Raw genomic sequence first — 57,671 nt, forward strand, 5'->3', positions numbered from 1 at the left:
GGCGTGCTGCAGGCCTACTGGGATAGGCTCTTAGTCCATCCTCCGCCGGGCCCGACCTGCTCCCGGTTCCGTCTTCCACCGAGTGCAGATGGTGAAGCGGCGCGAGCGCGCGAGCAGCCCGCTGTGCGGGGCGACGTGCGTTGTCGCATGAAGTCGAAGGCGCGCTGCAGCGGTTGGGCGAGAAATGTCCTGAATACGACACCGGGACGCCGCACAACTTTTCCTTCGGAGCGTCGTGGGGCATGGCCGTGTGCTTGTGTATGCGAAATGCGGCGGGCGGCACGTCCGCAGTGTGGTGTCGTGGCCGAGGCCGTGCCGTTGGCGATTGGCAAGGCGCCGGTGACGCTCGGTGTCAGGTTGTTTCTGGCGAGCTGCGAGAATTGCTGTTATGGCAGAAGACGGCATGGTGGTTTGGGACGAGCCGAGATGCCGTCTTCCGCTCTGTCCAGGAGGCCGTGGGCTGGGCCTTGAGACAGTTAAGGTTCGTCGTTGAGGTCCCTCAGCTTGGTGGCGTGGTTCGATACCTGGGCGGGTGTGAGCGCCCGCGGATAGATGGCCGCGTAGTGGATCGTACCCCTGATCGAGAGCGGCTCGGACAGTGCATTGCCGAGCACCAGCGCCGTCGCGTCGCCCAGCGTCAGTGGACCACCAGGGGCGGCATCGTTGCTAATCCGGGTGACCTCTTTCTCCATACCATTGCGAAAAATCCGCAGCTTGTTGTCGTCCTTGGTCGCCGGATCGGTGTCCGCCAGCTCCGTGTTCACCACGAAGTGCAGGACCGTGCGCCCTACAGATTCCAGGTTCTCATTGAGCCGGCCGATCACCTGCTCATTCCAGTACAGCCGCGGGTGCTGCAAGTCGTTCAATACCAGGCCGAGCCGGGTCCGGTCAGCGCCATTGGTGTCGGTGTGGCCCACAAAGAGCAGATGCGCACGATCGTCCCCATCGCCCGGATCCACCACCAGTTCCAGGGTCAGGGCGCTGGCGTTGTTCAACCCTTGGAGTTTGGTGCCTTGAAGCGGTGCGAGCGCCCGGGCCTGGCTGTTCTTGCTGGTCCAGTCCAGGCCCCGGCTCGGCGTGTCCCCTCCCGTGAACCGGGCCTTGTCGAACGCATAGTACACCTGGAGGTTCACGGCCGCGGGGTCGGTCATCGCATCGTGGAGAACTGTCGCCGGGCTGCCTGCACCCGCCTCATTGATCAGGTACCGGACCAGTGGTGCGCCATCAGGAGGGTCTTCGATTTCTGGACCCTTGCAATCGTCGTCTGTGAGGTTTCCATTCACCTCTCCCCCCTCCGCAGGCCGCACTTCTCCTTCGCAGATCAGGGTTCCGGTCACGGGATCGCAGACATTCACCCCATCCTTGCAAATGCCTATACTCCGCGTCGCCGGATCTCCCGTGTAGCAAGGCTCTCCCTCTCCCACAGGGCACTGGGGCGGTCCACCTGCCTCGCCGCCGGCTCCAGTACCCCCACTCCCCCCACTCCCCCCACTCCCCCCACCACCCACAGAACTGGTGCTCGCGCCTGCGCCACCCTCGCCACCTCCCGAGGTGGTCGTTCCGGTACCAGGGGTGTCCTCAAGCGAGAAGATGCAGCCCCCCACCGAGGCCATGACCAGCCACACGCCGCCGATAAGGATCCCGGTCACACGTCCTGCTCGACCCATCGTTCCCTCCTCAAGTCGACGTACTCGCTGCTGTGACTGCTGCATCACCAGGAACCTCGCACCATGACGCCGTTGGCGCGCGCTTCCACCTGCACCGACGCTTCATTCCCCGAGTGGCTGGGCACGAGCACGAGCACGCCTAGTGTCGTCAGCGCCAGCACACCTGCAGCGCCCGCGGACCAGAAGGATGCATTGAAAAGCACTTTTCTGTCGTACCCATCTGCGCCCGCCGCGAGTCCCGCGAGCGTGGCCGCTCCAGCGGCACCTACGAGAGTGCCCGTGATTCCAATACCCAGCAGATAAGGTCGCGCACCACTCTCTCCCGCAGGCTCCGTCGAATACGTCGAGATCGCAGGCCCCGTCGTGGTGGGCGCGCCACTCCCCCCCTCCACCACCCACAGCCCCACGTGCTGCCTGGTCCCGGCCTTCGCCTCCACCTCGGCGCGCGCCGTTTCTCCGCCATCCACCCGCGCCTCCACCTGGTGCTCCCCGGGGTCGACGAACACCTCCTCGGTGCGCGCGCCTTTCCCTACCGACTCCCCGTCCACGAAGAACTCTGCGTCCTGCCGGTTCACCCCGATGGTCAAGCTCCCGACCTTCTTCCGGGCGTCGACGAGCAGCACCTCGACCTGCTTCTTGTCGGCAGGCGCCAGGTCCTTCACCTCGCGCAGGAAGTAGCTCAGCCTGTCGGCGGCTTCCCGGGGCTGCCCGATCTTCAGCGCCGCACGCCCCAGGTTGAGCGCGATCTGCGGGTGCTTCCGCAGGGACCACGCTTCCCTGAACGCCGCGTAGGCCTCCTGCCAGCGGCCTTTCTTGGCGGCGGCCTGGCCGGCTTCGTAGCGGGCGGTGGCGCGGGCGTTGGGGTCCTCGGCTTGTTGCGCGAGGGCAGGGGAGGTCCACATCGCGGGGGCGAGCAGCGCGGTCGCCAGGGCTGCGGCCCGCAGGGGGCGGAGCAGCGGTCGGTGGGGTCCTGTCCTCGGGGGTGTTGCCTTGCCACGCATCCGTTGTTTCCTCTTCGATGCTTCGGGTCAGACGCTCGGGGAGCGCCGCTCCAGAAGGGATCTTCGGCGGGATCGGGCTGCTGCGGCAAGAGAAGGTTGGCCTGCGGTGCGCGGTAAGGCTTCCCCTGAGATGCAGGAGTGCGTTCTCACCGTCATGGTCCGGGGGACTGGTGCGCGCGAGGTTCAGGTGGAGATCGTTGAGGTTCCTGCGGGGTTGTGCGCAAGAGGGGGCGGGTGCGTGATGCGCCTCGGTTCCGCTGAGGGTGCGCTCGTCCAGGGGTGGTGGGTCAGGTTGGCCTCCGGTGGGCTGGTCTGGCGGAGCGGCGTGGCGGACGCTGAATCTCGGCGCGTGAGGGGCGGCCCTGCAAGCAAGTGCAGCCCGCGAGGGCACCCAACCTCCGGGCTTCGTGGCCACACTCTGTGGCGCTGCCGAGGTTCTCTCGCTGATCGCGCTCCGGGATGTAGAAGCTCGTACGCGCAGCGGGCAGCATCGCGCTAGGCTCGGCGTCAGAGATGGCACAGCCGGCTGAGAAACAGCAGCGACCAGCGACGTACGCCGATCTCGAGGGTGTACCGGAGCACCTGGTCGCAGAGATCATCGACGATGTGCTCTACACGTTCCCGCGGCCGGCCACGCCCCACACGAGCGCTGCAACGACGCTCACGATGGAGCTTGGGTCGCCTTTCCAGCGGGGCCGCGGCGGTCCTGGGGGCTGGTGGTTCCTGGGCGAGCCCGAGCTCCACTTCGGGGCGCAGGTGCTCGTGCCAGACCTCGCCGGCTGGCGGAAGGAACGGGCGCCGCAGATGCCACGCGCGTCGTTCATCACCCTGCCACCAGACTGGCTCTGCGAGGTGCTCTCGCCGTCCACGACAGTGCACGACCGCATCCGCAAGATGCCGGTCTATGCAGCGGCGGGCGTGACCTGGCTCTGGCTCATCGAGCCCCTGGATCGCTCGCTCGAGGTCTTCCATCTGAACACCCGGAAGCGGTACGAGCAGGAGCAGACGTTCTCGGGCAACGAGGTGGTGCGTGCTCAGCCCTTCGACGCCATCGGGCTGGACCTGGCAGCCCTCTGGGAGGTCGTCGCGGAGGGCGATACCTGAATCCGACCTGGGTTGTGGCGCACGTGCCTCTTCTGGTCGGCGCGAGGCTGGGGTAGCACCGCGGCGTGCATCTCCAGCGTGGTGTCCGCGTCGACCGGTATACGCTCGTGGAGCCGCTCGGGCGGGGAGGGCAAGGGTCGGTCTGGAAGGTGAACGACCCGCTCGATGGCGGGGTGGTCCGGGCGCTGAAGCTCATCAAGCTCGGGGGGATGGATCCGGCCGCGGTGGAGCGGGCACGGAGGGAGGCGCGGGCGGTGTGGGGGGCGGCGCATCCGGCCCTCGTGCCTTGCCGGGGGCTGTTCGAGGAGCTGTCCGGGAACCTGCTCGGGCTGGTGTTCGACTTCGTGGCGGGGAGGTCGCTGCTGGAGGCGGCGCGGGATCCGCGGATGACGGGGCGGCACCGGGAGGCGGCGCTGCGGCAGGTGGCAGACGCGCTGGGGCACGTGCACGGGCTGGGGATCGTGCACCGGGACCTGAAGCCGGAGAACGTGCAGGTGACGGAGGGGTTCTGGGAGGCGCCGGACGAGGCGGGGGGGGTGAAGCTGCTCGACTTCGGGATCGCGGCGCCCGCAGACAACCGGAAGGGGCTGACGGCGCCGGGGATGGTGGTGGGGACGCGGGCGTACCTGGCGCCGGAGCTGCTGGCGCCAGGGCTGTGGCTGCCGCTGGTGGAGGGGTTCACGCGGGATCTGTTCGCGTTCGGGGTGCTGGGGTGGGAGCTGTGCTGCGGGGGGCATCCGACAGGGCTGGAGGGGCAGGCGCCGGCAGAGGCGTATGTGGACGTGTACCGGGCGGCGGACGCGGGGCAGCGGGCGTGGCCGCCGGTGGGGCTGGGAGGGACGCTGGGGGCGGCGGTGGGGGCGTGCTTGCAGGTGGATCCGCGGAGGCGGCCGCCCCACGGGATGGCGCTGGTGGCGATGCTGGGGGGAGCGGCGGGGAGCGGGGCGGGAGTCGGGGAGAGCAGGGCAGGGGTCGGGGAGAGCAGGGCAGGGGTCGGGGAGAGCAGGGCAGGGGAGCCGGGGAGCGCGGTGAGGGGGGCCGCGGTGGACGTGACAGCGCCGACGGCAGTGCATGCGGTGGTGCCGGAGGGCGCGCTGTCGGGGGAGAGGGCGGGCGGGTCGATGGATCCGGCGAACGCGCCGACAGCGGTGGGCTCGAGCGTGCCGACGGGCTTCGCGAGCGCACCGACGGGCTTCGCGAGCGCACCGACGGCGGTGGCGAGGAGCGTGCCCTCGGAGCTGGCAAGTGCGCCGACGGCGGTGGCTCCGGCGGCTCAGCCTGCAGGTGGGACGGCTCAGGGGGCGCTTCCAGCCGTCCCGCCCGCGGCGCCTCCGCCGCCCTTGGCGCAGCCCACGCAGAGCCTGGCGCGCCTGGCGTGGATGCTCGCGCTGGGAGGGGTTCTCCTGGCCGTGACGGGGGCGGTGCTCACGGTGGCGCTGCTGCGCGGGTCGCCGCGGGGGCGCCAGCTCGCGCGGCCCATCGGGTCGATCCACATGCCGGTACTGACGGCACCTCCGGAGCCGGTGGCCACGGAGCCGGTGGCCACGGAGCCGGTGCCGTGCTGTCCGAAGAACGGCAAGTGCCTGCTGCGGGGGCAGGCGTGCGCGCTGGCGCCTTGCGAGGATGCGCCGCTGCCGGAGCGGGACTTCTGGGTGCAGCCGCTGGGCGTGGCGATGCGCGAGGGAGGGCAGTTCGAGGATGGGCTGATGGAGAAGCATCCCGGGGCGGAGCTGTGCCTGCGGGTCGGGGAGCAGGAGGCGTCGTGTGCGCCGGTGCGGCGGGCGGTGAACGGCGGGGTGAAGGTGCGGGTGAAGACGTCGGATCTCGTGCGGGGGAACGTGGAGATCCGGGTGACGGAGCGGGGGAAGGTGATCGCGGCGGACAGGAATGCGCCAGCGCCGGAAGGGGTGCTCAGCTCGGCGCTGTGCAGGGGGATGTACCTGCACGCGGGGGCGAAGGAGAGCGCGCCGGTGAGGGTGTCCGTGGCGCTCCAGAACGCGCCCTGAGCGCGCTGTCGCGGAGGACAGCGCGGAGGGGTCCTCTCATCCCGGTCGCAGGGCTTGCTGCGCTTCGAGGATGTTGTCGTCCATCATGCGCGGGTCGGCGCCTTGCTGCTTGGCCCACTGGTAGTGGGCGATGGCGCGGTCGTAGTGGCCCAGGAAGTAGTAGGCGGCGCCCACCTGGGAGTGGCAGGTGCCCGACTGCTCGGGGTGTTGCTGGGCGATCTGCTGGTACATCTGGATGCAGGGCTCGTACTGGCGGGCCGTCATCAGGCGGGCGGCGGCGTTGATCTTGGCGTGCACGTCGTTCGTGTGCAGGACCGCTTGCCACTCGTGCTGGAGCTGCTGCGCTTGCTGCATGGGCAGGCCTTGGCCGGGGGCGTGGCTGACGAAGGCCGAGACGTGCACGTGGGCGCTGGGGTCGACGTGCACGTGGACGTGGGGGCTCGGGGCGGGGGCGGAGGGCCCGGCGAGGGGGCGTCCGTAGAGCAGGGGGAGCACGGCGTCGAAGGCGGTGGGGCTCAGGAGTTCCTGGGGGGGCGTGGCGCCTTGACGCATCCAGGTGCGGAGGAGCCGGCACACGCCCAGGAAGGCGGCGATGCCGACCTCGTAGGTGGTGAGGCCGCCGAAGCGCCCGGCTTGCATCACCAGGTGGGTCGCGCCGTCGCCGAGGCTGCGGAACTGGAGGGTCCAGTCGTGCGCGATGGTGGTCAACCCCTGCGACCACTCCCAGGAGAGCTTCTCGGTCACCATGCGGATGCCCGGGTCCTGGTCGAGCGCGGTGGCGAGCTGCGGGTCGGCCGGGCTGTCCCACTTCGGGCCGCGAAACAGGCCGCCTGCGCGCAGGATGGCGGGCGCTGGCAGGCTGCCCGCGAGCAGCGCGTGGTGCTCGCCCGGGAGCGGGTTCATGCCGCTGTAGGGCTGCACGTAGACGTGGGGCCAGCCGCCGGCGTTCATGTGCACGATCTGGGCGCCGTCGTTGCGTACCTTGCCGCCGACGAACGCTTTCAGTGTCGACCCGAGCACGGCCTGCGCGGCCTGCGCGTCGTCGCCGATCTCGATGACGTTGACGACGCCCGTGCCTGCCTTCTGCGCTTCGCCGAGCAGGCTCTCTCTCTGCCGCGTGCGGGCCTTGGTCACTCCGTCACTCAGAAAACCCATCGCGTCGCCCCATCTTGCATCCGGGGGACCCTAGTCTCACGTCTCGGGGCTGGGGAAGAGGGTCTCCTGCGCGCCTCCGTTGAGGTCAGCGCATCCACGATGGTGTGTCATGAAGCTGTCAGCGCGCCTGTTCTCCTTGCGCTCGCTCCTGGTCTTTGCTGCGCCGTCCCTGCCAAGCCACAGGGGTAGCGACCAACAGGAGCGCAGGGGCCGCAGGCCCCTTTCAAGAAAAGCGGATGCGGAGGGTGGCCTGGCCGCGGAGGTCGCCGTAGACCTGCTTGACCTCGACGGCGTAGTCGCCGGAGAGATCGGGGCGGAAGTCGATGAAGATGCCGCCGGAGCCGGTGAGGGCTTCGTCGCGCACCACGCGCTCCAGGATCACCTTCCCGGAGGGGGACTTGATCCGGATGCTGAAGGGCGGGTCGGCGTGGTCGTAGGACCGGAACGACAGCCGCACGGGGTTGCTGCGGGGGCCCAGGTTGCAGGGGCAGAGGATGTCGATGTCGCCGTCGGAGCTGGTGATGTCGGCGGTCCGACGGCCAAGGTCGCTCGCGCCCGAGGTGTCGGCGGGGGACTCGATCCTCCTGCTGGTGGCTTCTGCGCGCATGGGGTCTCCGTGGGGCTCCAAGCCTCTGCCTTTACAAGCACCGTGCCAGGCGGAGAGCGCACAGAATGCGGGCAAATAGGGGAGGGGGGGAGGCCGGATGGATGAGGGAGGATCCAGAGAGGTGGGGATGAATGGACCAGGACGTGGGTGGGTCCTGGTCGCTGGTCGCTGGAGCGCGGGCCTCGGGGGAGGTCAGTGCTTCTGCTGCTGTTGCTGCTGCTGGGGAGGGGGCAGCGTCTGGGGGCGGTAGTGGTGGTGGTCGTGGTCGTCGAGGTAGCGCTCGTGGGCGAGCTCCCAGCGCTCGGGGGAGCGCCAGAGGCCGGAGAGGAGCAGCTCGCGCATGAGCAGGAACTCCTTGGGCAGGCGGTCGTAGAGGGCCTCGAACAGCTCGTTGTGGGAGCGCAGCTCGGCCTTCCAGGCGAGGCCGTCGATCTCCATGAGCTTGTAGAACTCCTCGCTGGTGAAGCCCTCGGAGCCGTTCCACTCCAGGTCTTCGTAGCGGGGCATCCAGCCGAGGGGGCTCTCTTCGGCGAAGGCGCGGCCGTGGAGGCGGTCGACGATCCACTTGAGGACGCGCATGTTCTCGCCGAAGCCCGGCCAGATGAAGTTGCCCTTCTCGTCCTTGCGGAACCAGTTCACCGAGAAGATGCGCGGCGGGTTGACGATCTTGCGGCCCATCTGGAGCCAGTGGTTGAAGTAGTCGCCCATGTGGTAGCCGCAGAACGGGAGCATGGCCATCGGGTCGCGGCGGACCTGGCCGACGTTGCCGACGGCGGCGGCGGTGGTCTCGGAACCGATGGTGGCGGCGAGGTAGACGCCGAAGTTCCAGTTGAAGGCCTGGTACACGAGGGGGACGGTGCTGGGGCGGCGGCCGCCGAAGATGAAGGCGGCGACGGGGACGCCGTTGGGGTCGTCCCAGCGATCGTCGACGGACGGACACTGCGAGGCGGGGGCGGTGAAGCGGGCGTTGGGGTGGGCAGCTTTGCGGCCGCTCTCCGGCGTCCAGGGGTTGCCCTGCCAGTCGATGGCTTCCTTCGGCGGGGTGTCGCTCATGCCTTCCCACCAGACGTCGCCGTCGGGGGTGAGCGCGACGTTCGTGAAGATGGTGTTCTTCTCGACGGTGCGCATGGCGTTGGGGTTCGACTTCATCGAGGTGCCAGGGGCGACGCCGAAGTAGCCGGCCTCGGGGTTGATGGCGTAGAGGCGGCCGTCGCGGCCCGGCTTGATCCAGGCGATGTCGTCGCCGACGGTGGTGACCTTCCAGCCCTCGAAGCCCTTCGGGGGGATGAGCATGGCGAAGTTGGTCTTGCCGCACGCGCTCGGGAAGGCGGCGGAGACGTAGGTCTTCTCGCCGTCAGGGGTCTCCACGCCAAGGATGAGCATGTGCTCGGCCATCCAGCCCTGATCGCGGCCGAGGACGGAGGCGATGCGCAGGGCGAAGCACTTCTTGCCGAGCAGGGCGTTGCCGCCGTAGCCGCTGCCGAAGGACCAGATGGCGCGCTCCTCGGGGAAGTGGACGATGTACTTCTCGCGGCTGCAGGGCCAGGAGACGTCCTTCGCGCCGGAGGCGAGGGGGGCGCCGACGGAGTGCAGGCAGGGGACGAAGTCGCCGTCGCCGAGCACGTCGAGGGCCTTCTTGCCCATGCGCGTCATGATCTTCATGTTCACGGCGACGTAGGGGGAGTCGCTGATCTCCACGCCAATGTGCGCGTAGGGCGAGCCGAGGGGGCCCATGCTGAAGGGGATGACGTACATGGTGCGGCCGCGCATGGAGCCGGTGAACAGGCGGCGCAGGGTGACCTTCATCTCGTCCGGATCGGACCAGTTGTTGGTGGGGCCAGCGTCCTCGCGGCGGCGGCTGCAAATGAAGGTGCGGTCCTCGACGCGGGCGACGTCGCTGGCGTCGGAGCGGGCGAGATAGCTGTTGGGGCGCTTCTCCTGGCTGAGCGGGATCAACGTGCCCGACTTGACCATGAGGTCGCAGAGGGTCTGGTACTCCTCGTCCGAGCCGTCGCAGAGGTGGACGCGATCAGGCTGGCAGAGCGCGACGACCTCCTCGACCCAGCGCCGGAGCTTCTCGTTGTCGATCTTGGGCAGGTCCAGCGTGGGGGCCTGGTCACTGGATGCTTCGGACAAGTCGCTATCCTCCCTTTCTGTGGCCGGCGGCAGAGACGGTGCCGCCACGGTGATCCGTGCGGCGTCACTGCAGCGCGCCGACACCGTTTACCACTGCCGAGGTTGGCGGGAGAGCCAAACCGGGCGGAGCGAAGGATGTCGACGCGGCGCAGCAACGCTCGCCCTCGTTCCGGGGTGGATCCCGTGTAGGTCCCGCGGTCGGAGGACGAGAAACCCGGGCGTCAGGCCCGCGCCGCCACGGCGGCCGGAGGGAATACCTCGGCAGCCAGGGCTTCGATGGCGAGGCGCACGGCTTCGTCGCTGGTGTAGCGTACCTGGAACCCGAGCGCAGCCAGCTTGCCGGGCGCCATGCGGGAGCGGGGGACGTCGCCGGGCCAGCCGCGATCGCCGCCGGTGTAGCGGATCACGGCGTCTGGATAGGGGGACGCGGCGATGCAGAGCGCGGCGATCCGCGCGACGCTGGTGACGTCGGGGGGGGCGAGGTTGAAGGTGGGGAGGCGGTCGCCCGGGGGGGCGTGGTCGAGGCCGAAGAGGATGCCGTCGGCGCAGTCATGCACGTGCAAATACGGCTTGGCCTGACGGCCGTCTCCGAGGACTTCGAGCGTGGTCTTCGCGTCGCGGAGCTTCTTCAGGAAATCCAGGGCGGCGCCGTGGGTGCCGCGGGGGCCGACCACGTTGCCGAAGCGGAAGACGTGGGCTTTCAGGCCGAAGCACTCCACGAAGGCGCTGATGAGGGCCTCGCCGGCGAGCTTGCTGGCGCCGTAGAGGGAGATGGGCAGCTCGCCGAGGTCACCCTCGGCGGCGACGCGGGCGGTGTCGCCGTAGACGGTGCCTGACGACGAGAAGACGAGGCGCGGGACGCCGGCGCGGCGCATGGCTTCGAGGACGTTCCAGGTGGCGATGGTGCCCTGCTCGAGATCGAGGCGCGGGTTCGAGAGGCCCCAGCGGGCCTCGGGGTTGGCGGCGAGGTGGAAGACCACGTCGTGGCCGGCGATGGCCTGGGTGAGGCGGTCGAGGTCGAGGGCGTCGGCCTCGACGAGGTGCGCGCGGCCCGTGTCGAGGTGCTCTCCGAGGAAGGCGCGGCGGCCGACGGAGAGGTTGTCGTAGACGGTGACGGGGCCCCGGGCGACGAGGCGATCGACGAGGTGGCTGCCAATGAAGCCGGCGCCGCCGATGACGAAGGATTTCACGGGGTCTCCGAGGCGGAGGAGGAAGGTGGAGGGGCGGCGGGAGCCGGGCGCGCGCGCTCGATGCGGGCGGCGAACTGGAGGCTGTCCCAGGTGAGGAGGCGGAAGGGCAGGTCGTGGATGCGCAGGGGCCAGGTGAGGCCTGCGACGTGGCCGCTGGCGCCCTGCACGAGGTCCATGAAGTCGGCGGGGGAGAAGTAGGTGCCGCGGACGAGGACGCCGGGGGCTGCGTTGCCGGCGACGTCCATGGCGAGGAGGATCTTGTCGGAGACGGAGCCGAAGCGGAAATGATCCTTGATGGCCACGGCGCGCGAGGCGACGCGCAGCGCGTCGGCGAGGACGGCGGCGGGGTGGGCGCAGTGGTGGAGGACATCGGAGAGGACGACGACCTCGAAGGCGTCGTCGGGGAAGGGGAGGTGCTCGCCGTCGTAGGGGACGATCTCGATGAGGGGCTCGGGGCGGAGCTTGACGTCGACGCCAGTGACGCGCGTGGCGCCGATGCGGCGGGCGAGATCGGCGGCGATGACGCCGTCGCCGGAGCCCACGTCGAGGAAGGAGTCCGCCTGGCCGATCTGGGCGGCCAGCGCGGCGGCGACGCGCTCGGCCCGGGGGGCGGAGACGGCGCGGCGGTGGAGGTCGAAGAGGGCGCGTCGGATCACGGGCGGAGCAGAGCGAGGGAGTGACGCTCGGGGACGAGTGCCGGGACCGGGATCGGGACCCTCGAAGCTCGCTAGCAGATCCCAGGCCCGATGGGTTGTTCCATCAGCAGCGAAACGCCTGGCCCAGTTTTCGTCGCATCGCGTCGTGCGCTACATTGTCATGGTGGCGTTTGCTGAGTATCTGCACGTGTCTCCACCGTAGGTGGGTTTCGTCCGAGAGGTCGGAAGTTGCATGAACCCTGCCCGTCGGTTCGAAGTCGTGTGGTCTCCTTCGACGGCACCCCTCCGAATTCCGATGAAGGTGTGCGGTAGACCGCCACAGCAAGCGGATGCGGACACCGTCGGAAGAGAGAACCTTGCCGTTCTGTTTGATGACGAGGGCCTGCTCGGCTCGGGCACCCTCGTCAAGCTCGCGGATGGCAGATCGGCGGTTCTAACCGCGCGTCAGGTGCTCATCGAGCTGGCCGTGGCCGGCGCCGTTCATTGCGTCATCCCTGAATGGGGCTGGATGTCCGTGGAGCCGCGATCCCTGCGCATCCATCCACGTTCAGACATCGCGCTCATCGAACTGTCAGAGAACGCGACTTCGGGAATCCCTTGGGACGAGTGGCGTCCGACAGGCCGCACGTCCGGAGTGCTTGAGGGGCACGTGTTGGCCGTTGGCACGCCAGGAGCCTGGAAAGGGCGCGTCGACCTGGCTTCACGGAAGATCCAGGGACTTCGAGCGCTTGCCGTATGGTGCGGTGTTGATCCTGATCCACCTGTTGCTGGTCAGGTCACGTTGAACGTCGACGACGACCCCGACCTGCCCAGAACCCTCGGTGGAATGAGTGGTGGACCGGTCCTGGCACCTGACGGGCGAATCGTTGGCGTGACAACTGACGAGCGTCTTTCGGGGCCACGTCGGCTTTATGTGGATCCGTGGAACACGCTGGGTGACCTGGTCGCGCCGTTCGATGTTGGACCGGACGCGCCACAAGATTTGATTCGGCAGGTCACTGGCGTTGCTGTTCCAGTTCGCTACAGGGACCCAGCGCAATTTCCTCACCAGGTATTCCACGTGGGTGGCGTGTTTGAGCACTTCTGGTCGGAGAGTCACGCCGACTATCGCGTCAGTCGGCTGGTTGCACTGGGCTGCGCCATGACGCAAACATCGCCACGTTTTGCGATGAAGACCGAGGCTATCTTCCACCCGACCACAGGAACTCTCGAAGAACACATTCGAGAGTGCGGCCTGGAACTCCATCTGCTTCTGCACACTCCGAGCCTGGAGTCGTTTGCGGGGGGACCGCCGCCTTCGCAGGACATGGAGCAACTGCTATGTTCACTCGTCAACGAGGCTCGGTCATGAAGCCCCCTCCTGCCTTCAGGGCGAGATGGTGAAGCGGTAGGACTGCCAGCCGGTGCCGCCGCGGTCGTCGCGGATGACCACCCAGAGGCGGGCTTCGCCCGGGGTGTCGGGGGCGGTCCAGGTGTTGTCGGTGGTGGTCTCGGGCTCGCCTTCGGCGCGGCCAGTGCGATCGGCATCGAGCGTGCCGGCGGTGGCGAACCACGAGACGAGGATGACCTCACGGCGGCGCGTCACGGCGCTCGCCTCGGCGTCGAAGGCCACGTAGGGCTCGGCGCCCGTGCAGCCGCGTGGCGTCGCGCAGTCCTCGGTGCAGGCGGCGGTGTCCTCGTCCACGCCGCAGATGCCGTCGCCGCAGGTGGGGACCTCGGGGCAAGGGGCCCAGGCGGCACGCAGGGGCACCACCTCGCCAGGCGTGAGCGTCGCCGCGGGAGGGGCATCCGGCGTGTCCGGCATATCCGGGGGGAGTGCCTCGTCGAGGCCGTCGTGCACCCAGGAGAGCGTGACCTCGGGGTTGTGGTTGCTGCGGTAGCGGGTCCGCAGCTCGGCGGCTTGCGCGGGGGTCGCGCTGGCGACGCCGCACGTGATGCGGGCGCCGAACGTGGCGTAGGTCGGGGGCTCTCCCTGCACGAGGAGGCGCACGGGCTGGTAGAAGCCGCCGGTGGGATCGGGATCGACGGCGCGGCCGGCGGGCTCGCCGGCGACGGGGGGAGGACGGTCGGGGCCGAAGAGGCGGCACCCGTCGTCGGGTAGGACGCCTTGCACCTCGGTCCCCACGCCGAGGGGGGCGAGCGCCGGATCGTCCGGGGAGAGGCAGGTGGAGGCGATGGTACCGGGTTCGGTGAGGGGCTTGCGCGCGACGCAGAAGGCCCAATCGATGGGCGGGGGCGGGGCGCCGTCCGGGGCTGCGTGGAGGGCACGGAGGGCGATGGTGGCGCGCGGGGCGGCCTCGGCGGGCTCGGCTTGCACGGCGAGCACGCGGGGGGTGCGCAGCTCGGAGGGGCGGCCTTCCAGCTCGGGGGTGCAGGCGGTGGTGAGGGTGGGGGTGAGGGCGAGGAGTGCCGGGAGCAGCCCCCCCGAGGTGCCCAGCGCAGACCGGAGCAGGTGCGGTGTCACCACGAGAACCTCGCGCCCAGGGAAGGGAGGATGGGCAGGCCGGTGATGGCGCCCTTCTCGCTGTAGTCGTAGCTGTACACGAGCTCCTCGGGGTTGCCGCGGTTCGTCGCGTTCTGCACGTCGAGGTAGACCTCCAGCTCGGTGGCTCCGAAGGTGAAGCGCTTGGCGGCGCGGGCGTCGAGCTGGACGAAGGCGGGGATGCGCTCGGCGTTCTGCGCGCCGAAGATGGGCTGGTAGAGGTCGCGCTGGGCGTCGTAGGTGGCGCCCACCACGGGGGTGCGCGGCATCCCGGAGGCCACCCGGAGCCGGGCGCCGACCTCGACGCCCCAGCCGATCTCGTAGGTGGCGACGGCGGTGAGCACGTGGGTCTGGTCCTGGTCGAAGAGGCGGAAGCGGGCCTCGGGGCGGTCCTGCCGCTCGCTCCGCATCAGGCTGTAGGTGATCCAGCCGAAGAAGCCCGAGGCGATCTCCTTGCGCACCAGGAGCTGCACGCCGTAGGCGCGGCCGCGGCCGTCCTGCACGAGGGCCTCGGCGAGCAGCGGCGCGGGGAGCGGGCTGCGCGCGGGCAGGCCGCTCGAGGTGGCGTAGAAGGCGGTGACCTCGGCGGAGAGGGTGGTGGTGAGCCGGTAGAGGGCGCCGGCGAGGAAGTGATGTGCGCTGGAGGTGGAGAGCAAGGGGCTGCCGAAGACGGCGGAGAGGTCCTCGGGCTGCGGGGGCTGGTGGTAGAGGCCGTAGGCGGCCTTGACGCGCACCCGGGGCGAGAGGTCCGCGGTGATGGCGAGGCGGGGTTCAAGGACGATGTCGGCGGTGGCGTAGCCGATGCTCGGCGTGTCGCCCTCGCGCGGCGTGCGGCGGCTGCCGGAGATGACGTAAGGCTCGAAGCGGAGGCCGGGGAGGATGTGCACCCGGTCGCCGAGGAGCGCGAGGTCGGCCTCGGCGTAGGGGGCGGCGCTGGCGAGGACGGCGGACCAGCCGTCGACGTTGATCTGGTCCGAGGGGGGCTGCCCGAAGACGCGGACGTCACCCTCGCGCGGAGGGGCGGTGATGGATCCGGCGCGCTTCAGGGAGGCGCTCACGGCCTCGGCGTCGAGCCCGAGGGTGGTGGTAAGGCCCGGGCGCGGGCGCCCGCGGTAGCTCGCGCGCAGGCCGAGCACGGTGGAGCCCACGGTCAGCGCGGTGGGGGTGCCGCCGAAGCGGTTCGTGAGCGTCGTCTCCTCGGTGCCGCCCCAGGGGGTGACGGTCACCACCGCGCCGTCCTCGGCCTCGTGGCGGTAGCGCAGGTAGACGCGGTTCCAGGTGACGCTGCGGGACTCGCTCTTGCGCTGCGAGGGGTCGGCGCTCTGCACCGTCCTGTCGATGAAGTCGCCGGAGATCATGCCGCCCAGCTCCACGGAGGCGCGCTGGGAGAGGGCATACGAGGCGCGGGCCTGGCCGTCGTGGTAGCGCGGGATGGGGAAGAGCACGCCCACGTCGGCCGAGGTGAAGGCCGGGAGGAGGGCGTCGAGGTGGCTGCGGCGGGCGGCGACGGCGAAGCGCCACCTGTCGCCGGCCGAGGCGCGGACCGCGGCCGAGGCGTCGAGCAGGTCGGCGGCGACGGCGCCGTGGAAGCCGTCGGGCTCCATGGAGCGGAGCTGCACGGAGACGAGGCCGCCAATGCCGCGGCCGTAAGGCGCGCCGTAGCCGCCGGGGGCCAGCTCGACGGCCTGCACCAGGTCGGAGTGGACCACGGAGCGCAGGCCTCCATAGTGGTAGAGCAGCGGGACCCGGACGCCGTCGACGTAGACGCGGGTGTCCTGGGGCGCGGCGCCCCACACCACGAGCTGGCCGGACCCGACGGCGGCCCTGCCGACGCCCGGCAGGTTCTCGACGACCTTGAGCACGTCACCCTGGGTGCCGGCGACGCGGCGGCCCTGGTCGGCGGCGATCTCGCTGGAGACGACCTGCTTCCGGTCCGGGGGCGCGACGACCACGATCTCCAGGTCGTCGCCCTGTTCTCCGGCAGGGGGCGCGGTGCCTGCGGAGGCGGACTCGCCGCCGGGCGTACCGGGCGCACCGGGCGTGCCGGGCGTGCCGGGCGTGCCGGGCGTGAGCGCGTCGGGGGCCAGAGCGTCGGGCGCAGGGGCGGGGGCCGGCGGTGGCGGCGGCTCCTCGCGCAGCACGAACTCGTAGCGGTAGAGGATGCGGATCGCGGCTGGCTTGCCGTCGATCTCCGCGGGCTCGAACACGAACTGGCGCACGGCGTCCAGGGCCGCGGCGTCGAAGGTGGCGCCTGCGGACTCCACCACCTCGACCTGCTCGACCGTGCCGGTCACGCCGATGCCCACGCGCAGCACCACGGAGGCAGCCTTGCCGGCGGTCTTCTCGGCCTCGGGGTAAGGCGCCTCCACGAACTGGACGAGGCGAGGCGCTCTGGTGAGCCGCGGCGTCCCTGCCTGCGGTGCCGCCGGCGCCTGCGTGGGTTGCGTGGAAGGCGCGGACTGCGCTGGCTGCGCGGTGCGCGCCGGCTGCGCCCTGCCCGGCGAGGCCAGGGCGGCGAAGGCGGCAGCCGTGACGAGCCCGAGCAGGGCAGGGGAGGCACGGTTCATAGCGAGAAGCGCATCGCGATCACGAAGGTCGCGCTCACGGCCTTGCCGCACCGGGTCGCGGGCTCGAAGCTGCCGCGCCGCGCGGCCTCCAGGGCTGCCTCGTCCAGCCCGTGGCCCAGGCCCGACAGGATGCGCGCCGCGGTGACCTGCCCTTCGGCGCCCACGGTGACCTCGACGCGGACGCGACCCTGCACGTTCGCCTCGCGGGCACTCGCGGTGTACGCGGGCTGCGGGACGCGCCTTGGTTTGGGCTTCACCAGCGCGTCGGCACACTCGTCCACGGGCCGCGGCGCCAGCGTCTTCCGGGCCGTCGGAGCGGCCGTCGCCGCGGCCTGGGGTGCCGCAGCCGCCGCCACAGGGCCAGGACCGCTCCCCCCTGGCACGGCCATGCCGCCAGGCCCCACGCCGCCGCTCAGGGTGAGGCCGAAGTCGGGCAGGGCGTCGAGCGCAGCGGAGGGTGAGGCGGCCTTCGCTTCGGGCGGCGGCGCCTCGGCCTTCGGCTCGGCCACCACCTTCGCCGCGCGCTTCGGCTGCGGGGCGGGCTTGTCGGGCGGCTCCGGCAGCGGCGGCGTCTCGATGGGCGCTGGCGGCTCCGGCGCCTTCTTCTTCGACTCGCTCACCGAGATGGCGATGTTCTCTCTCCGCTCGCGCTCCTTGATGGTCAGCACCGAGGCCGCGATCAGCGCGTGCGCGGCGATGCTCACGACATAGAGAAGGGAAGTGCGCTGCATTGATCGGCCTCTCGCGCCCCCCGCGCCCCTCGCGCCTCTCACGCCCCTCACGCCCCTCACGCCCCTCACGCCCCACACCCTAGAGCGAGCGCTCCACGTTGATGGCGAACTTGCTGATGCCCTCGACCTTGGCCAGGTCGATGACGTGGACCACCCGCCCGTGCGGCGCCGCCTCGTCGGCGCTGACCACCAGGTTCACCTCGGCCCCGCTGCCCTTGGCGGCCCGGAGCTTCTGCACGAGCTGCTCCTCGGTGACGGGCTCGCTGTTGAAGTAGAGCTTCTGGTCCCTGGTGATGGTCACCGCCGCGACCGTGGTCACCGCCTCGTCGCTGCTCGCCGTCTTCGGCAGCTCCACCTTGAGGCTCTGCGACACGATGTAGGTCGCCGAGACCATCATGATCACCAGGAGCACGAGCACCACGTCCACCATCGGGGTGACGTTGATGCCGACGATGCCGCCCCTGCCGCGTCCCTGCTGGGTGCTTCCTGCCATGGCGCCCGACCCTTTCCGCGAGGCTTCTACGCCTCGGCCTCGACCGTGGACTTGCCGTTGGTGAGGCGCGCAGGCGCCTGGCTCGGAGGCTGCCCGCTTCCGCTGGCTTCATCCACGCTGCCCGTGCTGCCCGTGCTGCCCACGCTGCCCGTGCTGCCCACGCTGCCCACACTCACTGCGAACCCGGCGCCGCCCGTGACGCGCGCCTTGAGCGAGGCGGTCAGGAGCTTGCTCAGGCTGCTCACGCCGGCCTCGATGTCGCCGATCTTCTTCTGGATCACGTTGTAGGCAATGACGGCCGGGAGGGCGACGAAGAGGCCCACGCCCGTGGCGATCAGGGCCTCGGCGATCCCGCTCATCACGTTCCCCATCGCGTCCTTGTTCCCGGTGTCGCCGAGCTGCCGGAACGCCTCGATGACGCCGAGCACCGTGCCGAGCAGCCCCACGAAGGGCGCGTTGTTGCCGAGGGTACCGAGCAGGTTCACTCCCCGCTCCAGGTCTTTCCTCGCCTCGGCGAGCTCGCTGTCCACCACGTCGGACACCGCCTCCGCCCCGCCGTGCCGCCAGGAGAGCGCCGCCCGCACCACCCGCGCCTCGATCGACGGGCTCGCCGCGAGCGCCGCCTCCGCGGTGGGGAGGTCATCCTCGCGCAGCGCCCCGGCGAGCCGGGCCCGGAGCTTGCCGATGTCGTCGCGGTGGCGCCTGAAGAACAGCCAGCGCTCCAGCATCGCCGTGAACGACACGACGCTGAGGCCGATGAGGAGGTAGAGCACCCAGGTGCTGCCCACGAGGGCGACGCGGAGCAGGCGATCGACAATCACGGCGAGGTCCCTTCCTTCTGCATCACTGGAACGCGAACGCGGTCACGTAGAGGCCGATCTCCGCGCCGCCGTTGGCGTGCAGCGCGAGCACCTGTCCCGGCACGTGCAGCGCCTCGGCGAGCACTTCCCCGCCACCCTCCCGCGCCGTGGGGAGGTGGAGGCTCACCGTGAAGGTCGCCGCCGGCTCACCGCACGCCGCATGGAGGTTCACGTACACGAGGTAGGGCCCATGCTCGGGCGGCCCTTGCCAGACGATGTTCTCGCGGGTCGTGGAGGCACGGACGCACCCGGCGTTGGCGTCCAGATCGAACACCCCGTCGGTCGCGAGGTCCGGCGACGTTCCGTTCTCACCCGGCGGCGCGGTCGTGGGCTGCTTGGGGCTGACGATCTTGCCCGAGGGCGTCACGAGCACGAGATCCAGGTCGGCGTCGTTGGTCCAGGCGAGCGAGAGCACCGCGCGCGGCGGCGCGATCGTCGGATCGCAGGCGTTGAGGTTGTCGGGCACCACGCCGGTGACGCAGGTGGTGATCTCGGCCTGCGTGCCCGCGTTCCCGGCCTCGTCGAGCGCCGCCACCCGGAGCGGGTGCAGCCCGGGCGGGGCGTCGTGCGCCACGTCGAGGGCCAGCGTCCAGGTCAGCTCTCCGCCCGCCTGCGGATCGGGGCCGCCCACCGGCACCACCCAGTGGCCCGTGCCGAGGTCAGCGAACCGCAGCGCCACCGCCACGGCGTCGGTGGTGGTCCTGCCGTGCAGCGACTTGCCCACCTGACCGGGCCGGAGGACGTTGTTCACGCTCTCCACCACGGTGACCCTGGGCGACGTCGTGGCCTCGCCCGCGGCGACGGGCGGCGACCCGGGCAGGTCCCCTTCCCGGAAGGTCCCCGCGGGCACCCGGAACGGCTCCTCCAGGCCGCTCAGCGCCGGCTCGCCGGTGCAGCCGACGGTAAGCGCGGTGAGCGCGGTGAGCGTGGTGAGCGCGAGCAGCGCAGTGAGCGCACGCAGCGCACCGAGCATGACGGCGAGGGCCGACGCTCCCACCCCACCCCGCAGCTCCCCTCGCGCGGCGCGGCTCATAGCTCCACCTGCAGCCGCAGCGTCCAGCGGTCGTTCTTCAGATCGGCCGGGACCCCGCGGGCATCCCGCGTCAGCGCGTCGAGGATGGCGTCGTACTGGAACAGCAGCCTGGCCCGCCCCGGCAGCACCAGCCCGGCCACGGGCGACAGGGTGGTGATCCCCTGCGCGGTCGGCACCAGCTTGCCGCCGCGCGGGTCGAGGAAATCGGCGTTCGGGTTGTAGTGGTCGACGCGGAACCCGGCGAGCCCGAAGCGGGTGATCTCCTGGACGAACGCCCCGTAATAGAAGAAGTGGCGCACCTCGACGCCCGACGCGATCGGATCGGCGACGAACAGCCCGCGGTCCAGGTTCTGGGCGATCCCGGCCTCGCCGTAGAGCATCGCTTCCCCGATCGGGGTGCGCAGCCGGATCTGGGCGTCGAGCCCCACCGCCCAGCGCGTGAAGTTCTGCGAGGGCGTGGCCGCCGAGCCCGGGAGCGCGGTGACCTCTCCAGGATCCACGGCGGAGTTCTCGTTGAGGTCGCGCCACTGCACGGCGCCCTTCGTCGCGTCCTGCCCGGCGTGGAAGCCCGTGCCGTGGAGCGCCGACACCCCGCCGCTCACCCGGAGCGCCTCCGTCGCACGCGCATCGGCCCCGAGCCGCGCCACCAGATCCTTGGCGCCGTTGGGGTCGCGGGCCGGGCTCGACGGCCGATCGTCGACGGGCTCCCCGTTGAGGACCGCGAGCGCGTACCGGAAGAACCCGAGCCCGCCTGCGAGGCGCACGCCCACGTCGGGCTCGCCGGGGAAGAAGGCCAGCGACGCCGTCGACCGCTCCATGAACACGCGCTCCCGGGCCGAGTCGACCAGCTCGAAGCCGAACGGGATCTCCGACAGCCCGAAGGTGAGCATGGCCCGCGGCACGGCCTCGCCCCGCACCCCGCGCAGCCGCGGCTTGCCGTCCCACCCCTCCTCCCGCAGCAGCAGCGAGGCCTCGGCCCGCCGGACGCCGAAGATGGGCCCGCGCGTGGTGCTCCCGTCGAGCTCCAGGCCGAGCTCCGTGTACTGCCAGGCCGCATCGAGCCGGAGGCGACCGCGGCGCACCAGGAAGCGGTCCTGGTTGAGGAGCGCGCCGCCCTGCAGCACCTGGTCCTCGGAGTCCTGGTGGCTCTCGTACTGCGCCTGCACGTACGCCGAGAGCCGGAAGGCACCTGGCACGAGCAGGCGTTCGAGGAAGGGCCGCACCACGGGCTCCTCGGCCTTTCCAGGGACCTGCGTGGCCTTTCCAGGGACCTGCGCGGCCTGCGCCGTGGTCCGCGGGGTCTCCACGGCGCGCGTTTCCAGCGCTTCGAGCCTTCGCTGCGTCGCCCGCAGCTCTTCCCGCAGCACCTCGACCTCTGTCTTCGCCGCTGGAGCAGCTTGCGCGGCTTGCGTGGGCGGCGCAGAGGGTGGGAGCGGCGCGGCTTGCGTGGGCGGCGCGGCTTGCGCGGGCGGCGCGGCTTGCGCGGGCGGCGCGGGCCTGGCCTCCGGAGCGGCCGACGAGGGAGGCGCCGGCCGGGGAGAAACCGGCGGGGGAGGCGCCGGTTCGGCGGGGATCTCGACGTCCGCGTCGTCCGGAGGCGGCGCGTTCTGCGCCAGCGCCGTGGCCGACAGGAGCGGGATCGCAGCCGCAATCAGAGCGATGGAGTGAAGCCTCTTCACAGGTCCTGCGGAGCGCGGGGCGTCAGGGCAGGGGGGGCAGCTCGCCGCCGTTGTAGAGCGGGAGCCGCGCCGCATTGTCGAACGGCGCGCATTGCGCGTCGGTGCACGCATTGTGGAACTGCGTGTCCGACGAGGGCGCGCATTGATAGCAACCGTCGGGACCCAGGCAGGCCGGATCCACGCCGCCGCCGCCGCCCGCACCACCCTCTCCGCCAGCGCCGCCGCCGGTCCCCGGGCCACTGGTCGTCGCGTTGAAGACCGGCGGCTGCTGATTCTCCGTCGACGAGCAGGCGCCCACGGACGCCGTGGCTCCGAGCAGGCCGGTGACGAGCGCGGCGACCAGGTCCCTGCGCAGCAATCGCATGCTCATCTCAGTACTCCTCGCAGTAGCCGCGCCGGCAGGAAGGGGCGCTCGCCGGACATTCGGCGTTCGTCGCGCACGTCTCGCAGGAGGTCGAGCCGGTCGCCACGGCCTCGAAGTAGCAACTGCACGGCTCCTCGGGCGCGAATGACGCGAGCGGCCCCATGTCGCGGTCGCGCTGCACCCGCATCGCGCAGGCGGGGATCGAGCCGGCCGCGATGGTGATCGCGGGGACGTCCACCCCCGCGGGCGCCTCCAGCGTCCCCGTGAAGTACCCGATCAGCCTCGCCGCCGCGGGGTTCGTGGGCGCGCCGCTCCCGTTCGTCCTCGTGAAGAAGTGGAGCGCTCCCCAGAGCGGGTAATGCCCGTCGCGCACGTTTCGCTTGTCGAAGCTCGTCTCGGTGGAGCTCGGCCAGTACCCGCAGGTCTGGTCCTCGTGCTGGTACGCGAGCACGTTGATCACCGAGGCGTTGGCCTCGGCGACCTCGCCCGACACGAAGCCGATGGCCCGCTCGGGCGCGGGCGAGCCGGACACGAGCAGCACGCTGTTCGGGTTGGTCAGGGCGTCGACCCCCTTCAGCCGCTCCACCGGCACGCCAATGGCCAGCGCAATGATGATGGCCGCGGCCGAGTTCGGGTCGCGCTTGATGATCTGCGACTCGTCGATCCAGGGCTCCGCCTGGCCCGTCTCCCCGAACCCGTACACGAAGTACGCCGCTGCCGCGCTGATCGTGGTCTGGCTCGACGCATTGGGGACGATGAACACGAAGGGATTCACCGGCCCCAGGAAATCACCCACCGTGGCCGGCAAAGCGTCGATGCCCGGACAGTTCTCGGCGAAGGTATTGCCGATACCCACGTCCACGTCGGCGCCGGTCAGCGGCAGATCGCAGGTCTGCTCCGCGCCCGTCGCGTCCCAGTAGCTCGCGGTGCCGGTGAGCTTCGTCCCGGCGATGATGTAATTGGGGCCGTGGCACGCGCCCGGCGCCTGGTAAATGAAGGTCTCCGGCGGCGTCGCCTGCGAGAGCGCCTGACCGAGCCGCGCGAGCAGCGGCCGGGGCGCGCTGCCGCCGATGCCGTAGATGGGGCTGGGCAGCGTCGCGCAATCCGCCGCATGCGCCCTCTCCACCGCTGCGAGCGCCGCGACAGCCGCGAGCGCCGCGGCGCCGAGGCGCCCCGGTGTGCGTGATCGATCCACCATGCAGGATGTCCTCTCTACGTCTCCACGTGCGAAGAAAGACCGAGGCCCACGGGCAATGCAGCGGCGGACCCGTCCGCCAATGGCACGCCTCGCCCGGCGCTCCGCATCGCTATCATCCGCTTTGACGGAATATCTGATGATCATCGCGGACAAAGCAACAGCGAAATGTCGTCGATGACGGAGCAGTGTCCACCATCACGGATGAACCGCCGACCGTTCGAGCGCCTCGGCGCGCCTCAGGAAGTCCGCGTCGCGCGTCACAGGATGACGAAGGGTGTCCGGAGGGGGCACCGCCGGCCGACATGCCGGGGGCCCTGGGCGGGGTGAGGTGAGCTTCGGGTGGGGGGGAGGGCGTCTGCGCAGACGCCCCGCGGTCGCGTCAGCCGTGGTGGCTCGTGACCAGGACGACCTTGCCTTTGACGGTGCGGGCCTCGATGGCGCGCAGCGCGTCCGCGGCCCGTTCGAGCGGGAAGGTCTCCGACACCACCGGCCGGATCCGCCCCGCGGCGAGCCACTGGAGCAGCTCCGTGAGCCCCTCTCGGTAACGCTCCGGCTCGCGCGCGGTGAACGCGCCCCAGAAGACGCCCACGATCTGGCAGCCCTTGAGCAGGGTGAGGTTCAAGGGGATGCGCGGGATCTCCCCCGACGCGAACCCCACCACGAGCAGGCGCCCCTTCCAGGCGATCCCCCGCAGGGCAGCCTCCGCGTACGCGCCGCCGACCGGATCGTAGATCACGTCGACGCCCTCGCCCCCGGTGAGCTGCTTCAGCCGCTCCTTCAGGTCCTCGCGGGCGTAGTTCACCACCTCGTCGGCCCCGTGCTCCCGGCAGACCGCGAGCTTGTCGTCGGCCGAGGCGCAGGCGATGACCCGCGCGCCGAGCGCCTTGCCGAGCTGCACCGCCGCGAGCCCCACCCCGCCCGCCGCGCCGAGCACCGCCAGCGTCTCGCCCGGCCGGAGCGCCGCCCGGTCCACCAGCGCGTGGTACGAGGTGCCGTAGACCGTCAGGAACGCCGACGCCGTCGCCAGGTCCACGCCCTCCGGCACCAGCGTCACCCGGCTCGCGTCCACCACCAGCTCCTCGGCGTAGCCTCCCCACACCGCCGACCCGATCACCCGGTCTCCCGGCTTCACGGCCGTCACCCCCGACCCGACCGCGCGCACCACGCCGGCCACCTCGCCCCCTGGCGAGAACGGCAGCGGCGGCTTGAACTGGTACTTCCCCTGGGTGATCAGCAGGTCCGGGAAGTTCACCGCGGCCGCGTGCACCTCGATCAGCACCTCGCCCGCGCCCGCCGTGAGGCCCGGGACCTCCTCGACCACGAGCTGCTCGGGGCCGCCGAGCGCCTTGCAGAGCACGGCCTTCATTGCTTGCTGCTCTCCTGATCCTCGATCCCCAGCTCGCGGAAGAGGAAGCTGTACACGTCCGACACCTGCTCGATCTGCTCGTCGAACGGCGTGCCCCCGCCGTGCCCACCCGACGAGGCCCGCAGCATCACCGGCCCGCCGCTCGTCGCCGCCTGGAGCCGCGCCACCATCTTGCGCGACTGCCACGCCTCCACGCGCGGATCGTCCGCGCCCGTCGTGAAGAGCACCGACGGATACTTCACCCCGTCCTTCACGTTGTGCAGCGGCGAGTACGCGAGGAGCGCCTTGAACTGCGCCGGATCCTTCACCGAGCCGAACTCGGTGACGTTGAACGCCCCGTTCGGCGACAGCTCCACCCGCAGCATGTCGTAGATGCCCACCATCGAGACCACCGCCCGGTACATCTCCGGGTGCTGGGTCAGCGCCGCGCCCATGAGCAGGCCCCCGTTCGAGCCGCCCATGATCGCCAGCCGCTCCGGGCGGGTGTGGCCGCTGTCCACGAGGTGCTTCGCGCAGGCATAGAAGTCGTCGAACACGTTCTGCTTCCTGGTCAGGTTCCCGGCCAGGTGCCACGCCTCGCCGAACTCCCCGCCGCCGCGCAGGTTCGCCACCGCGTACGCGCTGCCCCGATCGAGCAGGAGCCGCGCGAGGGGCCGCATCCCGGGCTTCTGGCTGACACCGTAGCCCCCGTAGCCCGTGAGCAGCGCCGCGCCGGAGCCGTCGAGCTTCGCCCCCTTCTTGCGGACGATGTTGATGGGCACCTTGGTCCCGTCCTTCGAGGTGCACGTCTCCCGCACCACCTCGGCGTCGTCGAAGGAGACGGGCGCCTTCGAGGCGAGCGGCGTCTTGGTCACCTTCTTCTCCTTCGCCCGGTACACGTAGAGCGCGCCGGGCTCGGTGAAGCTCGTGTTCGAGAAGATCAGGTCGTCCCCCCCGAGGACCGCCGGTTTGTAGGTCGACGACACCGGCAGGATGGGCACGTTCTCCTCCTGCTTGCCCTTCAGATCGAACACCCGGATCTGCGAGGGACCTCCCGCGAGATCCACCACGTAGAGCTTCGTCTTCGTGGGGGTCACGCTCTCGATGGTCACCTCGCTCTCGGGGACGAGCACCTCGGCCTTGGCCAGATCCACCTTCGCCGGATCGACCCGGAGCACTTTGCCCCGCGGCGCCCCCTTCGTGGAGATCAGGTAGAGCTTCCCGTCCGGCCCGAAGTCGCCCTCCGTGATCTTGTCGGGGATGTCCGCGAAGCGCGCCCACGTCCCCTTCGCGTCGCGCAGGTAGTGCCAGAACTCGCCGCCGTCGCCGTTCTGCACGCTGGCCAGCACGAACTTGCCGTTCTCGCTCGTCTTCAGCTCGATCTCGGCGATGCGCGGGAAATCCTTGCCGAGGGCGTAGGTGTCGTCCGCCGCCTTGGTGCCCAGCTTGTGGAAGTAGACCTGCTGGAAGAAGCCCATGTCCTCCGGCTTCCGCTCCCCCGCGTGCGGGTGGCGCGTGTAGTGGAACCCCTTGCTGTCGCTCGCCCAGCTCAGGCTCCCGCCCGCCGTGCCGCTGTTCGCGTAGGGCACCACGTCGCCGGTCTCCTTGCCGGTCTCCGTGTCGTAGACGTGCACCGTGCCGTTCTCCGTCCCGCCCACCGAGAGCGACACGGCCACCTTCTTGCCGTCCGGCGACGGCTCGGCCCAGTCGATGGTGGTCCGCCCCGTCGCGTCGATCACGTTGGGATCCACGAGGACCCGCTCCGAGGCCACGTCGTCCGCCGACTTCTGGGTGACCAGGACCGGCTGCTGCTGCGGCGGCTGCCACTTGAACACGAACAGCTTGCCGCCGTGCTGCATCGGGCCCGACCAGGTCGCGGTGATCGCGCCGAAGATGGCCTTGACCCGATCCCGCAGCACCCGGCGCGCCGGCAGCGCGTCGAAGTAGGCGCGCGTGACCTTGTTCTGGGCCTCGATCCAGCGCTCCACCTCCGGGTCCTTCGGCGCTTCGAGCCACTGGTAGGGATCGTCGACCTTGACCCCGTGGTACTCGTTCGTCACGGGCCGCTTCGCCGTCTCCGGGTAAGGCAACGCCTTCGGCGGCGCGGCAGACGGCGCGGTCGTCGCCGTCGCCGAGATCGCCGTCGGCTGGGCCGGCGTCACGGCCGGACCCTGGTCACCACCACAGCCGAGGAAGAGCGGTGCGAGCAGCGCAGAGAGCAGTGTTCTGGGAGGTCGGTTCATGGCGGGCGGAGTCTACCCCACGGCCGAGCCCGGAGTGCTCAACTCTCCACGCCGTCAGGAGCGCCCTGCTTGACGCTGCCTCCCAGGGCACCATGACCTGAGGGCGCAGACCCTGTGCGTCAGCGCCGGAGAGCGTACGCCGCGCCGCGAGACGAGGTCGCGCGCCGGGGCCGCACCCCGGACGCCGGGCGCCGAGCGGCGAGCGCCAAGCGGCGAGCGCCGAGCGGCGAGCGGCGAGCGGCGAGCGGCGAGCGCCGAGCGCCGAGCGCCGAGCCGAAGGAGAGGAAAGCCATGCCGAATGACCGGAGCCAGAGCGAGATCAAGAAGGAAGCCGCGCGCGAAGCCGCGGCGGGGGCCTCGGGCAAGATGGGGAAGACCGACGCTGAGGGCGGTCAGATCGAGGGGAGCGAGCAGACGGCCAACAAGCGCGCCCAGGTCGCACCCGCCGTGGTCGAGCCCCAGGACAAGCATGAGGACGCGGCCGACCTGCAGCCCTTCACCCCCGGCGGCGTTCCCCGCACCGCCGAGGAGAAGCAAGGTCAGGTGCCATCCCCTGCCCGGAGGGCACCCGCACCAGGCACCTCGCGCTGAGTGTCGCGCTCAGTGCCAGCCCTCGCCGGGCTCCGCAGCGCCTTGCCCGCGCGCGCCCCGGTCGCATGGCCCCCCTCGCGCGCCACGGCGCCGTTCACGACCACGAACCGCATGCCCTCGGACAGCTTCCGCGGTGACCGGAAGTCCGCGCGGTCCCGCACCTCGTTCGGCGCGAACACCAGCACGTCGGCCGCGCACCCTTCCCGCAGGCACCCGCGCTGACCCTCCAGCCGGAGCACCTCCGCGGGCAGCGCCGCCATCTTCCGCACCGCCTCCTCCAGCGACACCAGCCCCTTCCGGTGCGCAAGCTCCCCGAGCGCCCGCGCGAACGCCCCATAAGCCCGCGGGTGCGCGCTGCCAGCCCCCCCGTCGGTGCTGATCATCACGAACGGATCCACGAACAGCCGCTCCAGGAGCGCCTCGTCCACCACGAAGTACGCCGCCTCCGCCCCGTGCGGCCCGAGATCCATGAGCACCTCCTCGAACGGCACTCCCTGCGCGCTGGCCACCGCCGCGAGCGTCCTCCCCGCGTACTTCCCCGTGCCGAACAGCGTCGCCTCCGGCCCGTTCCGCTTCGTCACCCGCGCCCGCAGGAAGTCGCCGAGCTCCTTGCGCCGCTCCCGCGTGGCCCTCGCGTACGAGTGCGGCGGCCGCGCGAAGTCGGGGAACAGGATCTCCAGCGACGTGTAGCTCGCCGTGTACGGATACAGATCCGCCGTCACCTCGAGCCCCCCGGCGCGCGCCGCCGCGAGCTTGCCGAGGATCGCCTCCGCCCGCGCCGCGCCCTTGCCGTACACCACCTTCAGGTGGGCCACGTGCGCCCGCGCCCCGCTCCGCTGGCACTGCGCGAACAGCTCGTCGAGCGCCGCCTCGATCCGGTCGTCGTCCTCGCTGCGCAGGTGGCTCATCACCACCCCGCCCCGCGCCCCCACCGGCCCCGCCACCGCCGAAAGCTCCTCCGCGTCCGCGCCCCGCCCCCCGTCGTACTCGAGCCCCGTGCTCAGCCCGAACGCGCCCTCGTCGAGCGCCCGCGCCACGAGCGCCACCATCCTGTCGAACCGCGCCGCCCCCAGCCGCTTCGACCCCACCCCTCCCTCGGCCCGCACCGACGCATGCCCCACCAGCGTCGCCACGTTCACCCGCGGCCGCGCCGCCGCCACCGCGTCGAGGAACGCCCCGATCCGCTTGCCGGGGCTCATCCCGTCCTGCCCGAGGACGACCGTGGTCACCCCCATCGCCAGCGCCTGGTCCATCCCCCCCCGCGGATCGCCGTGCGCGTGCGCGTCGATGAACCCCGGCGTCACCAGCGCCCCCGCCGCATCGAGGACCCGCTCGGCCTTCACCGACGCGTCCACCTCCCCCACGAACGCCACCTGCTCGCCGCGCACCAGCACATCGGCGCGCCGCCGCGGCGCCCCGGACCCATCGATCACCTCTCCGCCGCGGATCGCGAGCCTGAAGGTCTCATCCGACCGGAAGGGCGGCGGCGGTGGCGCCTTCACCTCGGGCTGTGCTGCCGCCCCTGCGCCCTCGCGAGACGTCGCCGCCAGAGCCTGCGCCCCCTGTGCCCCCTGCGCTCCCTGCGCTCCCTGCGCTCCCTGTGCCCTCTGCGCTCTCTGTGCCTCCTGCGTCGCCCCGGCCTCCCGGCCCTGCTCCTCACGCCCCCCGGACACCGCCCCGGCCTGCGGCGATGCCGGCGCGCACCCCAGCACCATCGCCAGCAGCGCCCCCGCCACCGCCACCGCGACGCACCTCTCCTCGCCTCTGCCGCGTCTGCCGCGTCTGCCGCGCCCCGCGCGCCCCCCGCCCCATCCCTCCTCGGGCTGCTCTTCTCTGCGCCGCACGGATCTACGCCACTGCCTCGAAGTCAGAGGGCCGCACCCTCCGGGTCCGCAGCCAGTACTCCACCGTGAACCCGGGCCACAGCGAGAAGTTCCGGCCCTGCTCGTCCAGGTACCAGCTCCGGCAGCCCGTCATCCACACCGTGTTCTTCGAGCGATCCTGCAGCCCGTCGTTGTACGTGCGCTGCGCCGGCGGCCGCACCGAGAGGTAGCGCGCGTCCTTCTCGCGCAGGAGCTTCAGGCACTGCAGCACGAAGTGCACCTGCGCCTCGATCATGAAGATCATCGAGTTGTGCCCCAGGCCCGAGTTCGGCCCGAGGAGCAGGAACAGGTTCGGGAACCCCGCGATCGCCACCCCGTGGTACGCCTCCGCCCCTTCCTGCCACGCCTCGTCCAGGCCCTTGCCGCCGAGCCCGCGGATCTCCATCTGCCCCAGGAAATCGCTGACGTCGAAGCCGGTCCCGAACACGATGGCGTCCACCGGGCGCCGCTCCCCGTCCTCGGTGACGATGGCGTGCGCCTCCACCTCCCGGACGCCATGCGTTACCAGCTCCACATTGGGGCGCCCGAGCGCGGGGTAGTAGTCGTTCGAGATGAGGATGCGCTTGCACCCCATGCGGTAGCTCGGCGTCACCTTTCGCCGCAGCTCGGGATCCTTCACCGACGCGCGCACGTGCTGCACCGCGAGCTTCTCCAGGAGCGCGAGGAGCTTCGGCTCCACCACGAAGCCTGCCCCCCGCAGCTCCATCACCCAGTAGACGAGCGCCCGGTACGCCTTGTCGAGCGCCGGATACCGCGCGAACCGCGCCTTTTCCCGCTCCGTGAAGGCGCGATCGAGCTTCGGCATCACCCAGGGCGGCGTCCGCTGGAAGAGGTGGAGCACCTCCACCACCTTTGCTATCTGCGGCACGAACTGGATCGCGCTCGCGCCGGTACCCACCACAGCCACCCGCTTGCCGCGCAGGTCGTAGCCGTGATCCCACCGCGCAGAGTGAAACGTGCGCCCCGCGAACCGCTCGAGCCCCGGCAGCTCCGGCACCACCGGCCGCGCCAGCGGGCCCGTCCCCGAGATGACCACCTTGGCGCGGCAGGTCTCGCCCTGCGCCGTGGTGAGCTGCCACGTCCCGCTCGCCTCGTCGAAGACCGCGCGCCGGATCTTCGCCCCGAGGCGCAGGTGCGGCCGGAGCCCGTACTTCTCGACGCAGCGGCGCAGGTACGCCCAGATCTCCCCCTGCTCCCCGTAGACCCGCGACCAGTGCGCGTTGGGCTCGAAGGAGTACGAGTACAGGTGCGACGGCACGTCGCACGCACACCCCGGGTAAACATTGTCACGCCAGGTGCCGCCCACCTCGTCCGCGGCCTCGAACACGACGAAATCGTGGATCCCGGCCTTCTTGAGCTGGATGGCCATCGCGACCCCGGAGAAGCCGGCGCCGATGATGGCGATGTGGCATGTGGCCTCCGCGCCTCGCAGCTCGTCCTGCATCGCCGGCGAGGATACCAGCACCGGCGCGTCCGGAGACGGGGAGGGGAGCCCACGCGCGCAGCAGCACGTTCACCGCGCCGCACGGCCTGCCGCATCGTTGCGGCCCAGCGCACCTGCATGGTACGAGGGAGCCGGCCTGGCGGGGCCACGGACGCCCGCCACCCTGGAGGAGACTTCCCGATGAGCTACCGTATGGCGCTGCTGATCCTCGGTTCCCTGGCACTCGCCGCTTGCGGCGGCGACGACGGCGACGACGGCAACACGGCAACCACGACCACCTCGACGACGGACGAGGAAGAGAACCCCGACGTGCACACCTGCGAGCACCTCGGCGAGGCCAGCGTGCAGGTCGCCGCGTCCGCCGACGCCGCCACGGCGCCCGTCGAGGAGCTCGGCCACGTCACCTACGAGGTCACCCTCCAGAACATGCAGGGCGTCTACAGCGGCTTCATGGGCCTCACCGTCCCCGCGGACGCGGGCGGCGAGTACGTCGTGTTCCTGACCACGGCCACCGACCTCAAGGTCGTCGATTCGACGAGCACCACCCTCACCGTCACCGACGACTGCACCGAGAAGCCCTGCTCCGACGTGTGTGCCACGATCCTGAGCCGCTACGAGGTGAACCTCCCCGCCGGCGACTACACCCTCGCCATCGGCCCCACCGCCGACGCGAAGGTGCGCGTCCTCTTCTCCGCCACCGCCCACGCGCAGTGAGCCTCGACGAGGGGCCTCTGCGCAGGACCCCTCACCCTCACGCGACCACCCGGCTCAAGCCCTCCGCAGCATCCGGCAGAGGTGCGCCACCAGCTTCTCGGGATCCACGGGCTTCGACACGTGGGACTGGAACCCGGCGGCCAGAGCCTCGCCGCGCTCGTGCTCCCGCGCGAACGCGGTCAGCGCCACCGCGGGCGTCGACCCCCCGTCTTCCGGCGGCAGCGCCCGGATGCGCCGGATCAGCGACAGCCCGTCCTCGCCGGGCATCCCCAGATCGGAGACGATCAGCGTCGGCGTGAACGCCGGCAGCGCCTCGAACGCCTCCCGCGCGTTGCCCGCAGCGCGCACGATCGCGCCGTGCTGCTCGAACAGCGTCGCCAAGAGCTCCCGCGCGTCGGGCTCGTCCTCCACCACCAGCACCCGCGCCCCGTTCAGCGCCGTGCTCGGCGGCGTCGCGTCGGGCGCCGGGGCGCTCGGCTGCAGCGCCGGCGTCGCCGGACGCGCGTCCCCGCGCTTCCCGGCCACGGGCAGCCGCACGGTGAAGGTGCTCCCCTTGCCTTGCCCCTCGCTCGCCACCCCGATGGTCCCCCCGTGCAGCTCCACCAGCGTCCGGCAGATGGCGAGCCCCAGCCCGAGGCCCCCGTGCTTCCGTGCCCGCGTCGCGTCGGCCTGCCGGAACTGCTGGAACACGTGCGGCAAGAACGCGGTCGGCATCCCCTCGCCCTGGTCGACAACCTTCACCTCGATCCAGTCCTCCTCGGCGCGGAGCTGCGTCGTCACCTTGCTCCCCACCGGCGAGAACTTGATCGCGTTCGTGAGCAGGTTCCACATCACCTGCTGGAGCCGCCCCGCGTCGCCCGCCACCTGCAACCGCCCCTCCCCCAGCGGCCCCTCCCCCAGCGGCAGGACCTCCAGCGCGAGCTCCACCCCGCGCGCCGTCGCCGCGGGCCCCACCGACTCCAGCGCCGCCGAGAGCACCGCCGGCATCTCCACCACCCCCACCTCCAGCCGCAGCTTGCCCGAGATGGCCCGGCTCACGTCGAGCAGATCGCTGATGAGCTGCGTCTGCAGGTCCGCGTTCCGCGCGATCACCTCCAGCGCGTGCCGCTCCCGCTCCGGCGGCAGCCGCCCCCCGAGCAGCATCCGGGTCCAGCCCACGATCGCGTTGAGCGGCGTGCGCAGCTCGTGCGACACCGTCGCCAGGAACTCGTCCTTGTGCCGGCTCAGCTCCTGCGCCTCCCGGAAGCTGTGCGACCGCTCGATGGCCAGGCTCGCCCGTCGCGCCACCTCCTGCGCCAGGCTCACGTCCTCCTGCACGAACTGCCGGTTCGACTCCGCCATGAGCAGCGTCAGCGCCCCGACCGAGCGCCCCCGCACCCGCAGCGGCAGGCAGATCGACGACCGGAACCCGAAGCGCGCGTAGCTCTCCCGCAGCTCCGGATCCGAGATCCACGTCTTCAGCGTGGCCTCGGTGATCTCGAAGACCACCTCTGCCTTGCCGCTCCGCATCACCGCCGGGATCCCGATGGGATCCTCCATGCTCGGCGGCCGCCGCTCCCACAGCTCTTGGGCGAGCGCCAGCCGGACCGGGTTGCCGTGCGCCACCCCCAGGCGGCTGAACGTGCCGTCCTCGTTCTGCATGTCCACGGCCGCCCAGTCCGCGAGCCGCGGCACGCACAGGTCCACCACCCCGCCGATGGTCCGCTGGTAGTCGAGCGACCCTGCCAGCACCTCGCCCACCTTCGCCAGCACCGAGAGCCGCTCCCGCGCCGCCTCGGCCCGGGCCCGCGCCGCCCGCTCCGACGCGAAGAGCTTCACCCGCTGCAGGGCCATCGCCCCTGCCTGCGCCGCGATCCGCGCGATCTCCGCGCTCACCACGTCGATCGCCTCCGGCCGCTTCCACGACAGCGCCAGCACCCCGAGCGCCCGGTCCTCGATGCACAGCGGCAGCGCCAGGAACGTCTCGAACCCCGAGGCCAGGATCCCCGCCTCGATGTGCGGGTACGCCTCCACGTACGCCGAGGCCCTCAGGAACGTCACCGGCACGCGGGCGCGGTACGCCTCCGTCACCGGGGTCCGCATCTCGAAGGGCACCATCGCGAAGCGCTGCGCGTTCTCCGCGTCGAGCCCGATGATGCCGCTCATCCGCAGCGCCTGCATCCCCTCGTCGACCACGTAGACGACGGACATCGAGGGCTCGAGCGCGCGCCACACCTCCCGGGCCAGGACCGTGCCCACCTCCTCCGCGTCGAGGACCGCCGCCAGCCGGGCCGTCACCGCCTGCAGCTTCGCCATGCGCGCGCCGTACGTGGCGGCATCTATCGGCGCACGCACGGGGCCACTCAAGCGCTTCCTGCAGCGACGCGGACCTTGACCGCCGCCCCTGTCGACACGCCTGGTTCTGCGCATCTTCCTGAACCTCAGGCTGCCTTGTGGCACAGCACCCTCCCGATTTCCTACCACGCAGAACACCTCTTTGCGCGTCCTGTGCCACCCCTGGGGTGACTCCGGGCGTGACCCCCACGTGTCCCCTGATGCACACCCGGAGAGACGCACTCATGCAGCGCGCCCGCACCCCTCCACGGCTGTGCTTCCCCGCGCCCTCCCGCCGCCTCGCCCCCGTGCTTCCGCCTGCTCTCCGCCTCGCCCCGTGACGTCCAGGGGTTTCCCTTGACAGGGTAGGAAGACGCTGCTTTTCCTGGCGCCCCACTCGCCCCCCGCGCACGAGCCGCGCGGCCCTGCGGCGGTGGTCGGAGCGAGCGAGCATGGGCATTCAATGCGGCATCGTGGGCCTGCCGAACGTCGGCAAGTCGACCCTCTTCAACGCGCTGACGCAGACGGCGGCGGCCCAGGCGGCGAACTACCCGTTCTGCACCATCGAGCCCAACGTGGGCGACGTCGCCGTGCCCGACGAGCGCCTCGCCGACCTCGCCCGCATCGCCCGCTCGGCCCAGATCATCCCCACCCGCCTCACCTTCGTGGACATCGCCGGCCTCGTCCGGGGCGCCTCCAAGGGTGAGGGCCTCGGCAACCAGTTCCTCGCCAACATCCGCGAGTGCGACGCCATCGCCCACGTCGTCCGCTGCTTCGAGGACACCGACATCGTCCACGTCGAGGGCAAGATCGACCCCATCGCCGACATCGAGACCATCGAGACCGAGCTGATGATCGCCGACCTCGACAGCCTGGAGAAGCGCGTCGTCTCCCTGGAGAAGAAGGTCCGCGGCGGCGACAAGGAAGGCAAGGAGACCCTCGACCTCGTGCAGCGCGCCCTCACCCTCCTCCGCGACGGCAAGCCTGCCCGCCTCGTCGTGCGCAAGCCCGAGGAAGAGCGCGCCTTCCGCATGCTCGGCCTGCTCACCTCGAAGCCCGTCCTCTACGTGTGCAACGTGGAGGAGGCCGCGGCCGACAAGGGCAACGCCTTCTCCGCCCGCGTCTTCGAGCGAGCCCGGGCCGAGGGCGCCCAGGCCGTGGTCGTCTCCGCCAAGATCGAGAGCGAGATCGCCGTCCTCCCCCCCGAGGAGCAGAAGGACTACCTGGAGGCCGTGGGCCTCACCGAGCCCGGCCTGAACCGCGTCATCCGCGCCGGCTACCGCCTGCTCGGCCTGATCACCTACTTCACCGTCGGCCCCAAGGAAGCCCGCGCCTGGACCATCGTCGAGGGCACCCGCGCCCCCCAGGCCGCTGGCGTCATCCACACCGACTTCGAGAAGGGCTTCATCCGCGCCGAGACCATCGCCTGCGCCGACTACCTCACCCTCAAGGGCGAGGCCGGCGCCCGCGACGCCGGCAAGCTCCGCATCGAGGGCAAGGAGTACGTCGTCCAGGATGGCGACGTCATGCACTTCCGCTTCAGCAATTAGGCTACACAGCGCGGGCACGCCCCCCCGGCGGCGTCCTTCTCGCGTCGGGGTGCGCCTGAAGACGCCGCCTCCGTGCGGTTCTGTGGCGGCGCCGTGCACACGTTTCCGTCGCGCCTCACTTCCTCATCCTCCCCGCCTCACTTCCTGACCGCGACACCTCGCCGAACGTGCACAGCGACCGTGTCGGACGCCATCCAGGCGGCCGCTGGGTGAGGTCCTTCCGCCCACTACAGGTCGGCCCGTCCGTTGCATTGCTCTCAGCCCGTCACGTCGCGAAGTTCGCGAACACCAACTGGTCCCTTTCATCCCAAGAGGTTTGTCATGAGCATTCTCCTGTTCCTGCTGTTCGGTCTCATCGTCGGTGCTCTCGCGCGGCTCATCGTCCCCGGCCGCGAGCCTGGTGGCTGGGTGATCTCCATCGTCCTCGGCGTCGCCGGCTCCTTCATGGGCGGCTTCCTGGGGCGCGCGCTGGGCTTCTACCGTGAGGGCGAGGCCGCAGGGTTCTTCATGTCCCTCCTCGGCGCCGTGATCCTCTGCGCCATCTACCACGCGGTCACGCGACGCTCGCGGGCCTGACCCGCGCGAGCCGCGCCCCGTCACGGTGACGTGACGCGCGCGCTGCACGCGCTGCACGCGCGACATCTAGAAGAGCTGCTGGTGGCTGTCCCCTGATTCCGAGTCCGTACCTGCGTGGTGGAGCATCCATGTCTCACGACACACCGTGTGTCACCGTCATCGAAGTCACCTACCCTGCCCACCGAGGAACGATTGGACTCAGGGGCGACCACGAGCCGCTCTCCTGGGAGAACACCACCCCGCCGACCTCACAGGACGGCGATCGTTACCGCTTCGAGCTCCGGATCCCCGAGGGCGACCTTCTCGAATTCAAGCTGGTTCGCAACGAAGAAGACTGGGCCAGCGGCAGGAACTACATGGTTCATGCCGGAGAGCTGGTCCACATCGAGCCCTGCTTCGAGAAGCAAGGCTCCACGCTCCTCCCCGCGGAGGAGTTCCTCGCCGGTGATGAGAAGCTCTCCTTCACCGTGCTCCTGCCCCCGAGCTACGGCGAGCAGGAGCACAAGCGTTACCCCGTCCTCTACGTGCAGGATGGCCAGGCCATCTGGAGCACGTCCCAGGACCCTTACGGCGTCTGGAGCCTCGAAAAGACCCTCGACCATCTCTTCGAGCTGAACGCCATCGACGAGATCATCGTCGTCGCCATCGACACCTCCGAGCGCCGCATCGAGCGCCTCAGCCCCATCCCCGATCCCGAGCACGGCGGCGGCGGCGGCGAGGCCTACCTGCGCGCCATCGTCGACCACCTCATCCCCCTCATCAACGAGCGCTTCCGCACCCGCGGCGACCGCGAGAACACCGCCCTCATGGGCTCCTCCATGGGCGGCCTCTTCTCCTTCTGGGCCGCCTGGACCCGCCCCGACGTCTTCGGCAAGGCCGCCTGCCTCTCCAGCTCCTTCTGGTGGGCCAAGCGGCAGCTCGTGCGCATGGTCCAGAGCGCCGAGCGCCCCGCCATCCGCCCCTTCCTCTACCTCGACTCCGGCGCCTCCGTGAGCACCACCGAGAAGGACCCCAACGTGCGCGACGGGTTCCACCACACCCGCTCCATGCTCCGCGCGCTCCTCCTGCAGGGCTACACCGGCGGCGTCGACCTGCACCGCCTCGCCTTCGCCGGCCAGACCCACGACGCCAACTCCTGGTCCGCCCGCGTCGCCGTCCCCCTGCAACTCCTCTTCCCGCCTCCCGCCTCCTCGCACGTGCCGGCCGAGAGCATCCCCACCCCGGAGCCCCAGCCGGAGCAGCCGCCGCAGGAGCATCACGAAGGCGAGGCCGCGCCGGAGCAGCACGAGCAGCCGCCGCCGCAGGAGCAGCAGGCTGCTCCGCCGGGCTAGCGACCGACGTCCGTACCAGGACCAGCCCCAGCCTGCACTCAACGAGGCGCGCGTGGCGGCGTCGGCACCAGCCCCTGCAGCATCGGATCGCCGAGGTCCGTCTCCTGCCGCGGCAGCACATCGTGCCTCTCGTCCCAGGGCAGCATCGATTCCACGCCATAATGGTGGGTGGGCCTGAGCATGCGCGGGTTGTCGAACGCGCCCACCATCATCGCCAGCTCGGCAGACCGCTCGTAATCGAGGAACAGCGGCGTCCCGCACCGCTCGCAGAACCCCCGCTCCGCCACGTTCGACGACCTGTAGCGCGCCGGCACCCCCTCCCAGTCCACCCCCGACCGCGACACCCAGACCAGCACCGCCGACGCCGCCCCCGTGGCCCGCCGGCACATGCTGCAATGGCACCAGTGCACGCTCGAAGGATCCCGCGTCACCTTGAACGTCACCGCGCCACAGAGGCACCTTCCACGAAGCTGTCCATCCATGCGGTGAGGATGCCCTGCTCCAGGCTCAGCCGGCACCGTCGGCGAACGCCGTCCGTGAGGTTCGGGATGCGCTTATACAAGCGAGGCGCTTTGACCCCTGAGGTTCGGGATGTGCTCCTACAGGCGCGGCACCGCCACCCTCGGGTTTGAGAGGACGCTCCTGCACCTCGGGCGTCGCTGCCGCTGCCGCGTTCGGGATGCGCTTCTACAGGGCAGCGTCGCCAGCCTCAGGCGCCGGCCGCCTTCACACCAGGTCGACCTGCTCGGGTCCGTAGAACCACACGTCGCCGTGCTCGGGGTGCCGCGGGTCCTCGCCCACGCGGGCCAGACCCAGGGTGGCCAGCGCGTCGTCGGCGTACATCTGGTCGGGCGTGAACCCGCAGGCCTCGCACTCAGCCCACACCTTCCGGGCGACCTGCTTGTGATCCTCGGTCGGCTTCTCCGCGAGGATGTTGAAGACCCTGCCGAAGATCTCTGCGCAGCTCCTGTCTGACACGGCCGACCCTCCTGGACCACGCCTCACCATGGCGAGGCGCTCAGCCCCGTGTTCTTCCCCTTACGATGCCACCGCCGCACCCGCCGTCGCGTGCATGCTGTGCGCGCCCCATGGGTGACACCGCCGAGGCAGGGCGGCTGGAAGACTGTGGAGGCGAGGACGATCTGCGTCTTCTGAGGGGCCGTGACCGGGAGGTAAGACGCCCGGAGGAGCGGCGGCTGTTCGAGGATCGGGCGCTGCTGAGGCTGACGCCGGGGAATGCCGGGGCGCTGTCGCCGGTGTCGACCCGTGGTGCCCCCTCCGGATGCTGAACGTGGTGCGGGCAGAGGCGTGGCCGGGGGTGGGGGCCGGAGCCTTCGCGCGTGGAGCACCTGTCGGGGCGGGCGGGGCGCATGCAGGGGGGGCGGGTAGAATGACCCCGTCCGCCAGGGAGGGAGGGATTCGGAGGACTCGGAATGCCCCCGGCCCCGAAGGACGGGGGGAGTCAGCGCATGGGAGAGCCGGGGACCGCGGGATGGGAGGGGGGTGGCGGCGGGGGAGGAGGGAGAGCTGGGGAGAGGAGAGAGGGCGGCGCGGGGAGAGGAGGAAGAGGTGCGGGGGGAGCGGGAGGGGAGACGTGGGCTGAAGACCAGAAGGCGGAGCGAGGAGCGACAGGCAGGAGGCTGGAGGGAGGAGGGAGGGTCAGGAGGATGGAGGCGGTCAGGGCACGAGGCTGCGTCCGAGGTGGCGGAACGTCTGTGCCGGAAGGGCGAGGTCGGATAAGCCAGTGGGAGGATGGCGGACCTCAGGGACGAGATTCGCGAGGGTATTCGCGAAGGTCGGGTGACGTGCATCGTGGGGTCGGGGGTGTCGGTGGCAGCCACCTACGACCCGGCCCGCACACCCAACGTGGCCTCGTGGCCCGGGTTGCTGGAGGAAGGCGTCGCGCGCTGCGAGAAGCTCTACCCGGAGTTCAGGAAGCGGGCGGGAGTCGTGCGCGCCGAGATCGCGAGCGGGGACCCTGATGACCTCATCTCCGCCGCGGAGAAGGTCACCCGTAAGCTCGGCGGCCCGGGTGGTGGGGAGTTCGCGCGCTGGTTGCGGGAGACCGTGGGGGCGCTGCGCATCCGTCATCCGCAAGTGCCAGCGGCGCTGCACGCGCTCGGGATCCCGCTGCTCACCACCAACTACGACGACATCCTGGAGGAGGCGACGGGCCTGCCCCCGATCACCTGGCGGGACGCGCCGCAGGTGGAGCACGTCCTCCGGGGGCAGGGCGGGGCGATCCTCCACCTCCACGGCCACTGGCGACAGCCGGAGAGCATCATCCTGGGGATCCGGTCCTACGATCGGATCGTGAGCGACAAGCACGCGCAGGCGATGCAACGCGCCCTGCGCACGACGCGGACGCTGCTGTTCGTCGGCTGCGGCGCCGGGCTGGAGGATCTCAACGTCGGCGCGCTGCTGCAGTGGAGCCGCGAGGTGTTCGGGGGCTCCGAGTACCGGCACTACCGGCTCGTCCTCGATGCCGAGGAAGAGGAGGTGCAGAAGCTGCATCCGCCGGAGGAGCGCCTCTTCGCGGTGCCATACGGCCTGGATCACGCAGCGCTCGGTCCGTTCCTCGAAGCGCTGGCCCCTCCGGCCGTGAAGCGCTCGGCGGCAACCGTTTTACCGGTCAGGTCCGCGAGGAGCGCGGTGGCCCGCGCGGTTCCAAGTCCGCGCGTGCTGCTGGCTGGGCCTTTCTTCGGCGTGCCAGCGGGTCTGCGCAGTGACGTGGAAGCCCTCTGGCGGAACGAGCGTGGGCCACACGCGGCCGTGCGCATTCTTGAGAAGCTCCGGCGACGGGAGGTGGCCGATCGGCTGGTGTGTGTTCCCCGAGGGAGCGCTGCCCGAGCCCGCAGTGAAAGCGCCCGAGGTGCTGTCGGCGCGCGTGGCTGCCCTGGCGAGCGCAAATCCGTGGCTGGATGCACGGATCCGGACTCTCGTCGCGACGGCGGGCCTCACCGTGAGCGGTCTCGACGACTCGCTGGAGGGGCTCTGGCGGGCGCTAGGGCCACTGGTTCACGACGCGGACGTGCTCGGCGAGCATGACCTGCCGGGGGTGCCAGGGGCGAAGCTTTTCCGAGCCGAGCAGGGCCTGGATGGTCCGCTGCACGACGCGACCCTCCAGGACTACCTGCGGGCACTCCGGGTGGTGGCCGGGCAGGTGCGGCTCGTGGGCGAGGAGCGTGAGTGGCCCATCGAACGTGTCTTCGTGGCCATGGAGGTGCAGCGCCAGGAGAGGACCACCACGACGCGGATGCGGGAGCACGAAGACCCGAAGCGGAACCGCCGCGCGGACGAGGTTGCACGGGAACCTGACCGGCCTGACCAGGAAGAGATCGAGGCGGAGTTCGAGGCGCGGGAGGCTACGGCGCTGACGGCCGAAGCGCCTGCACACCTCGAAACGATGCAGCTCGACGCCGAGACGGTGGCCGAGGCGGGGGCACGGGTGCTGGTCTGGGGCGCGGCGGGTACGGGCAAATCGACGCTGCTGAAGTGGGTGGCGTGCCAGAGCGCCAGGTCGGAGCGGACGCCCATCTGGATGGATCAGCTCGAGGTGAGCAGCTCGGAGCTGCCCGACAAGCTTGCGCAGCTCGCCCTGCGCTCGGTGCTCCTCCCCGAGACCGCGTCCGTGGCCCGGCGGCAGCTTCGCAACGCCATCGAGGCTGGCAAGGTGCAGTTGCTGCTCGACGGGCTCGACGAGGCTGCGATCCGGGTGCAGACGAGCCTCCCCGCGTGTATGGCGGCGCTCGGCGCCGGAACGCGGGTGGTGATTGCTTCGAGACCCAACGTGCAGGACGAAGCGCTGCGTGCGGCGGGTTTCGTGCCGGTGACGCTCACCGGCTTGCAGGGGAACGAGACCGAGGTCTTCCTGCAGCGGTACTTTGGTAAGGCGAGCTGGATCGCTGGACTGCTGCGCGAGCTGCGCACCCTGTCTGTGGGCGAGGTCTGGTCACGGACTCCCGTGCTGCTGTCGCTGGTGGCCGCGCTGTACCAGCGAAACCGAAGGCTGCCTCATGCCACGCTGGCGCTCTACGACGACGTGGTCGAGAGCTTGATCCGACGGGCTGCGACGCGCTGGGGGCTCGATCCAAACTCCAGACAAGTACGCGAGGCGCGCGCGAAGCTGGAAGTGCTGGCGCGTGCGATGCTGCTCCCTCGCGAAGGGCAGCCAGAGGCCGCTGTGCGGCGGCGCGAGGTGGATGACTTGCTGGTGTCGTCCGGGCTGTTCACCGGGGCGACCTGGCTGCGGTTCGCGCACCTGTCGCTGGGCGAGTTCCTGGCTGCGTGCGCCCCCATGGATCTCGACGAAGAACTGGAGCGGTTCCGCAGCACGTCGAGGCTGACGCTGGACGTGCTGCCCATGGCGCTGGCGCGGCGAAGGCGAGAGGCCCTGGAGCAGGCGCTACGCGCGGCGGAAGATGGCGATACGTGGGATCATCGCCTGCTGGGGCTGGTGCTGAGGGCCGCAGCGCTGGGCGGCGAAGGAGAGGTGGGGATCGACAGAGCGTACGCGCAGCGCGTGCTCAAGGTGCTCGTCGCGCGCCTCATGCTGCCCTCAGGGCGGTTCGGGAAGACCGAACAGCAACTTGCGGCGTACGGAGAGCGTGGATTTCGCGCGCTGGGCACCTGGCTGACGGATGACGATCGAGAGATGCTCGAGCCGCTGCTGGAGGGAAGGGGCGCGCTCGGGACGGAGGCTCTCCTGCTGGCGTGGGCAAGTCGGCTGGAGGGGCTGCGACGGCCACCTTCCGAACGAGAAGCCTCGCGCGTTGGAGCGGCACTCGTCAGGAGCGGTGCGACGGTTGCGGACGTGATCGCGCTGGCAGCGGGCAATGGTCTTCAGGTCAGGGTCGCGGTGGTATCTGCGCTGGGGTCTGACCCCGAGTCGAGACCGCTGCTCCGCGAAGCGCTGCGCGACGCCGATGAATACGTGCGAGCGGCGGCGGTATCTGCGCTGGGATCAGACCCCGAGTCGAGACCGCTGCTCCGCGAAGCGCTGCGCGACGCGGCTGAAGCCGTGCGAGAGGCGGTGATCGCGGCTCTGCAGCGGCGCATCGCGACAGAAGCCTCGGCGCTTTCAGAACTCGGATGCGTCCAGCCTGCGATTTGCCTCGTCGGCAGGCATCCCGTGCCGCCTGACCTGGTGAACCCGTCCACCACCCTGGCCAGACAGGAACGCCTTGGGCGCTTCCTGCAATCGCCACGACCGATCCGGCTCGAAAAAGACATGTCGTTCGCCGAGGAACTCCTCGGCGCGGTTTGCATCCGGCTCACGCAGACGACGGGACCGCGCTTCGGCATCTTCGGAGAGGTCGAGAAACCGCTGGAGCGCCTCGTCGACAGTTCGGAGCCCATCGTGATCCGCATCGCCATGAGCGCTGCCGATCTGGCCCTCGATCGGGCTGTCTTCGCCTGCCACAACCTCGTCGAGGCGTGGCGCATCGCTCGGCACCTCCGGACAGAACGCAACCTCAGCGTCTGGCTCGTCTGCGCTGATCTCGACTTCGACGACATCGTGCCCCCGGCGCTCGACAAGCCGGGCACCGTGTACATGCGCCCGCCTTTCTTCGGCTTTCGCCTGCCCGCCTATGACGGCGGCACCCCTCTCGATGCAGAGATCGAGCTGCTGATCTCCTGTGAGGCGGAGCGGCTCTGGGCCAACTCCCCGGATCAGCTACGCGCCGAGCTGATCGGGAGGCTCGATGCGGTGCTTCGTGATCCGGACACCGACATCTGGAGCTTGTTGCCTTTGCTGGGGCGCCTCGGGCAGCACCTGCCGGCGGACCTCCGTGCCGCCGTGGTGGAGCGGCTGCCCGACGGTGTGCGCGAGGCAGTCCTGCATCTGGAGCGTGCGCGCGAAGCTCTGGGGGTGTCTGCCGCTGGCCCTTCCACAGGAGCCCCTGGGTCGCCCTCTGGGGTGTGAAAGGCATCCTCCCTCGCCGCGGAGATCCTCCGGGGTGTGTGGTGGTGCGCGCACCGCCTTTCGAAGAGGACTTCCAGATGAACGTGGGGAGGATGCTGGAGGCGGATGCGGCGGTGGACCAGGGCGTGGCGTTCCTGCGTCGCCACCTCGAAAACCTTGCACACTGAACCTTGGCGAGCGCGCTGGACCCGTATGCGCGAACCTGGAGGCTCACGAGGTTCTGCACGTTCTCGAGAGCATGGTTCGAGCTCCGCGTGCTACCTCGAAGCGAGGTGATGCAAGGCTGGCGATTGACGAAGTACGACCCCTCTCGACGGAATGCGGCGGGGCACTATCTTCCTGAGGAGTGGACGTCGGTCGCCGACATCGGGCGGTCCATGGCAGGGAAGGTGCTCACCGTCGAGGCGTACCTGCGCACGGAGGAGGCCTACGTGGAGACTGTGATGGCCTTCCATGAGGACGCTGGAGCGCCGATCCTGTGTGCCTGCGGCGTCGAGGCTGCAGGGAGCGACCCCGGACTCCCCGGCGACGTGGCGAAAGCACCTCCCCTGGAAGGCCAGGCCGTGAGGCGTGGCGAGCTTGCCGCCTTGATCCGGGCCTGCCTCAGGGAGATCTTCTGGTGCAGGCTGGAGGCCGAGGATGGCGGGTGCGCGATCCACTTCGGATACGACTTCTACGTGTACCTCACCGGCAGAGACCTGACGGGACGGGTGCGCGACGTGGCGCACGCAGGAGGGCTGTTCCTGGAGCCCTTCCAGTCGCCCTACGCCACACCGGCATGAGTCAGTAGGCCTCCTCGTCGCGCCTAGCGCTGCTTGCAGCTCGACCGACCAGCTCGGTCCTCCCTACTGGGATAGGCTCTTAGCCGTCGCCCTGATCGTGGTGCTCTGCCGACTGACCAGCCCAGAGGAGGTCAAGGCTGAATTCAAGCTCTTCAAAGGGCGGAGCACGCACCGTGAGGCTGCCGTCGGCCGTCGTCTCGATGACCCACTTCCCGTCGGGGCCGAGGCGTCGCACCTCCAGCGAGCGTTCCATGGGGTCGATGAGCCACACCCACGTCACGCCCTCTCGCGCGTAGATCGGCATCTTCCGGAAACGGTCGTGCGACGCCGTCGACCGGGAGAGGATCTCGCACACCCAGTCCGGCCGCAGCGTGAAGGTGGCCGTCGTCGGGAGGACCGGCAGCCGCTCCTTGCGCCAGCCAGCGAGGTCTGGAACCAGAGTGGCGGCCGACGACGCGAACTTGATGCGTAGCTCGGTGAGGATGATCCAGCCGTCTGGACCTCCCACGCCCATGCCGAAGGGCCGCCGATCACCATCCCGAGGCGCGAGGATGCGCGCGTGTGTGGCGGCCCGGGGCGCGCGAACGTGTACAGGACGCCCGCGATGATCTCCGCGATCCGGTCCTCCGGTACAGACTCCAGATCGTCGTCCGTGGCTGTCCCAGATCGGTTTTCTGCGGATTCGCCCATCCGTCTTGACGGCATCGGGGACGTGGTACGTCTGATCCCTGTGGCCTGCTCCGCTACCCACCTTACGCGAGAAAAGCGCGCGCCATGCAGCGAGACATGCCTCGTTGCTCAGGCGACGCGGGCGCGGCGCCGCCGTGGAGGTCGGGGGACGCGAAGGGCAGGGTGGAGGATGACCTCGGTTCTGGTCCTGCGGGGTCGGGGATGTGAGAGGGTGGAAGGCGTCGGGGGAAGTTGATGGCGCAGAGCATTCAGGAGTTCGAAGAGGTGTTGCAGGGGCTCCGCAGCACGACGGCGCCTCCGGTGGATGCGAAGGCGCTGGCGGTGGCGCGCGGGGGGCGGGAAGCGCTGGAGCGCGCCCTGGAGGCGGCGGAAGCGGACGACACCTGGGACCACCGGCTGCTGAGGCTCTTGCTACAGGCCGTGGCGCTGAGTGACGCGCCCGGGGCGGGGGTGGACAGGGCCTTTGCGCGGCGGGTGCTGGAGGAGGTGGTGCGGCGGTGGATGCAGCCGTCGGGGAGGTTCGGAGAGGCGGAGCAGCGGCTCGGGGTGGAGGCGGAGCGCGGGTTCCAGGTGCTGGGGGCGGCGCTCGGGCCGGAGGACCGGAAGGTGCTGGCGCCGCTCCTGGAGGGGAGGGGCGCGCTGGGCACGGAGGCGCTGCTCCTCGGGTGGGCAGCCGGCCTGGAAGGGCTGCGCAGGCCACCGTCCGAGCGGCAGGCCGCGCGGGTCGGAGCGGCGCTCGCGAGGCGGGGGGCGACCGTCGCGGAGGTGATCGCTCTGGCAGGCGGCCGTAACTTCCGGGTCAGGGCAGCAGCGGTGCGCGCGCTGGCCTCGGATCCGGAGGCCATCCCACAGCTCCGCGAAGCGATGCGCGACGAGAACCGGAGCGTGCGCGAGGCGGCGGTCGGTGCACTCGCCCTGGATCCAGGGGCAGTCCCGCTGCTTCGCCAGGCGCTGTGCGACGAGGGGTGGGGCGTGCGCGCGGCGGCGGTGGGCGCTCTGTGGTCGGATCCAGAGTCCCGACCACGAATTCGCGAAGCCCTGCGCGACGGGTGGTGGAGGGTGGAGCTGGCAGCGGCGCGAGCGCTGTCGTCGGACCCAGAGTCCCGAACGCAACTCCGCGAAACACTGTGCAGCGAGATGGCGGATCTGCGCGCGAGGGCGTTCTGTGCGCTGGCGCTGGCCCCGGCGTCTCGACCGCAGCTCCGCGCAGCGTTGCGCCACGAGGCGTGGAGAGTGCGCGCGGCAGCGGTGGAGGCGCTGGCGTCGGACCCAGAGTCCCGAGCGCAGCTCCGCGAAGCGCTCGGAGACCTGTGGTGGATCGTGCGCAGGGCGGCGGTGGGTGCGCTGGCGTCGGACGCCGAGTCCCGACCGCAGCTTCGCGAGGCTCTGCGCGACGAGTGGTGGAATGTGCGTGCGGCGGCGGTGGAGGCCCTGTCGTCGGACGCCGAGTCCCGGCCGCAGCTCCGTGAAGCGCTGCGCGACAAGGACGCGATCGTGCGCGCGGCGGCGGTGAAGGCGCTGTCGTCGGACCCAGAGTCGCGACCGCTGATTCGCGAAGCGCTGCGCGACGAGGACGGCGATGTGCGCGCAGCGGCTTTCGGCGCGCTTCCGCCGGACCCTGAGTTCCGCGCGCAGCTCCGTGAAGCGCTGCGCGACGAGGACGGCGATGTGCGCGCAGCGGCGGTGGGTGCGCTGTCGTCGGACGCCGAGTCCCGACCGCTCCTTCGCGCAGCGTTGCGCGACGAGGAGGGCAACGTGCGTGCAGCCGCGGTCGCCGCGCTGCAGCCGCGGGTGAGGACGCAAGCCTCGCCCCTCTCGGAGCTTCCGTGCGTCCAGGCGGCGCTCCGTCTGGCCAGCCGCCACGACCCGCAGCTTGACGCGGTGCTCCCCTCCGCCCTACCGGGCAGCCAGGAACGGCTCGCGCGGTTCCTGCAATCGCCGAGAGCGGTGCCTCTCGAACGAGATCCGCAGTTCGCCGAGGACCTCCTCGGGGCCGTCTGCGTCCGCCTCACGCAGACCATGGAATCGCGCTTCCGCATCTTCGGCGAGGTGCAGGAGCCGCGGGAGCAGCTCGCCGATGGCTCGGGACCGATCGTGATCCGCATCGCCATGAGCGCTGCAGATCTCGCCCTCGACCGCGACGTCCTCGCCGTCCACAACCTGGTCGAGGCGTGGCGCATCGCCCGTCACCTCCACACGGAGCGCGACATCACCGTCTGGCTCGTCTGCGCCAATCTCGACTTCGACGACATCCTGCCCCCCGTGATCGACGCGCCAGGCACGGTCTGCATGCGCCCGCCGTTCTTCGGCTTTCGCCTGCCCACGTCGATCGGCACGTCTCTTCATGCACATGAATGACGAGACGAACATCGCCTCTCCACAGGCGAAGCGTCAGGCGACCCGCACCCTTCGTCGCGTTCCCTGGCGCGCCGTGATGTGGGCGAGCCTTGGCTTCCTCCTCGCGGCGCGCATCGAGGCCAGGCTCATGTCTGCCGGGTTCCCCGCGGATGGGCGCGCGGAAGGGACCGCGGGCGCGGGCTTTCAGCCGGGGGATCGCGCAGGCACGACATCGCCCGGACGGCCTCCCCTCGTCCTCGGGATCTACGGAGCAGGGCCCACCGGAGAAGGCTACGTGAATGCGGAGTTGAAGGCGCTCGCGGACGAGGTGGGCGGGCAGATGTTCAACGGTCCAGGCAATACCCCCGAGAGCTTGCACTGGACCTTTCCCATCCTCTCGGCCATCGATGCGCATTACCTGGAGGGCGGGAGCACGAAGGACCGCGCGCCAGCGACGCTCGTCCTGTTCGGCTACAGCATGGGGGGACGCGCTGCGGTCGTCGTCGCTTCATTGCTGGCGAGGGACCGGAAGTACGACCACATCAGGGTCGCGCTGGCGGGCATCGATCCCGTGGAGCTCGGCAACAGCGCCATCGACGTGCCGCTCCCCGCGAACGTCGTTTCCTGGGTCAACTACTACCAGCACGACGAGCGTGGCGAGGGGATCGCCGCGCTCAGGTGGGGCTGGGTGCCCGTGGACATCGACTTCGCCAGGGTCAGCGGCAGTCCTTTCACGCCGGGCCCGAGGACGGGACCTGGCGTCAACCACAGGCTGAAGACCGGGGCCGGAGGTCGAACCGTCGACCACGTCACGCTCCCCAGCCTCCCGGAGGTGAGCCTTGGCTTGCGCGCGTTCGTGGCGCTGCATCGAGGTGAGAAGACGACCCCGTAGTCACCTGTCGCGACCTTGAGGCGCACCGCCTCCGTTCAGGCGTTCAGGCGACCCACGCGCGCCGCCGGGTCATCCGTGCAGGCCCTCCGAATGCCCGCCCGCTCAGGAGGTGCGGCGCTGCCGCTGGATCCCCGAGCCTGAGCAGGCACGCCGCGACGCCCGCGTAGCCCACCTGGAACGCCGGTACCCTGACCCCCGGCCGATCGGCCTGCCAGAGGCGCCGGCCTTCGTGCTCGTCCGCGAAGGCCTGGAGCAGGCGGAACAGCACCGCCGCGTCTGCGAGGTAGGTCGCGTCTGCCGTCTCCTGGAACATGTCGACGAGAAACTCCACGTTGCCCGCGAGCCCGTGGCACTGCGAGGGACCGATCCACCGCGCCCCCCGCGCCACGGTGCGGGCTGCGCGCGCCGCCATGTCCCCCGCGCTCGGCAGCAGGTTGCAGGCCGCCGCGTGCAGGAAGAACCGCCCGATTCCCGTGGCGCCGTGGCACCAGTGCGCGTCGTGCGGCGGTCCGTTCTCGACCACCGGCCAGGCGCGCCCGCTCCCGTCGGCGAGGGCAGGGACGGCCTGCGCGGTCAGCCAGCGTGCAGCACCCCGCGCGGCTTCCAGGAAGTGGGTCTCACCGCTCGCTTCGGCGAGGTCGAGCAGGCAGTCGGCGATGCCGGCCGCGCCGTGGGCGTAGCCGAGCTGCGGGGTGCAGCTCTGGCGGCCAGAGGCTTCGAGGGAGGTCCAGCGGGCGTAGCCCTCGTCGTCGCGCTCGGCGACGGTGAGCAGGTGGGCGCCGGCGCGGAGGGCGGCGTCGAGGTGCTCCTCGCGGCCGGTTGCGGTCCAGAGCCAGAGGTGGAAGCGCAGGCGGCCAGCGGCGCCGTTGTAGAGATCGGGGGAAACGAAGGGCAACGTGGCGATGAAGCGGCCTCGCGCCTCGGCGGCGGCGCACAGGGAAGGGTCGTCGAGGGCGCGGCCGGCGGCGAGGAGGGCCGTGCCGACGCCCGCTTCGCCGAGGTACAGGCCGGCGGCGGGAGGCCCCTCGGGGCGAGGCGCATGGAGGAGGCCCATCGCGGCGCGGGCGAGGGTGGCGCGGTGCGCGGTGACGCCGAAGGCGGTGGTCAGGGCGGCGAGGGCGAGGACGATGCCGGCGGTGCCGTGGCCGATGTCGCGCGAGGGGAGGCCGTGGGCCGCGGGGTGGAGGTCGGGCCAGAAGAGGCCGTCCTGGGGCGCGGGCGCGGGGGCGGGGGCGGGGGCGGCGGCGTGGACGAGGGTATCGGCGAGCTGCCAGGCCAGATCGAGCGCCTCGGCGCGCACGGGACGGGCGGAGGGCAAGGAGGGCAGGGGGGCGATATACGAGGCAGGCGGGGCGTCAGACGCGGGAGGCGGGAGGACCTCGGGGTAGACGGGGTGGGGGAAGACCTCCTCGGCGTCCGAAGGGTGGGCGTCCGGAGGGTGGCGGAGGAAGGCGAGGACCTCAGTGGGAGCAGGACAGAGGATGGATGTGGGAAATGCGGGGCGCGCGGCGGCGCGGGCGCGGAGCGAGGGCGGGAGGAGGGCGTCGGCGAGGGCGGCGGAGACGTCGGCGGCGGTGGCGAAGCGGGCGCGGGGATCGGGCGCGAGGCAGCGGGTGATGACGGCGCACAGGGCGGGCGGCAAGGCGGGGTTGAGGACCTCGGGGGGGCGGCCGTGGAGCGGGGCATCGCGGGGGCCCTCGGCGGGCTCGGCGCCGGTGGCGACGAAGTAGAGCAGGGCGCCGAGGGCGTGGATGTCGTCGGCGGGAGAGGGAAGCGCGCCCGCGATCTGCGCGGGGGAGCGGTAGCCGCGGGTGCCGCGTCCGTGGGAGAGGAGCGCGGGGAGGCTGGGGCCGTGGGCCATCTCGAAGTCGATGAGGCGGATCTCTGCGGGATCGCTGCCGAGGAGGACGTTGCTCGACTTGAGGTCGCCGTGGGCGAGGCCTGCGGCGTGGAGCTTGCCGAGGAGGGCGGCGAGGGCGCGCCCGAGGGCGACGAGGCGCTCGGGGGGCGCGAAGATGCCGCGGGCGGCGTCGCGCTGGACGTGGGTGGTGAGGGTCTCGCCGGCGAGGTCTTCGAGGACGAGGTGGAGGTGCTCGTCGTCTTCGAGGATGTCGTGGAGGGCAGGGAAGCCAGGGTCGGGGCCGAGGCGGCGGAGGACGTCGGCCTCGTGGCGGAGGCGAGCCGCGTCCCAGCGCTCGACGCGCTTGAGGACGCAGCGGCGGTACGCCTTGAGATCCAGGGCGAGGAGCACGGTGCTGCGCGGGGAGCGGTGGAGGGTCGCGGCGGGGACGTAGCGGCCAGCGATGACGCGGGTGGCGGTGGCGCGCGGGAGCTCGGGGGCGACGCCGGCGGCGACGAAGGGGTCGACGGCCCACGCTGGTGAGGCGTACGCGGTGGGGCGTCGGTCCGGGACGAGCTGGCCGTCCGGGGCCTTCATGGCGGGGACGAGTTCGCCGGTGGGGAGCTGGAGCGCGCGCTGGCCGTAGCTGCCATAGCGGTAGAAGACCCGGCTGCCGGGGCGGAGGGCGCGATCGGAGGGAATGGCGGGGCCGGGGAGGCCGCGGGTGACCTCGTCGAGGCGGGCCGCGAGGCGCACGGCCTGGTCATCGTCGCGCGGGTAGACGGTGACGAACTTGCCGACCTGTGCGAGTCCGCTGTCGCCCTGGTTGAGGGCGGTGAGCGTCGCCAGGGACCCGGCGACCTTGAAGACCGCCTCCTCGGCGAGGAGGACGGGCAGGGCGCGGCGGAGGATCTCCTCCGCGGAGGCGACGGTGGCCGAGAGGTGAAGCTTCCATCCCTGCTCGGGTGTGGCGTTGCCGCCGTCGTGGAGGACGCGGATCCAGGGGTCCTCCGGCCCTCCGTCGCAGCTCGGCCGCCTTCCGGTGGCACGCGCATGCAACGCGAGACACGAGGACGAGACAAGGTCGAAGAGAGGGTCCGTGGGCGGCGAGCCTGGCTTTGACGCACTCGATGCAAGGTTCATGGGCGGGGCGCCCGTACAGGGCGCGAGGAGCGAGAGGTGGAGGTCGCAGCGAGAGACGTCGTCGAGGGACGTCGAGAAACGTCGAGGGACGTCGAGGGACGTCGAGAAACGTCGAGGGACGTCGAAAAACGTCGACGCATATCCAGGTGCGCCCCCGAGGGGGCGCGCCCGGTCGATAGCGTCAGAGGAGGCTGGCCAGGAGGCACTTCGGGGCGAGGCAGCCCTCGTCCTCGCCGCCCACGTCATTGGCGGGCAAGCCGTGCGTCTGCAGCTCCTCGCAGAAAGAAGCGTCGTTGCGAGCCTGGTCGAGGATCTCGTTCAGGTTGGCGCGCACATTGCCGAATTGATTGATCATGGTGATACCGTTCTTCCTTTTTTAGCGCATCAAGAGCATACGAAGATTGGTATGAGGAGCATGGCCCCCGCATACCAATCGTCGTGGACTCACGGGCGGCCACTGCAGCGCACCCGGGTGATTAAATGATGCGGCAGCGAGGGACTGTCAAGCCGAGGCCGGGTGGCACGCGGGGTGCGCCAATGGCGACGTGCCCGACGGAGCGCCGGAAATGAAGGTGATTGCAGGATGCTCGGAGCGTGTGAGCCGCGAGGGCGGAAGCGGCCGAAATGGTCGGCGCGAGGGCTCGGCGCGTGGGGGCGAAAGCCGCTGGAGGGCGCGCATGAGGGGGAAGGGCACGCAGGGCCGGAGGTGGCATCCGGGAGAGCGCGGGGCGGAGGTGGCGTCGAGCCGCGCATCCTGAAGGGGCCGCGGGTGGTGAGGAGGCGCCGACGCCTGTCCTCGCCGTGCGCCCAGGCGCTGGAGGATTCCGTCACTCCAGGACGCCCTGCGTCACGGTCAATGTCGTTGACGCAGTCGGATGCCTCCTGGACAGTAAGCGTCGCTTTCTGAAACCGCGCGAACCCGAGGGACCCCATGGCCTCCACGCACCTGGCTCCCGGCACCTCCGGGAACATGCACGCGTCGATAGGATCCAGCGACGCCATTGATGTCCGGGAGTTCTCCGTCCAGGAGAGCATGTCTTCCCTGTTCGCCATCACCCTGGTGGTGCTGAGCGACAACGAAGCCATCGACTTCGACACCGTGCTGGGCAGCCCGGGACGATTTCAGCTCCGCTCGGGGAGCCACGAGCGCTCCTGGACCGGCCTCTATCGCCACATCGAGCAGGTCGGCGCCGAACAGGAGGGGCTCTCCACGTACCGGCTTACCCTCGTCCCCGAGCTGTGGCTCGCCACCCAGCGCCGCAACCACAGGATGTTTCAGCAGCTCTCGGAGCTCGACATCGCGCTCCTGCTCCTCGACGAGTGGAGCATCCCCACGCGCGTCAAGGTGACCTCCTCGTACAAGAAGCGGAAGTACCGCGTGCAGTACGCGGAGTCCGATTACACGTTTCTCTGCCGGTTGCTCGAGGACGCGGGCATCTCCTTCTACTTCGCGCCCGCGGGTGACGGCACGACGGAGTTCGTGCTCTCGGACGCGCCCCACCGGGAGGAGCGACGGGAGCCGGCGATCCCGTTCAGGGACGACGTCTCCCTGCAGCACGGGGAGCACCTCACCCGCGTCCGGGTGGCGCAGCAGGTGCGGCCGGGGCGCTACATCATGCGCGACCACGATTACCGCCGCCACCCCACCAATCAGCCGCTCTCCAGCGCCGAGGCGTCAAGCGTCGCGGTGGAGAAGCGGCTGGAGCGCTATCACTACACGCCGGGCGCCTTCCTGTTCGGCACCGACAAGGGTGACGCCACGCCGAGCGCCGACGACCGCGGCAAGACCCGGGTGGACGACGCCGAGGCCGCGCTGCTCGCGCAGAAACGGCTGGAGGCGAAGCGCGCGAGCGCCAGGGTGTGCACCTTCGAGACCAACGCGCTCGACCTCGCCCCGGGGGTGGTGATGAGCATGGAGGAGCACCCCCGCCCCGATCTGGATCCCAGCCACAAACTGCTCGTCGTGGAGACGACGCTCGAAGGGACGTCCGTGGGCGCCTGGACCCAGCGCTGTGAAGCGCGCAGCGGCGACCTCGCGTACCGGCCGCCGCTCTCCACCCCGAAGCCCCGCGCGCTCGGGGCCGAGAGCGCGACGGTGGTGGGGCCGCGCGACGAGGAGATCCACACCGACGAATTCGGGCGGGTGCGGGTGCATTTCCACTGGGACCGGGAGAGCCAGATGGATGAGCAGAGTTCCTGCTGGATCCACGTGAGCCAGCCCTGGGGAGGCTCCGGGTTCGGCGGCATCAACCTGCCGCGCGTCGGCCAAGAGGTGCTCGTGGAGTTCCTGGGCGGCGATCCCGACCGGCCCGTCATCGTGGGGCGGCTGTTCACCAACCTGCAGAAGGTGCCCTACAAGCTGCCGGCCAGCAAGACGCAGAGCGGCTGGAAGAGCAGCTCCACGAACAAGACCGGTGGCTACAACGAGATCATGTTCGAGGACGCCGCCGGGCAGGAGCTGGTGCGCATCCAGGCCGAGCGCAACCTGTCCAAGCTCGTGAAGAACGACGAGACCATCACCGTGGGGCACGATCGGACGAAGGTGGTCAAGAACAACGAGGACATCACCATCGGCAAGAACCTGACGAAGCACGTCAAGGTGAGCGAGCGCGAGGTGACCGGGGTGAGCCGGAACATCGTGGTCGGGGTGAACCGGTCCGCGCAGATCGGGGGCGTCGACTCGACGATGGTGGGCGAGACGCACGTGGTCATGGTGGCGCCTCCGGGAGAATCGCTCCCGGAGAGCGCCACCTCGATGCTGGTGAAGCACAAGAAGATCGTCTTCTCCACCGGAGCCGGCGCGAAGATCACCATGGAGGGGGCGAAGATCACGCTCTCGGCCGACATGATCTACGTGAAGGGGAAGAAGCACACGTTCCTGCGGGGAAAGCGGAGCGTGCGGATTCGGTCCACGCAAGGACCCGTGCACGTCAACGCGCGTGACGACCTCAGCCTGGGTTCCGAAAAGGAGGCCTGGCTCAAGGCGCGGCGCAACGTGCAGATCAGGACGAAGCGCGACACGGTGATCAAGGCGGTCCGTCACGCGGTGGTCAAGACGGACGGCATCATCAAGCTGAACTGCGACGAGGATCCCACCGATGACTGAGCGAGCTGCGACGGTCGGCTCCGTCACCGAGCACGTGAAGGCGGGTCTCTCGTCCGGTCCCGGCTCGCCCAACGTGCTCATCAACGACCGGCGCGCCTGGCGCGCGGAGATCGATCAGCACGAATGCCCGGAGCACCACCGCGAGGTGGTGTACGTCGGGTCGACCCGGGTCCTCATCAACAACCAGCGCGCGGTGCGAGCCTCCGATTTCCTGGAGAGCAACGGCGCGAGCGCGCCGAACCGGATCAATGGCGGATCGCGCAACGTGCGCATCGGGATCGCGCGGGTGGGCTTTGCGAGCCCCGAGGCCATGGCCGGGTACGGCAGAGACATGTGTGCCCTGAAGAGCGTCTGGGAAGACCTCACCCCGGAAGAGCGGCAGGCGCGGTACGAGGCGGCCATCGCGGAGCACTTCAACAGGCTGGGCATGCCCCCTCCGACCCTGGAGCTGTTCTCCAACCAGCCAGGCGTGGGAGCTTACTGGAACCAGAGTAGCTGGCTGATCGGCCTGCCGGCAGAAACGTTCACCGGCCCCTTCAACGACTGGACGATGAAAGAGGCCACGTACCACGAGTTGATGCATGCCGAGCAGACGGTGAGCGCGCTCCGGGAGCGCGCCGGTCGGCAGCCCACGCCCGGAAGGGAGAGCGAGGCGAGCGCCACGGATCTGGGAGCGGCGTCCACGCCAGTCACGGCGGAGGACCTGGTGACCATGACCGGCGTGCCTTTCGAGGTGGCCCAGCGCGCCGTGGAGACGCCCTACGCTCCTGGCTCCGCCGAGGCCCTTCAGGGGCGGGTGAACGCCGAACAGCACCTGACCCAGGCGGGCAGGGAGCGGAGCACCCAGGTCAACGCGGCGATCTGGGACGCCTCGCAGCGCATCCAGGAGGCTAGAGACGCAGGTGACGAGGCGGCCGAGCGGCAAGCGCAGGCGGATTACGAGAGAGCGCGCGCGGCCTACGATCACCTGCCAGGTGGCTCCGACGCCAACGCAGCGGCCAACGAGTTCGCGCGCAGGTGGCCTTGCTGAGGCGAGGGCACGCTGTGGAGAAGGGACGCCGAGGAGAGAGCCATGAACACGTCGGAGCTCGTGGACTGGATTGCGCGCTGGTTCGAGCCGACGTTCGGCGAGGCGGAGGCGCAGGCGAAGTTCGGAGTGATGAACGATCCGAAGGCGCTCATGGCCCGCGCCACGCCGCACGAACCGCGGTTTCGCGACGTGGTCTTCGAGCGCATCAACCATCCCGCGGACACCCTGTCAGGCGTGCAGCTCACGCTGGCGCAGCCGGAGACCATCCCCTGGGCCGAGGTCGTGGCGCGCTACGGGGAGCCGCAGCTCCTCGGGGTGCCGTGGGATCACTGGGGGTCGGCCGTGATGCACGGGTTCGCCGTGCACGAGAAGGGACGGTCCGGACAGCTTGTGCTCGCCATCCGCGGGAAGCCAGGAGCCACCGCGACCGTCGAGCGGGTGATCCTGCGCCGCTTCCCCCCGCGCGGTGACGGGCGCGCACGCTGACCTGTCGAGCGTCGCGCGCTACACCTCGCGCGCCTCGTTCACCGCCCTCCGCACCTGGCGGGAAAGCTCGACGTCCTCGAGGGTTCTGTCCAGCCACAGCCGTTCGATACGCATCAGCGCTTCGCGGGGGAGCGTCAGCTCGGCGAGGATCTCTCCGACATTGCCCCGCTCGGACCCGATCACCAGCCGCGCGTAATCGGTAACGAGGAGCGGGCCGCGCTCTTTCTCGAGCTGTGCCACGTATGCCTCGTCGAAGCGCTTGAGCAGCGCCGTCTTTCCGCAGGTGGTCTCCCTCTTGATGGCCGCTGCCCAGTGCGCCTCGACAGCCGCCCACGCCGCAGGCGTGAGGCCATGCTCTTCGAGGATGCTGGACCGCTCCGGGCGCCGCCTCGCCAGCGAGGCCGCAACCGTCGCGCAACGTTCCAGGGAGACGTGCTCCGGATCGGGAGGCGGAGCAGCGGCAGGCAACGTCGGGAACGCGGGGGCTGCCTGCGTAGCCGGCGGTGGTGCCGGAGATGGTGCCGGGAAGAGGAGCGCTGGCGGCATCTCTGGCGCTGCGGGTGACAGCGGAACCGGCAGCGCTCGAAGCGGCACCGTGGCCGCAGAAGAGGTGGCTGCGGCGAGAACACTCCGGTCCGGATCTGGAGGTCTTTCCAGAGGGCTCTGGAAGGGCAGCACCCGGGTTCCGGGCACCAGGAGAGGGGCGCTCACGGTCTGTCCTGGCGATGCGGCCGACAGCGCCCACCGCGGACGTTCCTCCGTCGCGCTCGCGACGCTCGGCACGCTGGCGACTGCCTGATCCGACGCCGGGAGCTGCGTGGCCGCCCTGAAGGGAAGCACAGGGGTCGATGACGGGCCCTCCAAGGGGGCGGATGCCGTTCGTGCCACGTGCTCGCCTCCCGCGTGCGCGCGCGTGTCTTGCTCCGCGCCGAGCAGGATGGTCACGCCTGCACGTGGCGGCGTTCTCCAGAGGGTGTCCTCTTCATCTGCGTTCGGCTGGATCTTTCCGCGGCGCGCCTCTCGGTGCGTGGCTACCCACGCCTCCACCCCCGCTCCCTCGGCGCGCACCACCACCTGCCCTGCTTCTTGCGCGTGCCGCAGCCAGATGTTCCCGCGCCACACCAGCGTGCACACGCCCCGGTCCGTGTCGATCCAGAGCGTATCCGCCACGAGAGGCAGTTCTTCGTGCGCCCCGTCGGCCCGCTCCGCCACGGCGCGCGGGATCACCTTCGCCAGCCGCGTCGCCAGCCGCGCATGCTCGCGGTGCAGGTTGTCCAGCAGGATCTCCTGGTCTGGCTGCAAGGCTTCCAGGTGCTGATCCGGAAGCGCCGCGTTGAAGCAGCCCGCGTCCAGCCCTTCCGGGAGCGGCGCCTCGGACCACCGCGCGATCGCCCAGCCTCGCGGCGACCGCTCGGCTCGGGTGGGGCAGTCAGGGGCCAGCGGACCGAAGCCGATGGGCGGAAAGCGATCCTCGGGCCACGCCACGTGGCTCCCGCGCGGTTGCAGGTTCGGCACCGGCACCACGCCCCGCCAGTCGGGCGCCTCGAAAGGCATCCCTGGCGGATTCGACGTGCCCGGCCCTCCAGCAGCCTTCTCCCAGCACAGCGACATCGCGGTGAACTGCGCGGTTTCCGAGAGCTGACCCTCTGGCGAGAAGGCCCGGTCGCCCCATACCTCGACACCCTTGCGCACCTCCCCCACCTGGAGCCACGCCAGCAGCGAATGCACCGGCCGGCCTCCGGGCGCGAAGGCATGCCCGACCACGAGCACCTCGGGGCGCAGCTTGAAGGGGATCAGGTCGCTCGGGGCAACCAGACTTCGGGCTGGGTTGCCGTCCCAGTGTCTGTCTTCCGGGGTGGGCGCCTCCTGCTCCTCGGCGAGCGGCGACAGATGGGGCGCGAGCCGGTAGGTGGCCTTGCACACCACGGTCAGCGCGGTGTTCCCTCGTCGAGGCTGCCATCTCACCGAGGCCACCTGCAGGGGGCACGCCGAGATCACTTCCACGCCGTGAGGATATCAAAGCCGCGGGAGGCGCAGGCAGGCAGTGAGTAGACCGGTCTGTACAGGTCTGCCTTGACCTGGAGGTAGACCGGTCTGTATACGCTTCCTTCATGTGCGCTTCACCGGCGAGTGACCGGGTCCTCCACACGGCGGCCAGCCTTTTCTACAAGCGGGGCATCCACGCGGTGGGGGTCGACACGGTGGTGTCGGCGTCGGCCGTGGCGAAGATGACGCTGTACAAGCACTTCCCCTCGAAGGACGCGCTGGTGGCGGCGGCCCTGGACGAGCAGGGGACGCAGTGGCGGGCGTGGTTCTCGGCGGCGGTCGAGGCGGTGGCGCCCACGGCGCCGGAGCGGATCCTGGCGATCTTCGATGTGCTCGGGCACTGGTTCGAGACGGAGGGGTTCCACGGGGATGCGACGCTGAATGCGGCCGTGGAACTGCGGGGGACGGAGCACCCGGCGTGGGAGGTGGTGCGGGCGCACCAGGGGTGGCTGCGGGGGTTCATCGGGGGGCTCG

At 70.7% G+C, this 57,671-nt stretch carries 46 protein-coding genes (1 of these 46 running past the window's edge); 19 read left to right on the top strand and 27 right to left on the bottom strand.

The window, feature by feature from the left end:
* Positions 1-476 precede the first annotated feature (476 nt).
* The gene (locus CAP_RS30180) at positions 477-1,355 is read right to left on the bottom strand and encodes a LamG-like jellyroll fold domain-containing protein (protein WP_044247181.1); all 879 of its coding nucleotides are present in this window, start codon (positions 1,353-1,355) and stop codon (positions 477-479) included.
* A 356-nt stretch (positions 1,356-1,711) separates the two neighbouring features.
* Positions 1,712-2,668, bottom strand: a complete 957-nt coding sequence (locus CAP_RS30185; RefSeq protein ID WP_044247183.1) for a tetratricopeptide repeat protein — start codon at positions 2,666-2,668, stop codon at positions 1,712-1,714.
* A 513-nt stretch (positions 2,669-3,181) separates the two neighbouring features.
* Here CAP_RS30185 and CAP_RS30190 point away from each other — a divergent pair.
* Both CAP_RS30190 and CAP_RS30195 read left to right on the top strand, forming a co-directional pair.
* Positions 3,182-3,772 carry a Uma2 family endonuclease gene (locus CAP_RS30190; protein WP_044247184.1) on the top strand — a complete coding sequence of 197 codons (591 nt, stop codon included), beginning with the start codon at positions 3,182-3,184 and terminating at the stop codon, positions 3,770-3,772.
* A gap of 65 nt (positions 3,773-3,837) precedes the next feature.
* A complete protein-coding gene (locus tag CAP_RS30195; RefSeq protein WP_081865413.1) occupies positions 3,838-5,778 on the top strand; it encodes a protein kinase domain-containing protein in 1,941 nt (646 codons plus the stop codon).
* 36 nt (positions 5,779-5,814) lie between these two features.
* On the opposite strand, the gene CAP_RS30200 is transcribed toward CAP_RS30195, so the two are convergent.
* From CAP_RS30200 to CAP_RS30220, 5 genes are all read right to left on the bottom strand, one after another.
* Positions 5,815-6,933 (bottom strand): tetratricopeptide repeat protein, encoded by a 1,119-nt coding sequence (locus CAP_RS30200; protein ID WP_156041275.1) that lies wholly within the window; start codon positions 6,931-6,933, stop codon positions 5,815-5,817.
* A 223-nt stretch (positions 6,934-7,156) separates the two neighbouring features.
* The gene (locus CAP_RS30205; protein ID WP_052376344.1) at positions 7,157-7,540 is read right to left on the bottom strand and encodes a hypothetical protein; all 384 of its coding nucleotides are present in this window, start codon (positions 7,538-7,540) and stop codon (positions 7,157-7,159) included.
* A 192-nt stretch (positions 7,541-7,732) separates the two neighbouring features.
* A complete protein-coding gene (locus CAP_RS30210) occupies positions 7,733-9,676 on the bottom strand; it encodes a phosphoenolpyruvate carboxykinase (GTP) (RefSeq protein WP_081865414.1) in 1,944 nt (647 codons plus the stop codon).
* Positions 9,677-9,897: 221 nt separating this feature from the next.
* A complete protein-coding gene (locus CAP_RS30215; protein WP_044247189.1) occupies positions 9,898-10,866 on the bottom strand; it encodes an NAD-dependent epimerase/dehydratase family protein in 969 nt (322 codons plus the stop codon).
* Positions 10,863-11,522 carry a class I SAM-dependent methyltransferase gene (locus tag CAP_RS30220; protein ID WP_044247191.1) on the bottom strand — a complete coding sequence of 220 codons (660 nt, stop codon included), beginning with the start codon at positions 11,520-11,522 and terminating at the stop codon, positions 10,863-10,865. The genes CAP_RS30215 and CAP_RS30220 overlap by 4 nt, the downstream gene beginning before the upstream one ends.
* Before the next feature lie 232 nt (positions 11,523-11,754).
* Between CAP_RS30220 and CAP_RS51125 the strand changes: the two genes are divergently transcribed.
* Complete coding sequence (locus CAP_RS51125) at positions 11,755-12,873, top strand: trypsin-like peptidase domain-containing protein (protein WP_156041276.1); 1,119 nt, start codon at positions 11,755-11,757, stop codon at positions 12,871-12,873.
* Positions 12,874-12,888: 15 nt separating this feature from the next.
* On the opposite strand, the gene CAP_RS30225 is transcribed toward CAP_RS51125, so the two are convergent.
* The 11 genes from CAP_RS30225 to CAP_RS30275 form a co-directional block, all read right to left on the bottom strand.
* Positions 12,889-13,986: a hypothetical protein gene (locus CAP_RS30225; protein WP_156041277.1), complete on the bottom strand. Its 1,098-nt coding sequence runs from the start codon at positions 13,984-13,986 to the stop codon at positions 12,889-12,891.
* Positions 13,983-16,571, bottom strand: coding sequence for a TonB family protein (locus tag CAP_RS30230; RefSeq protein WP_044247195.1), 2,589 nt, complete (start codon positions 16,569-16,571; stop codon positions 13,983-13,985). Before CAP_RS30230 ends, CAP_RS30225 begins: the two co-directional genes overlap by 4 nt.
* A complete protein-coding gene (locus CAP_RS30235) occupies positions 16,568-17,302 on the bottom strand; it encodes an energy transducer TonB (RefSeq protein WP_156041278.1) in 735 nt (244 codons plus the stop codon). The genes CAP_RS30230 and CAP_RS30235 overlap by 4 nt, the downstream gene beginning before the upstream one ends.
* Before the next feature lie 79 nt (positions 17,303-17,381).
* The gene (locus tag CAP_RS30240; RefSeq protein WP_044247198.1) at positions 17,382-17,795 is read right to left on the bottom strand and encodes an ExbD/TolR family protein; all 414 of its coding nucleotides are present in this window, start codon (positions 17,793-17,795) and stop codon (positions 17,382-17,384) included.
* Positions 17,796-17,821: 26 nt separating this feature from the next.
* Complete coding sequence (locus CAP_RS30245; protein ID WP_052376345.1) at positions 17,822-18,616, bottom strand: MotA/TolQ/ExbB proton channel family protein; 795 nt, start codon at positions 18,614-18,616, stop codon at positions 17,822-17,824.
* A gap of 22 nt (positions 18,617-18,638) precedes the next feature.
* Positions 18,639-19,688: a hypothetical protein gene (locus tag CAP_RS30250; protein ID WP_044247200.1), complete on the bottom strand. Its 1,050-nt coding sequence runs from the start codon at positions 19,686-19,688 to the stop codon at positions 18,639-18,641.
* Positions 19,685-21,367, bottom strand: coding sequence for a putative porin (locus CAP_RS30255; RefSeq protein ID WP_044247202.1), 1,683 nt, complete (start codon positions 21,365-21,367; stop codon positions 19,685-19,687). The genes CAP_RS30250 and CAP_RS30255 overlap by 4 nt, the downstream gene beginning before the upstream one ends.
* A gap of 22 nt (positions 21,368-21,389) precedes the next feature.
* Entirely contained in the window at positions 21,390-21,737 is a 348-nt protein-coding gene (locus CAP_RS30260; protein WP_044247203.1) for a hypothetical protein, read from the bottom strand.
* Position 21,738: 1 nt separating this feature from the next.
* Entirely contained in the window at positions 21,739-22,929 is a 1,191-nt protein-coding gene (locus CAP_RS30265) for a hypothetical protein (protein ID WP_044247205.1), read from the bottom strand.
* A gap of 379 nt (positions 22,930-23,308) precedes the next feature.
* The gene (locus tag CAP_RS30270; RefSeq protein WP_044247206.1) at positions 23,309-24,295 is read right to left on the bottom strand and encodes an NADPH:quinone oxidoreductase family protein; all 987 of its coding nucleotides are present in this window, start codon (positions 24,293-24,295) and stop codon (positions 23,309-23,311) included.
* Positions 24,292-26,517 carry a prolyl oligopeptidase family serine peptidase gene (locus CAP_RS30275; RefSeq protein ID WP_081865415.1) on the bottom strand — a complete coding sequence of 742 codons (2,226 nt, stop codon included), beginning with the start codon at positions 26,515-26,517 and terminating at the stop codon, positions 24,292-24,294. Before CAP_RS30275 ends, CAP_RS30270 begins: the two co-directional genes overlap by 4 nt.
* A 291-nt stretch (positions 26,518-26,808) precedes the next feature.
* Here CAP_RS30275 and CAP_RS30280 point away from each other — a divergent pair, with 291 nt between their 5' ends.
* Positions 26,809-27,108: a hypothetical protein gene (locus CAP_RS30280; RefSeq protein WP_044247208.1), complete on the top strand. Its 300-nt coding sequence runs from the start codon at positions 26,809-26,811 to the stop codon at positions 27,106-27,108.
* Here CAP_RS30280 and CAP_RS30285 read toward each other — a convergent pair.
* Entirely contained in the window at positions 27,057-28,850 is a 1,794-nt protein-coding gene (locus CAP_RS30285) for an N-acyl-D-amino-acid deacylase family protein (protein WP_052376346.1), read from the bottom strand. The genes CAP_RS30280 and CAP_RS30285 overlap by 52 nt on opposite strands.
* A 106-nt stretch (positions 28,851-28,956) precedes the next feature.
* Positions 28,957-30,456 (bottom strand): flavin-containing monooxygenase, encoded by a 1,500-nt coding sequence (locus CAP_RS30290; RefSeq protein ID WP_231511766.1) that lies wholly within the window; start codon positions 30,454-30,456, stop codon positions 28,957-28,959.
* 159 nt (positions 30,457-30,615) lie between these two features.
* On the opposite strand from CAP_RS30290, the gene CAP_RS30295 reads away from it, so the two are divergent.
* A complete protein-coding gene (locus CAP_RS30295; RefSeq protein ID WP_156041279.1) occupies positions 30,616-31,149 on the top strand; it encodes a hypothetical protein in 534 nt (177 codons plus the stop codon).
* A 54-nt stretch (positions 31,150-31,203) separates the two neighbouring features.
* On the opposite strand, the gene CAP_RS30300 is transcribed toward CAP_RS30295, so the two are convergent.
* Positions 31,204-33,483, bottom strand: coding sequence for a hybrid sensor histidine kinase/response regulator (locus tag CAP_RS30300; protein ID WP_231511767.1), 2,280 nt, complete (start codon positions 33,481-33,483; stop codon positions 31,204-31,206).
* Positions 33,484-33,914: 431 nt separating this feature from the next.
* Here CAP_RS30300 and ychF point away from each other — a divergent pair, with 431 nt between their 5' ends.
* The 3 genes from ychF (at position 33,915) to CAP_RS45860 (ending at position 36,919) form a co-directional block, all read left to right on the top strand.
* Positions 33,915-35,012: a redox-regulated ATPase YchF gene (gene ychF, locus CAP_RS30305; RefSeq protein WP_044247214.1), complete on the top strand. Its 1,098-nt coding sequence runs from the start codon at positions 33,915-33,917 to the stop codon at positions 35,010-35,012.
* A gap of 321 nt (positions 35,013-35,333) precedes the next feature.
* On the top strand, positions 35,334-35,588 hold the full coding sequence (locus tag CAP_RS30310; protein WP_044247215.1) for a GlsB/YeaQ/YmgE family stress response membrane protein: 255 nt from the start codon (positions 35,334-35,336) through the stop codon (positions 35,586-35,588).
* 128 nt (positions 35,589-35,716) lie between these two features.
* Positions 35,717-36,919 carry an alpha/beta hydrolase gene (locus tag CAP_RS45860; protein ID WP_052376348.1) on the top strand — a complete coding sequence of 401 codons (1,203 nt, stop codon included), beginning with the start codon at positions 35,717-35,719 and terminating at the stop codon, positions 36,917-36,919.
* Positions 36,920-36,957: 38 nt separating this feature from the next.
* Here CAP_RS45860 and CAP_RS30320 read toward each other — a convergent pair whose 3' ends face one another.
* Together CAP_RS30320 and CAP_RS30325 are read right to left on the bottom strand one after the other, a co-directional pair.
* Complete coding sequence (locus CAP_RS30320; RefSeq protein ID WP_044247217.1) at positions 36,958-37,401, bottom strand: GFA family protein; 444 nt, start codon at positions 37,399-37,401, stop codon at positions 36,958-36,960.
* 244 nt (positions 37,402-37,645) lie between these two features.
* The gene (locus tag CAP_RS30325; protein ID WP_044247219.1) at positions 37,646-37,897 is read right to left on the bottom strand and encodes a hypothetical protein; all 252 of its coding nucleotides are present in this window, start codon (positions 37,895-37,897) and stop codon (positions 37,646-37,648) included.
* 110 nt (positions 37,898-38,007) lie between these two features.
* On the opposite strand from CAP_RS30325, the gene CAP_RS51130 reads away from it, so the two are divergent.
* The 5 genes from CAP_RS51130 to CAP_RS30340 all read left to right on the top strand — a co-directional run bounded on the left by CAP_RS51130 (position 38,008) and on the right by CAP_RS30340 (position 43,627).
* Positions 38,008-38,208, top strand: coding sequence for a hypothetical protein (locus CAP_RS51130; protein ID WP_156041280.1), 201 nt, complete (start codon positions 38,008-38,010; stop codon positions 38,206-38,208).
* A gap of 463 nt (positions 38,209-38,671) precedes the next feature.
* Complete coding sequence (locus CAP_RS30330) at positions 38,672-39,967, top strand: SIR2 family NAD-dependent protein deacylase (RefSeq protein ID WP_044247220.1); 1,296 nt, start codon at positions 38,672-38,674, stop codon at positions 39,965-39,967.
* Positions 39,882-42,845 (top strand): NACHT domain-containing protein, encoded by a 2,964-nt coding sequence (locus CAP_RS30335; protein WP_044247223.1) that lies wholly within the window; start codon positions 39,882-39,884, stop codon positions 42,843-42,845. Before CAP_RS30330 ends, CAP_RS30335 begins: the two co-directional genes overlap by 86 nt.
* A gap of 44 nt (positions 42,846-42,889) precedes the next feature.
* Positions 42,890-43,012: a hypothetical protein gene (locus CAP_RS55225; protein ID WP_269324762.1), complete on the top strand. Its 123-nt coding sequence runs from the start codon at positions 42,890-42,892 to the stop codon at positions 43,010-43,012.
* 210 nt (positions 43,013-43,222) lie between these two features.
* Positions 43,223-43,627: a hypothetical protein gene (locus CAP_RS30340; protein ID WP_052376349.1), complete on the top strand. Its 405-nt coding sequence runs from the start codon at positions 43,223-43,225 to the stop codon at positions 43,625-43,627.
* A 79-nt stretch (positions 43,628-43,706) separates the two neighbouring features.
* Here the strand turns inward: CAP_RS30340 and CAP_RS30345 are convergent, their stop codons facing one another.
* Entirely contained in the window at positions 43,707-44,141 is a 435-nt protein-coding gene (locus CAP_RS30345) for a Uma2 family endonuclease (RefSeq protein ID WP_231511768.1), read from the bottom strand.
* 410 nt (positions 44,142-44,551) lie between these two features.
* Between CAP_RS30345 and CAP_RS30350 the strand changes: the two genes are divergently transcribed.
* Both CAP_RS30350 and CAP_RS30355 read left to right on the top strand, forming a co-directional pair.
* Positions 44,552-46,675: a HEAT repeat domain-containing protein gene (locus CAP_RS30350; RefSeq protein ID WP_044247227.1), complete on the top strand. Its 2,124-nt coding sequence runs from the start codon at positions 44,552-44,554 to the stop codon at positions 46,673-46,675.
* A complete protein-coding gene (locus CAP_RS30355) occupies positions 46,668-47,546 on the top strand; it encodes a hypothetical protein (RefSeq protein ID WP_044247228.1) in 879 nt (292 codons plus the stop codon). The genes CAP_RS30350 and CAP_RS30355 overlap by 8 nt, the downstream gene beginning before the upstream one ends.
* Positions 47,547-47,589: 43 nt before the next feature.
* Here CAP_RS30355 and CAP_RS55230 read toward each other — a convergent pair whose 3' ends face one another.
* Together CAP_RS55230 and CAP_RS51135 are read right to left on the bottom strand one after the other, a co-directional pair.
* On the bottom strand, positions 47,590-50,445 hold the full coding sequence (locus CAP_RS55230; protein ID WP_044247230.1) for a class III lanthionine synthetase LanKC N-terminal domain-containing protein: 2,856 nt from the start codon (positions 50,443-50,445) through the stop codon (positions 47,590-47,592).
* Between the two features lie 265 nt (positions 50,446-50,710).
* On the bottom strand, positions 50,711-50,884 hold the full coding sequence (locus CAP_RS51135; RefSeq protein ID WP_156041282.1) for a hypothetical protein: 174 nt from the start codon (positions 50,882-50,884) through the stop codon (positions 50,711-50,713).
* A 576-nt stretch (positions 50,885-51,460) separates the two neighbouring features.
* Here CAP_RS51135 and CAP_RS30365 point away from each other — a divergent pair.
* The 3 genes from CAP_RS30365 to CAP_RS30375 are packed head-to-tail and all read left to right on the top strand — an operon-like array spanning position 51,461 to position 55,151.
* A complete protein-coding gene (locus tag CAP_RS30365) occupies positions 51,461-53,635 on the top strand; it encodes a type VI secretion system Vgr family protein (RefSeq protein WP_052376350.1) in 2,175 nt (724 codons plus the stop codon).
* Positions 53,628-54,665, top strand: coding sequence for a PAAR domain-containing protein (locus tag CAP_RS45865; protein ID WP_052376351.1), 1,038 nt, complete (start codon positions 53,628-53,630; stop codon positions 54,663-54,665). The genes CAP_RS30365 and CAP_RS45865 overlap by 8 nt, the downstream gene beginning before the upstream one ends.
* Positions 54,666-54,707: 42 nt before the next feature.
* Positions 54,708-55,151 (top strand): hypothetical protein, encoded by a 444-nt coding sequence (locus tag CAP_RS30375; protein ID WP_044247232.1) that lies wholly within the window; start codon positions 54,708-54,710, stop codon positions 55,149-55,151.
* Positions 55,152-55,169: 18 nt separating this feature from the next.
* On the opposite strand, the gene CAP_RS30380 is transcribed toward CAP_RS30375, so the two are convergent.
* Positions 55,170-57,116 carry a DUF2169 family type VI secretion system accessory protein gene (locus CAP_RS30380; protein ID WP_197041423.1) on the bottom strand — a complete coding sequence of 649 codons (1,947 nt, stop codon included), beginning with the start codon at positions 57,114-57,116 and terminating at the stop codon, positions 55,170-55,172.
* 146 nt (positions 57,117-57,262) lie between these two features.
* Between CAP_RS30380 and CAP_RS30385 the strand changes: the two genes are divergently transcribed.
* Positions 57,263-57,671: the 5' portion of a TetR/AcrR family transcriptional regulator gene (locus tag CAP_RS30385; protein ID WP_052376352.1), read on the top strand. It continues 245 nt past the right edge of the window; the window shows 409 of its 654 coding nt (coding positions 1-409); its start codon is at positions 57,263-57,265; its stop codon lies off the right edge, out of view.

Origin of the sequence: Chondromyces apiculatus DSM 436 (assembly GCF_000601485.1) — a bacterium.
Lineage (GTDB): Bacteria > Myxococcota_A > Polyangia > Polyangiales > Polyangiaceae > Chondromyces > Chondromyces apiculatus.

Bases quoted from the DNA above. Each gene is read 5' to 3' on its own strand.
- CAP_RS30265 (WP_044247205.1), bottom strand. From the start codon at position 22,929: ATGGTGGATCGATCACGCACACCGGGGCGCCTCGGCGCCGCGGCGCTC.
- CAP_RS30250 (WP_044247200.1), bottom strand. From the start codon at position 19,688: ATGAGCCGCGCCGCGCGAGGGGAGCTGCGGGGTGGGGTGGGAGCGTCG.
- CAP_RS30190 (WP_044247184.1), top strand. From the start codon at position 3,182: ATGGCACAGCCGGCTGAGAAACAGCAGCGACCAGCGACGTACGCCGAT.
- CAP_RS30350 (WP_044247227.1), top strand. From the start codon at position 44,552: ATGGCGCAGAGCATTCAGGAGTTCGAAGAGGTGTTGCAGGGGCTCCGC.
- CAP_RS30260 (WP_044247203.1), bottom strand. From the start codon at position 21,737: ATGAGCATGCGATTGCTGCGCAGGGACCTGGTCGCCGCGCTCGTCACC.
- CAP_RS30185 (WP_044247183.1), bottom strand. From the start codon at position 2,668: ATGCGTGGCAAGGCAACACCCCCGAGGACAGGACCCCACCGACCGCTG.
- CAP_RS45860 (WP_052376348.1), top strand. From the start codon at position 35,717: ATGTCTCACGACACACCGTGTGTCACCGTCATCGAAGTCACCTACCCT.
- CAP_RS30295 (WP_156041279.1), top strand. From the start codon at position 30,616: ATGAGCTACCGTATGGCGCTGCTGATCCTCGGTTCCCTGGCACTCGCC.
- CAP_RS30240 (WP_044247198.1), bottom strand. From the start codon at position 17,795: ATGGCAGGAAGCACCCAGCAGGGACGCGGCAGGGGCGGCATCGTCGGC.
- CAP_RS30270 (WP_044247206.1), bottom strand. From the start codon at position 24,295: ATGAAGGCCGTGCTCTGCAAGGCGCTCGGCGGCCCCGAGCAGCTCGTG.
- CAP_RS30230 (WP_044247195.1), bottom strand. From the start codon at position 16,571: ATGAACCGTGCCTCCCCTGCCCTGCTCGGGCTCGTCACGGCTGCCGCC.
- CAP_RS30320 (WP_044247217.1), bottom strand. From the start codon at position 37,401: ATGGATGGACAGCTTCGTGGAAGGTGCCTCTGTGGCGCGGTGACGTTC.
- ychF (WP_044247214.1), top strand. From the start codon at position 33,915: ATGGGCATTCAATGCGGCATCGTGGGCCTGCCGAACGTCGGCAAGTCG.
- CAP_RS30365 (WP_052376350.1), top strand. From the start codon at position 51,461: ATGGCCTCCACGCACCTGGCTCCCGGCACCTCCGGGAACATGCACGCG.
- CAP_RS30375 (WP_044247232.1), top strand. From the start codon at position 54,708: ATGAACACGTCGGAGCTCGTGGACTGGATTGCGCGCTGGTTCGAGCCG.
- CAP_RS51130 (WP_156041280.1), top strand. From the start codon at position 38,008: ATGGGTGACACCGCCGAGGCAGGGCGGCTGGAAGACTGTGGAGGCGAG.
- CAP_RS30200 (WP_156041275.1), bottom strand. From the start codon at position 6,933: ATGGGTTTTCTGAGTGACGGAGTGACCAAGGCCCGCACGCGGCAGAGA.
- CAP_RS30355 (WP_044247228.1), top strand. From the start codon at position 46,668: ATGAATGACGAGACGAACATCGCCTCTCCACAGGCGAAGCGTCAGGCG.
- CAP_RS30340 (WP_052376349.1), top strand. From the start codon at position 43,223: ATGGCAGGGAAGGTGCTCACCGTCGAGGCGTACCTGCGCACGGAGGAG.
- CAP_RS30280 (WP_044247208.1), top strand. From the start codon at position 26,809: ATGCCGAATGACCGGAGCCAGAGCGAGATCAAGAAGGAAGCCGCGCGC.
- CAP_RS45865 (WP_052376351.1), top strand. From the start codon at position 53,628: ATGACTGAGCGAGCTGCGACGGTCGGCTCCGTCACCGAGCACGTGAAG.
- CAP_RS51125 (WP_156041276.1), top strand. From the start codon at position 11,755: ATGAACCCTGCCCGTCGGTTCGAAGTCGTGTGGTCTCCTTCGACGGCA.
- CAP_RS30345 (WP_231511768.1), bottom strand. From the start codon at position 44,141: ATGGGCGTGGGAGGTCCAGACGGCTGGATCATCCTCACCGAGCTACGC.
- CAP_RS30310 (WP_044247215.1), top strand. From the start codon at position 35,334: ATGAGCATTCTCCTGTTCCTGCTGTTCGGTCTCATCGTCGGTGCTCTC.
- CAP_RS30275 (WP_081865415.1), bottom strand. From the start codon at position 26,517: ATGAACCGACCTCCCAGAACACTGCTCTCTGCGCTGCTCGCACCGCTC.
- CAP_RS30330 (WP_044247220.1), top strand. From the start codon at position 38,672: ATGGCGGACCTCAGGGACGAGATTCGCGAGGGTATTCGCGAAGGTCGG.
- CAP_RS30235 (WP_156041278.1), bottom strand. From the start codon at position 17,302: ATGCAGCGCACTTCCCTTCTCTATGTCGTGAGCATCGCCGCGCACGCG.
- CAP_RS30205 (WP_052376344.1), bottom strand. From the start codon at position 7,540: ATGCGCGCAGAAGCCACCAGCAGGAGGATCGAGTCCCCCGCCGACACC.
- CAP_RS51135 (WP_156041282.1), bottom strand. From the start codon at position 50,884: ATGATCAATCAATTCGGCAATGTGCGCGCCAACCTGAACGAGATCCTC.